This is a genomic window from Jiella sp. M17.18 (assembly GCF_041027365.1).
In the GTDB taxonomy this organism is placed as follows: Bacteria; Pseudomonadota; Alphaproteobacteria; order Rhizobiales; family Rhizobiaceae; genus VKMB-3413.
Window position 1 is genome coordinate 278,634 of the sequence record NZ_JBFTEH010000004.1, and the last position, 55,630, is coordinate 334,263.

At 68.7% G+C, this 55,630-nt stretch carries 55 protein-coding genes and 1 riboswitch (2 of these 56 only partly in view); of the genes, 22 read left to right on the forward strand and 33 right to left on the reverse strand.

The window, feature by feature from the left end; translation table 11 throughout:
* The 5 genes from AB5S17_RS10160 to AB5S17_RS10180 all read left to right on the forward strand — a co-directional run.
* A protein-coding gene (locus AB5S17_RS10160) for a cytochrome c1 (RefSeq protein WP_369238852.1) crosses the window boundary here: on the forward strand, window positions 1-219 show its 3' portion. The gene continues 705 nt to the left of window position 1, outside the view; the window shows 219 of its 924 coding nt (coding positions 706-924); the start codon falls outside the window, past its left edge; it ends in the stop codon at window positions 217-219.
* Window positions 220-384: 165 nt separating this feature from the next.
* The gene (locus AB5S17_RS10165) at window positions 385-705 is read left to right on the forward strand and encodes an antibiotic biosynthesis monooxygenase (RefSeq protein ID WP_369238854.1); all 321 of its coding nucleotides are present in this window, start codon (window positions 385-387) and stop codon (window positions 703-705) included.
* Between the two features lie 2 nt (window positions 706-707).
* On the forward strand, window positions 708-1,271 hold the full coding sequence (locus AB5S17_RS10170) for an adenine phosphoribosyltransferase (RefSeq protein ID WP_369238856.1): 564 nt from the start codon (window positions 708-710) through the stop codon (window positions 1,269-1,271).
* A gap of 89 nt (window positions 1,272-1,360) precedes the next feature.
* A complete protein-coding gene (locus tag AB5S17_RS10175) occupies window positions 1,361-2,248 on the forward strand; it encodes a 5'-nucleotidase, lipoprotein e(P4) family (RefSeq protein WP_369238858.1) in 888 nt (295 codons plus the stop codon).
* 135 nt (window positions 2,249-2,383) lie between these two features.
* Window positions 2,384-4,492 carry a diguanylate cyclase gene (locus AB5S17_RS10180; RefSeq protein WP_369238860.1) on the forward strand — a complete coding sequence of 703 codons (2,109 nt, stop codon included), beginning with the start codon at window positions 2,384-2,386 and terminating at the stop codon, window positions 4,490-4,492.
* A 12-nt stretch (window positions 4,493-4,504) separates the two neighbouring features.
* Here AB5S17_RS10180 and AB5S17_RS10185 read toward each other — a convergent pair whose 3' ends face one another.
* Complete coding sequence (locus tag AB5S17_RS10185; protein WP_369238862.1) at window positions 4,505-4,975, reverse strand: MaoC family dehydratase; 471 nt, start codon at window positions 4,973-4,975, stop codon at window positions 4,505-4,507.
* Window positions 4,972-5,427: a MaoC family dehydratase gene (locus AB5S17_RS10190; RefSeq protein ID WP_369238864.1), complete on the reverse strand. Its 456-nt coding sequence runs from the start codon at window positions 5,425-5,427 to the stop codon at window positions 4,972-4,974. Before AB5S17_RS10190 ends, AB5S17_RS10185 begins: the two co-directional genes overlap by 4 nt.
* A 130-nt stretch (window positions 5,428-5,557) precedes the next feature.
* Between AB5S17_RS10190 and AB5S17_RS10195 the strand changes: the two genes are divergently transcribed.
* Window positions 5,558-6,034, forward strand: a complete 477-nt coding sequence (locus AB5S17_RS10195; protein WP_369239096.1) for an OsmC family protein — start codon at window positions 5,558-5,560, stop codon at window positions 6,032-6,034.
* Between the two features lie 3 nt (window positions 6,035-6,037).
* Here the strand turns inward: AB5S17_RS10195 and AB5S17_RS10200 are convergent, their stop codons facing one another.
* The 3 genes from AB5S17_RS10200 to AB5S17_RS10210 all read right to left on the reverse strand — a co-directional run bounded on the left by AB5S17_RS10200 (window position 6,038) and on the right by AB5S17_RS10210 (window position 7,896).
* Window positions 6,038-6,577 (reverse strand): hypothetical protein, encoded by a 540-nt coding sequence (locus AB5S17_RS10200; protein WP_369238866.1) that lies wholly within the window; start codon window positions 6,575-6,577, stop codon window positions 6,038-6,040.
* Window positions 6,578-6,715: 138 nt separating this feature from the next.
* Window positions 6,716-7,462, reverse strand: a complete 747-nt coding sequence (locus tag AB5S17_RS10205; RefSeq protein ID WP_369238868.1) for a PspA/IM30 family protein — start codon at window positions 7,460-7,462, stop codon at window positions 6,716-6,718.
* Window positions 7,459-7,896 (reverse strand): YjfI family protein, encoded by a 438-nt coding sequence (locus AB5S17_RS10210; RefSeq protein WP_369238870.1) that lies wholly within the window; start codon window positions 7,894-7,896, stop codon window positions 7,459-7,461. Before AB5S17_RS10210 ends, AB5S17_RS10205 begins: the two co-directional genes overlap by 4 nt.
* Window positions 7,897-8,059: 163 nt before the next feature.
* Between AB5S17_RS10210 and AB5S17_RS10215 the strand changes: the two genes are divergently transcribed.
* From AB5S17_RS10215 to AB5S17_RS10240, 6 genes are all read left to right on the forward strand, one after another.
* Window positions 8,060-9,118, forward strand: coding sequence for an ion channel (locus tag AB5S17_RS10215; RefSeq protein ID WP_369238872.1), 1,059 nt, complete (start codon window positions 8,060-8,062; stop codon window positions 9,116-9,118).
* A complete protein-coding gene (locus AB5S17_RS10220; protein ID WP_369238874.1) occupies window positions 9,115-9,774 on the forward strand; it encodes a DUF2491 family protein in 660 nt (219 codons plus the stop codon). The genes AB5S17_RS10215 and AB5S17_RS10220 overlap by 4 nt, the downstream gene beginning before the upstream one ends.
* 83 nt (window positions 9,775-9,857) lie before the next feature.
* A complete protein-coding gene (locus AB5S17_RS10225) occupies window positions 9,858-10,259 on the forward strand; it encodes a DUF350 domain-containing protein (RefSeq protein ID WP_369238876.1) in 402 nt (133 codons plus the stop codon).
* Window positions 10,260-10,269: 10 nt separating this feature from the next.
* A complete protein-coding gene (locus AB5S17_RS10230; RefSeq protein WP_369238878.1) occupies window positions 10,270-10,857 on the forward strand; it encodes a DUF1190 domain-containing protein in 588 nt (195 codons plus the stop codon).
* Between the two features lie 55 nt (window positions 10,858-10,912).
* The gene (locus tag AB5S17_RS10235; protein WP_369238880.1) at window positions 10,913-12,070 is read left to right on the forward strand and encodes a glutathionylspermidine synthase family protein; all 1,158 of its coding nucleotides are present in this window, start codon (window positions 10,913-10,915) and stop codon (window positions 12,068-12,070) included.
* A 465-nt stretch (window positions 12,071-12,535) separates the two neighbouring features.
* Window positions 12,536-15,034 carry a peptidoglycan-binding protein gene (locus AB5S17_RS10240; protein WP_369238882.1) on the forward strand — a complete coding sequence of 833 codons (2,499 nt, stop codon included), beginning with the start codon at window positions 12,536-12,538 and terminating at the stop codon, window positions 15,032-15,034.
* A 12-nt stretch (window positions 15,035-15,046) separates the two neighbouring features.
* On the opposite strand, the gene AB5S17_RS10245 is transcribed toward AB5S17_RS10240, so the two are convergent.
* The 7 genes from AB5S17_RS10245 to AB5S17_RS10275 form a co-directional block, all read right to left on the reverse strand.
* Complete coding sequence (locus AB5S17_RS10245; RefSeq protein ID WP_369238884.1) at window positions 15,047-15,796, reverse strand: hydroxymethylpyrimidine/phosphomethylpyrimidine kinase; 750 nt, start codon at window positions 15,794-15,796, stop codon at window positions 15,047-15,049.
* Window positions 15,793-16,419 carry a thiamine phosphate synthase gene (locus tag AB5S17_RS10250; RefSeq protein WP_369238886.1) on the reverse strand — a complete coding sequence of 209 codons (627 nt, stop codon included), beginning with the start codon at window positions 16,417-16,419 and terminating at the stop codon, window positions 15,793-15,795. The genes AB5S17_RS10245 and AB5S17_RS10250 overlap by 4 nt, the downstream gene beginning before the upstream one ends.
* Window positions 16,416-17,189 carry a thiazole synthase gene (locus AB5S17_RS10255; protein WP_369238888.1) on the reverse strand — a complete coding sequence of 258 codons (774 nt, stop codon included), beginning with the start codon at window positions 17,187-17,189 and terminating at the stop codon, window positions 16,416-16,418. The genes AB5S17_RS10250 and AB5S17_RS10255 overlap by 4 nt, the downstream gene beginning before the upstream one ends.
* A 4-nt stretch (window positions 17,190-17,193) precedes the next feature.
* On the reverse strand, window positions 17,194-17,391 hold the full coding sequence (thiS, locus tag AB5S17_RS10260) for a sulfur carrier protein ThiS (protein WP_369238890.1): 198 nt from the start codon (window positions 17,389-17,391) through the stop codon (window positions 17,194-17,196).
* Entirely contained in the window at window positions 17,360-18,364 is a 1,005-nt protein-coding gene (gene thiO / locus AB5S17_RS10265; RefSeq protein WP_369238892.1) for a glycine oxidase ThiO, read from the reverse strand. Before thiO ends, thiS begins: the two co-directional genes overlap by 32 nt.
* Before the next feature lie 5 nt (window positions 18,365-18,369).
* Window positions 18,370-20,202: a phosphomethylpyrimidine synthase ThiC gene (thiC, locus tag AB5S17_RS10270; RefSeq protein WP_369238894.1), complete on the reverse strand. Its 1,833-nt coding sequence runs from the start codon at window positions 20,200-20,202 to the stop codon at window positions 18,370-18,372.
* Window positions 20,203-20,301: 99 nt separating this feature from the next.
* Window positions 20,302-20,425, reverse strand: a riboswitch (TPP riboswitch).
* Window positions 20,426-20,839: 414 nt separating this feature from the next.
* The gene (locus tag AB5S17_RS10275) at window positions 20,840-22,060 is read right to left on the reverse strand and encodes an argininosuccinate synthase (RefSeq protein WP_369238896.1); all 1,221 of its coding nucleotides are present in this window, start codon (window positions 22,058-22,060) and stop codon (window positions 20,840-20,842) included.
* A 201-nt stretch (window positions 22,061-22,261) separates the two neighbouring features.
* On the opposite strand from AB5S17_RS10275, the gene AB5S17_RS10280 reads away from it, so the two are divergent.
* Entirely contained in the window at window positions 22,262-24,277 is a 2,016-nt protein-coding gene (locus AB5S17_RS10280; RefSeq protein ID WP_369238898.1) for an AI-2E family transporter, read from the forward strand.
* Between the two features lie 33 nt (window positions 24,278-24,310).
* Here the strand turns inward: AB5S17_RS10280 and AB5S17_RS10285 are convergent, their stop codons facing one another.
* The 4 genes from AB5S17_RS10285 to AB5S17_RS10300 all read right to left on the reverse strand — a co-directional run bounded on the left by AB5S17_RS10285 (window position 24,311) and on the right by AB5S17_RS10300 (window position 28,162).
* A complete protein-coding gene (locus tag AB5S17_RS10285; RefSeq protein ID WP_369238900.1) occupies window positions 24,311-25,159 on the reverse strand; it encodes a metal ABC transporter permease in 849 nt (282 codons plus the stop codon).
* A gap of 1 nt (window position 25,160) precedes the next feature.
* Window positions 25,161-26,030 (reverse strand): metal ABC transporter ATP-binding protein, encoded by an 870-nt coding sequence (locus tag AB5S17_RS10290; RefSeq protein WP_369238902.1) that lies wholly within the window; start codon window positions 26,028-26,030, stop codon window positions 25,161-25,163.
* On the reverse strand, window positions 26,027-26,902 hold the full coding sequence (locus AB5S17_RS10295) for a metal ABC transporter solute-binding protein, Zn/Mn family (protein WP_369238904.1): 876 nt from the start codon (window positions 26,900-26,902) through the stop codon (window positions 26,027-26,029). The genes AB5S17_RS10290 and AB5S17_RS10295 overlap by 4 nt, the downstream gene beginning before the upstream one ends.
* 222 nt (window positions 26,903-27,124) lie before the next feature.
* Entirely contained in the window at window positions 27,125-28,162 is a 1,038-nt protein-coding gene (locus AB5S17_RS10300; RefSeq protein WP_369238906.1) for a LacI family DNA-binding transcriptional regulator, read from the reverse strand.
* A gap of 353 nt (window positions 28,163-28,515) precedes the next feature.
* Between AB5S17_RS10300 and AB5S17_RS10305 the strand changes: the two genes are divergently transcribed.
* From AB5S17_RS10305 to AB5S17_RS10330, 6 genes are all read left to right on the forward strand, one after another.
* On the forward strand, window positions 28,516-29,949 hold the full coding sequence (locus AB5S17_RS10305; protein WP_369238908.1) for a sulfatase: 1,434 nt from the start codon (window positions 28,516-28,518) through the stop codon (window positions 29,947-29,949).
* Between the two features lie 53 nt (window positions 29,950-30,002).
* Window positions 30,003-30,965 (forward strand): formylglycine-generating enzyme family protein, encoded by a 963-nt coding sequence (locus tag AB5S17_RS10310; RefSeq protein WP_369238910.1) that lies wholly within the window; start codon window positions 30,003-30,005, stop codon window positions 30,963-30,965.
* Between the two features lie 71 nt (window positions 30,966-31,036).
* Window positions 31,037-31,771, forward strand: coding sequence for an ABC transporter permease (locus AB5S17_RS10315; protein WP_369239098.1), 735 nt, complete (start codon window positions 31,037-31,039; stop codon window positions 31,769-31,771).
* A complete protein-coding gene (locus AB5S17_RS10320; protein WP_369238912.1) occupies window positions 31,768-32,547 on the forward strand; it encodes an ABC transporter ATP-binding protein in 780 nt (259 codons plus the stop codon). Before AB5S17_RS10315 ends, AB5S17_RS10320 begins: the two co-directional genes overlap by 4 nt.
* A 14-nt stretch (window positions 32,548-32,561) precedes the next feature.
* On the forward strand, window positions 32,562-33,545 hold the full coding sequence (locus AB5S17_RS10325) for an aliphatic sulfonate ABC transporter substrate-binding protein (RefSeq protein ID WP_369238914.1): 984 nt from the start codon (window positions 32,562-32,564) through the stop codon (window positions 33,543-33,545).
* Window positions 33,546-33,622: 77 nt separating this feature from the next.
* The gene (locus AB5S17_RS10330) at window positions 33,623-35,125 is read left to right on the forward strand and encodes a sulfatase (RefSeq protein ID WP_369238916.1); all 1,503 of its coding nucleotides are present in this window, start codon (window positions 33,623-33,625) and stop codon (window positions 35,123-35,125) included.
* A gap of 62 nt (window positions 35,126-35,187) precedes the next feature.
* Here the strand turns inward: AB5S17_RS10330 and AB5S17_RS10335 are convergent, their stop codons facing one another.
* From AB5S17_RS10335 to AB5S17_RS10380, 10 genes are all read right to left on the reverse strand, one after another.
* Window positions 35,188-35,577: a hypothetical protein gene (locus AB5S17_RS10335; protein ID WP_369238918.1), complete on the reverse strand. Its 390-nt coding sequence runs from the start codon at window positions 35,575-35,577 to the stop codon at window positions 35,188-35,190.
* A gap of 270 nt (window positions 35,578-35,847) precedes the next feature.
* Window positions 35,848-36,231 carry a cytochrome c family protein gene (locus tag AB5S17_RS10340; RefSeq protein WP_369238920.1) on the reverse strand — a complete coding sequence of 128 codons (384 nt, stop codon included), beginning with the start codon at window positions 36,229-36,231 and terminating at the stop codon, window positions 35,848-35,850.
* Window positions 36,219-36,665, reverse strand: coding sequence for a hypothetical protein (locus AB5S17_RS10345; protein WP_369238922.1), 447 nt, complete (start codon window positions 36,663-36,665; stop codon window positions 36,219-36,221). Before AB5S17_RS10345 ends, AB5S17_RS10340 begins: the two co-directional genes overlap by 13 nt.
* A 5-nt stretch (window positions 36,666-36,670) precedes the next feature.
* Window positions 36,671-37,288 carry a heme-copper oxidase subunit III gene (locus tag AB5S17_RS10350; protein WP_369238924.1) on the reverse strand — a complete coding sequence of 206 codons (618 nt, stop codon included), beginning with the start codon at window positions 37,286-37,288 and terminating at the stop codon, window positions 36,671-36,673.
* Window positions 37,281-39,227: a cytochrome c oxidase subunit I gene (ctaD, locus tag AB5S17_RS10355; protein WP_369238926.1), complete on the reverse strand. Its 1,947-nt coding sequence runs from the start codon at window positions 39,225-39,227 to the stop codon at window positions 37,281-37,283. The genes AB5S17_RS10350 and ctaD overlap by 8 nt, the downstream gene beginning before the upstream one ends.
* Before the next feature lie 10 nt (window positions 39,228-39,237).
* Window positions 39,238-40,323, reverse strand: coding sequence for a cytochrome c oxidase subunit II (gene coxB / locus AB5S17_RS10360; RefSeq protein ID WP_369238928.1), 1,086 nt, complete (start codon window positions 40,321-40,323; stop codon window positions 39,238-39,240).
* A complete protein-coding gene (locus AB5S17_RS10365) occupies window positions 40,320-41,111 on the reverse strand; it encodes a cytochrome c (RefSeq protein WP_369238930.1) in 792 nt (263 codons plus the stop codon). Before AB5S17_RS10365 ends, coxB begins: the two co-directional genes overlap by 4 nt.
* Window positions 41,112-41,159: 48 nt before the next feature.
* Window positions 41,160-42,017, reverse strand: coding sequence for a substrate-binding domain-containing protein (locus AB5S17_RS10370; RefSeq protein ID WP_369238932.1), 858 nt, complete (start codon window positions 42,015-42,017; stop codon window positions 41,160-41,162).
* Window positions 42,001-44,010 (reverse strand): PQQ-dependent dehydrogenase, methanol/ethanol family, encoded by a 2,010-nt coding sequence (locus AB5S17_RS10375; RefSeq protein WP_369238934.1) that lies wholly within the window; start codon window positions 44,008-44,010, stop codon window positions 42,001-42,003. The genes AB5S17_RS10370 and AB5S17_RS10375 overlap by 17 nt, the downstream gene beginning before the upstream one ends.
* A gap of 458 nt (window positions 44,011-44,468) precedes the next feature.
* Entirely contained in the window at window positions 44,469-44,942 is a 474-nt protein-coding gene (locus tag AB5S17_RS10380) for a hypothetical protein (RefSeq protein WP_369238936.1), read from the reverse strand.
* A 256-nt stretch (window positions 44,943-45,198) separates the two neighbouring features.
* Between AB5S17_RS10380 and AB5S17_RS10385 the strand changes: the two genes are divergently transcribed.
* Complete coding sequence (locus AB5S17_RS10385; protein ID WP_369238938.1) at window positions 45,199-45,900, forward strand: cytochrome c oxidase assembly protein; 702 nt, start codon at window positions 45,199-45,201, stop codon at window positions 45,898-45,900.
* 50 nt (window positions 45,901-45,950) lie between these two features.
* Here the strand turns inward: AB5S17_RS10385 and AB5S17_RS10390 are convergent, their stop codons facing one another.
* Complete coding sequence (locus AB5S17_RS10390) at window positions 45,951-46,544, reverse strand: DNA-3-methyladenine glycosylase (protein WP_369238940.1); 594 nt, start codon at window positions 46,542-46,544, stop codon at window positions 45,951-45,953.
* A 250-nt stretch (window positions 46,545-46,794) separates the two neighbouring features.
* Window positions 46,795-47,229: a hypothetical protein gene (locus tag AB5S17_RS10395; protein ID WP_369238942.1), complete on the reverse strand. Its 435-nt coding sequence runs from the start codon at window positions 47,227-47,229 to the stop codon at window positions 46,795-46,797.
* A 171-nt stretch (window positions 47,230-47,400) separates the two neighbouring features.
* Here AB5S17_RS10395 and AB5S17_RS10400 point away from each other — a divergent pair, with 171 nt between their 5' ends.
* Both AB5S17_RS10400 and AB5S17_RS10405 read left to right on the forward strand, forming a co-directional pair.
* On the forward strand, window positions 47,401-49,737 hold the full coding sequence (locus AB5S17_RS10400) for an FdhF/YdeP family oxidoreductase (RefSeq protein WP_369238944.1): 2,337 nt from the start codon (window positions 47,401-47,403) through the stop codon (window positions 49,735-49,737).
* Between the two features lie 376 nt (window positions 49,738-50,113).
* A complete protein-coding gene (locus tag AB5S17_RS10405) occupies window positions 50,114-51,343 on the forward strand; it encodes a hypothetical protein (RefSeq protein ID WP_369238946.1) in 1,230 nt (409 codons plus the stop codon).
* A 173-nt stretch (window positions 51,344-51,516) separates the two neighbouring features.
* Here the strand turns inward: AB5S17_RS10405 and AB5S17_RS10410 are convergent, their stop codons facing one another.
* The 5 genes from AB5S17_RS10410 to ccoG all read right to left on the reverse strand — a co-directional run.
* Entirely contained in the window at window positions 51,517-51,990 is a 474-nt protein-coding gene (locus AB5S17_RS10410) for a MarR family winged helix-turn-helix transcriptional regulator (protein WP_369238948.1), read from the reverse strand.
* A 176-nt stretch (window positions 51,991-52,166) separates the two neighbouring features.
* Window positions 52,167-52,322, reverse strand: a complete 156-nt coding sequence (ccoS, locus tag AB5S17_RS10415) for a cbb3-type cytochrome oxidase assembly protein CcoS (RefSeq protein WP_369238950.1) — start codon at window positions 52,320-52,322, stop codon at window positions 52,167-52,169.
* Window positions 52,319-54,643 carry a heavy metal translocating P-type ATPase gene (locus AB5S17_RS10420; protein WP_369238952.1) on the reverse strand — a complete coding sequence of 775 codons (2,325 nt, stop codon included), beginning with the start codon at window positions 54,641-54,643 and terminating at the stop codon, window positions 52,319-52,321. Before AB5S17_RS10420 ends, ccoS begins: the two co-directional genes overlap by 4 nt.
* A gap of 10 nt (window positions 54,644-54,653) precedes the next feature.
* Window positions 54,654-55,136 carry a FixH family protein gene (locus AB5S17_RS10425; RefSeq protein ID WP_369238954.1) on the reverse strand — a complete coding sequence of 161 codons (483 nt, stop codon included), beginning with the start codon at window positions 55,134-55,136 and terminating at the stop codon, window positions 54,654-54,656.
* Window positions 55,133-55,630: the 3' end of a cytochrome c oxidase accessory protein CcoG gene (gene ccoG / locus AB5S17_RS10430; protein ID WP_369238956.1), read on the reverse strand. The gene runs 1,065 nt beyond the window's last position; the window shows 498 of its 1,563 coding nt (coding positions 1,066-1,563); the start codon falls outside the window, past its right edge; the stop codon is at window positions 55,133-55,135. Before ccoG ends, AB5S17_RS10425 begins: the two co-directional genes overlap by 4 nt.

The following is a 55,630-nucleotide window of genomic DNA, read 5'->3' on the forward strand; positions in this document are numbered from 1 at the left end:
CCGCCGCCGCTCTCCGACGGCGTGGTGAGCTATCCGGACGGCGCGCCCGAGACGGTCGACCAGTATGCGCGCGACGTCGCGGCCTTCCTGATGTGGGCGGCCGAGCCGCACCTCGTCGAGCGCAAGGCGACCGGCTTCGTGACGATGATCTTCCTCATCGTCTTCGCCGGCCTGCTCTACGTCATCAAGAAGCGGGTCTGGGCCGACACCCCGCACTGACGGAGCTTCCGAGCCGTCTCGAATGCCAGGGAAGGGGCCGCGCGGCCCCTTTTTCTGTGCAAGGCCTGCGCCTCTCCGCTAAGGTCCGGCCGATTCATGCCGGCGGGCGGGGATGCGGACGCATCCGTCGGCCGGTATCAGCCATTCGAGACGGAGACGTCGGCCATGTACATCGCGATGAACCGGTTCAAGGTGCTGCCCGGCGCCGAAGAGGACTTCGAGACGCTCTGGAAGAGCCGCGACTCCAAGCTGCGCGACGTCGCGGGCTTCGTCGAGTTCCACCTTCTGCGCGGACCGAAGGCGGAGGACCACACGCTCTACTCCTCGCACACGGTCTGGGAGAGCCATGCGGCCTTCGAGGCCTGGACAAAGTCGGAAGCGTTCCGCGCCGCCCACGGCGGCGCCGGCTCGACGAAGCCGCTCTACCAGGGCCATCCGAATTTCGAGGGGTTCGAAGTGATCCAGACGATCGGCCGGGACGCGTGACCATGGCATCGGCAGTCAAGACGCCCGCGGCGGCCGCCGTCGACTTCGCCTCGGCGATCCGCACCATCCCGGATTATCCGAAGCCCGGCATCCTGTTCCGCGACATCACGACGCTGCTCGCCGATCCCGCGACCTTCCGCGCCGCGGTGGACGCGCTGGTCGAGCCGTACAAGGATCTCAAGGTCGACCTCGTCGCCGGGATCGAGGCGCGCGGCTTCATCCTCGGCGGTGCGCAGGCGCATCAGCTCGCCTGCGGCTTCGTGCCGATCCGCAAGAAGGGCAAGCTGCCGCACGAGACCGTGCGGATCGCCTACAGCCTGGAATACGGCATCGACGAGATGGAGATGCACCGCGACGCGGTGAAGCCGGGCGACCGGGTGCTGCTCACCGACGACCTGATCGCCACCGGCGGCACCGCGGAAGGCGCGGTCAAGCTGCTGCGCGAACTCGGCGCGGAGATCGTCGGCGCGTCCTTCGTCATCGACCTCCCGGATCTCGGTGGCCGCAGCAGGCTCGAAGCGCTGGGCGTCGAGGTGCAGACGCTGGTGGCCTTTTCCGGCCATTGACGAAGCGGCTCCGGCCCTCCTTGATAAGCCGTCCCTTCGGGGCTTGGACAAACCGGCGGCGAAGCCGCCGGCAAATCGGGAGCAGCAGGATGCGCAGACTTTCCACCATGGCGGCCTTCGCGGCCACGTCCGGCCTCGTGCTCTGCCTCGTGGCGGGGCCGGCGAGCGCCCAGCAGGCGGCCTCGGGCGAACCGGCCATGGCGGCGGCGTCCGGGCCGAACGATCTCCTGAACGCGACGCTGTGGATGCAGCGCGCGGTGGAGTACAAGGCCAACTGCCTCGCGATCTATGCGCTCGGCAGGGTTCGCCTCGACGCGGCGCTCGCCGACAAGACCGCCAGCGCGCTCGACCAGAGCGATGCCGGCGACAAGCCGCCGGCGATCATCCTCGACCTCGACGAGACGGTCATCGACAACTCCGCCTACGAGGCGGGGCTCGTCACGACCAATTCCGACTATTCCTCCAAGACCTGGGACGCCTGGACGAAGGCCGAGGACGCCAAGGCGGTGCCGGGCTCGCTCGACTTCCTGAAATACGCCGATTCCAAGGGCGTGAAGGTCTTCTACGTCACCAACCGCAATGCCGACCAGGAGGACGCGACCCGCGCCAACATGAAGGCGCTCGGCTATCCCATGGGCGGCAATGTCGACACCTTCCTGATGAACAAGGAGAAGCCGGACTGGACGTCGGACAAGACGACCCGCCGCGACTTCGTCGCCAGGGACTATCGCGTGGTGGAGATGTTCGGCGACAATTTCGGCGACTTCACGGGCAAGTCCTCCGGTTCGATCGACGAGCGGCAGGCGGCCTTCGAGACGCTGAAGGACCATTTCGGCAAGGACTGGTTCATGCTGGCGAACCCGACCTACGGCTCCTGGGAATCGTCCGCCTTCGGCAACGACTACAAGCTGTCGAACGACAAGAAGCGGGCGATGAAGGTCGAGGCGCTGCAGCCCTGGACGCCGAAGCAGCCTTGAGCCGAAGGGCCGAAACCGGAGCGCCGGCCGCGCGAAGTCCGGCCGGCGCAATGGGAAGTCCGAGCGATCTAACGGTCCATTAGCACCGACCGGACTAGAATGGTTCGTCGACAGCCAGGCGAACCGGATCGAGGAATGAACGCACGAACACGTCCGGACGGATCGCTCCGATCAAACCGTCTGCTGTTGTTCACCGAGCGCTATCAGAAAAGCGTGCTCGTCGGGCTGATCGTCGGCTTCGGCATCATCTTCGGATCGCTGATCGGACAGCTGCGCGCCGACGCCTGGAGCCGCGCGAACACCTCGGGCGACAATATCCTGCATCTCGTTGGCCAGGAGGTGTCGCAGGACATCTGGCGGTACGGCGACACGCTGGCGGTCCTCAAGGAGGAGATCGAGGCGGAGGCGAAGACGCCTCTTGCCGCCGGCAAGGCCGCGAACCTGTCGCTCGCCTCGCTCAGCACCATGGTCGACGGGTCGGGCGACCTGTTCGTCTTCGGCCCGTCGGGCCGGCTGCGCGAGCGGTCCTACAACTTCAAGAGCGGCCTTGCGGACGCGAGCGGGCAGGCCTTCTTCACCGAGCAGGAGCATGCGGCCGGGTCGTATCTCTATGTGGGGACGCCGGAACCCCATGCGGCCACGGACCATCCCTTCATCTGGATCAGCCGCCGGCTCGAGGCCGCCGACGGATCCTTCGCCGGTGTGGTCGCCGGCCGGTTCGACATCGTCAAATGGATGCGCCTGTTCGAGCGGATCACGCTCGGCCCGAACAGCTCGATCGGTCTCATCCACCTGAACGGCCAGGTGATGATGCGCGCGCCCTATACGCCGGCGGCGGTCGGCCGCGACCTCTCCGGCACCGCGAATTTCGAGCGCTTCCGCGCCAACCCGCCCGGAGGAAGCTTCGTCGGCACCTCGCGCATGAGCGGCACCAGGCAGGCCTATCTCTACGTCCAGCTGCCGCACCTGCCGATGATCCTCACGGTCGCGCTGGCGCTGGACGACATCTACGCGGCCTGGTGGCGCGACGCCATCACCTTCGGAGCGTTCTTCGTGGGGCTCGTCGCGGTCCTCTCCGTGATGGCGCTCCTCCTGTCCCGGGCGCTGACGCTCAGGCAGAAGAGCGAGGAACGGCTCCGGCGCCTCACCGACGTCGACGGCCTGACCGGCGTCTACAACCGCCGCCGCTTCGACGAGGCGCTCGCCGAGGAATGGGCAAGGGCGCGGCGCGCGGGGACGCCGCTGTCGCTGCTCCTCTTCGACGTCGACAACTTCAAGAAGTACAACGACCTCTACGGGCATCAGGCGGGCGACGGCTGCCTGCAGCAGATTGCCGATGCCGCCGCAAAGGCAGCCGGGCGGCCCGGCGATCTCGTCGCGCGCTATGGCGGCGAGGAGTTCGTCGTGCTGCTGCCGGCGACGGACATCGACATCGCGGCCTCGATCGCGGAAGCGCTGCGGCAGTCGGTGTTCGCCGGGGCGCTGCCGCACCGGGACAATGCGGATTACGGTGTCGTCACGATCAGCATCGGTGCAGCTGTCGCCTATCCCGCGCGTGATGCGGCGGCGAGTGCCGAGGGCATGGTCGCCGCCGCGGACCGGGCGCTCTACCGGGCGAAGCGGCGGGGCCGGAACCGCGTGGAGCAGGAACGACATGCCGCTCAACCGGCGATGCCGCCGGTGCTCGACGACGATGCCGAGCGGCTGACGGCGGTGGCGGTTTACGACGGCGTGCTACGGCGCCGCCCGAGCGCCGAGTTCGACGATCTGGCGGAAATGGCCGCCGCGATCTTCGACGCGCCGATGGCGCTGGTCTCGCTGGTGCGCCAGGACTGGCAGTCCTGCGTCGGCCGCTGGGGGCTGAGCGTCGGGGGCTTCGGCAGCGACCTGTCCCTGTGCGCGCATACCGTTGCCAGCAGGCGCCCGGTGGTGGTGGGCGACGCGCGGCTCGACCCGCGCTTCCGGGAGAACCCCTTCGTCACCGGCGAGCCCTTCGTGCGCTTCTATGCCGGCGTTCCGCTGGTCTGCGAGCGGACCGGCCAGCGGATCGGGACGGTCTGCGTCCTCGACCGCGAGCCGCGGCCGGAGGTCGTGCCTCTGCAACTTCACCTGCTGCAGGGGATCGCCGAACTCGCCATGCGCCGGTTCGAACAGATGGCGAAGGAGGCAGCGCCGGGTGACAGCACGGCAGCCGCGTCCGCTCCGGCCGCAGAGGCCGGGCCCGGGCTCCGCCGCTCGGCGTGAGGCGGCCGCCGCTCAGTCGAGTCCCTGGAACGCCACGCCTTCGAAGCCGAAGACCGTCTCGCCGTGCTGGTTCACGCCGTCGGTCGAAAATTCGAGGATGCCCCAGCCCGGGCGGCTCGCCGTGGCGCGCTTGGCGGTGACGGTCTGGGAGAAGCGGATCGTGTCGCCGGCATAGACGGGTTTCTTCCAGGCCATGTTCCTGAAGCCGGGCGAGGGCCCGATCCGCGGCGCCGGATTGCCGGCCTCGACCCATTCGCGGACCCTGGCATAGCGGGTCTCGACGTTCAGCCGCATGCAGACGGCCGCGGTGTGCCAGCCCGACGCGCACAGGCCGCCGAGCACCGACGCCCGGGCCTTCTCCTCGTCGAGGTGAAAGACCTGCGGGTCGTAGGCCGCGGCGAAGCGCTTGATCTCGTCGGCGGTGAAGGTGTGGCTGCCGAGGAGGATCGCTTCCCCGACGACGATCGTGTCCCAGAAGCTCATGCCGCGATCCCCTCGCGGGTGAGAAGCAGCAGCGTGTATTCGCAGGACAGCACCGGCTCGCCCTCCTGGTTCACGAGGTCGGCCACCATCTTGGCGATGCCGAGCGTCGGGCGCTTGGCGGAGAGGCGCGCGGAGGCGACGCGGCAGCTTCCCGTCAGCGTGTCGCCGGGCTTCACCGGCCGCAGCCACTTGACGAAATCGACGCCGGGCGAGCCCTGCGAGCTCGACTCCACGATGAAGGAATCGGCCATCATCCGCATCAGCATCGAACAGGTGTGCCAGCCGGACGCCGTCAGCCCGCCGGCCAGTTCGTTGGCCGCGCCGGCGCTCTCGTCGAGATGGAAGGGCTGCGGATCGAACTCCGTCGCAAAGCCGAGCATCTCCTCGCGCGTGACGGGATAGGGGCCGAGCGCGAACTCGGTCCCTTCGGTGAAGTCCTCGTAGGTGCGCATCGTCTCTCCCTGTTCTCCGACCCGGACCGCTCGCCTCCCGAAGCCGCGCCGGGTCGTTCCCGCTTGCCGCGGGAGTGGCCCTCGCTAATAGCTGGCGGGCGTCACATGCGACAAGCGCAACGAATGTCCGATCATGGCGAAGCTGCACGACTACAGGGTCACCATCCGCTGGACCGGCAATCGCGGCAGCGGCACCAGCGGCTACCGCGCCTTCGGCCGCGCCCACGAGATCGAGGCGCCCGGCAAGGCGGCGATCGCCGGCTCGTCGGATCCTGCCTTTCGCGGCGACGCGGCGCGCTGGAACCCGGAGGAACTGCTCGTCGCCTCGCTCGCGGCCTGCCATCAGCTCTGGTACCTGCATCTTTGCGCCGAGGCGGGCGTGATCGTCACCGCCTACGAGGACCGGGCCGAGGGCGAGATGGAGGAGGGCGCGGACGGCGCCGGCCGCTTCGTCCGCGTGGTCCTGAAGCCGAGGGTGACCATCTCGTCGGAGAGCGACGCGGCGCTCGCCGAGCGTCTGCACGGCGAAGCGCACGAGAAATGCTTCATCGCCAACTCGGTGAACTTTCCGATCGCCCACGCGCCGGAGATCGTCCGCGCGCGGTAAGGCCTACGGGATCAGCCGGGGGTCGGCGATCTCCACGCGGGAGCCGTGCAGCGGCGTGTCGAGGCCGACGAGCGCGATCGTCACCTCGGCGCGGCTGCCGCGAAAGTGCGCGTCCTTCGGCACGTTGATCAGGAAGGACCGGGCCCTTCCGGTCTCCGGCGGATCGACGAAGGCGACGGTGCCGGCCCGGTGGAGGCCGGACGGAGCGGCGTCCGGCTCCCCGATCGAGACGTCGACGATGAAGCTTTCGCCCGGAACGACCGTGAGCGGCTTCAGCCGGAACGCCAGCCGCGTCGGCGGCTTTGCCGGTACTGACACCAGGATCCGGCCGGGTGCGTCCGTCGTCGCCACGGCCGCGTCGTCGGCGCCGGGCTCGGGGACGGGCGCCGGGGCGTCCGTCGCGGCGGTCGCAGCGGTGGGCGAAACGCGGCCCGCGGCCTCTACCGGGGTCGGGCCGATCGCCGCCGCCATGGCCGCGAGACAGAGGATGAGGGGATGGGTCCGTCGGAAGAGGTGGCCGTCCCGGCCGTCATGCGCAGTCATCGGCAGTCGCAGTCATCCGCCGGAGCGAGTGCTCCGGCAGCGTTTGGAGGAGCGGCGCTCCGCCAAGCGCCGCGGGTTCGTTCCTCGTTCTGGTGGACGGCTCGTCGGATGCGAGACGTCCTCGGCCGTCGCGGCCGCTCAGCCCTCCTTCGGGCGCTCGATCGACGGCGTGGCCGCCGGCCCGGGCAGAGCCGACGGGCGGCTCGTGCCCATGATCTGGGCGAGGACGTCGTCGGCCGAGGTCGACTGGCCGCCGATCCCGGCCGCGAGAAGCTGCCGGTCGAGGTCGTTGCCCGATTCCAGTGCGGCGAGTTCCTCGCCGGCCTCGAGCCGCCCCTGCGTCTCTTCCTGGCGCCGGCGGATCCGCTCCAGCGAGTCCATCGCATTGCCGAGCTTGGAATTGATGCCGGACTGCGAGGTGGCGATCGCCGACTGCGCCTTCAGCAGCGACTCGTTGGCCTTCACGTTCTCGACCTCGCGGCGCATCTGCTGGATGCGCTGCTCGGTGTCCTGGACCGCCTTGATCATCTGCTGCTGGCGGGTGGACAGCCGCTCGAGCTCGGCCTCGTCGCGCTGCACCTCGGTGCGGGTCGTGGCGATCCGCTGGGCGAGGCCGCGGGCGAGGTCCTCGCGTCCAGCCGCCATCGCCGCGCGGGCACTCTCGGTATCCTTCTGCTCCTTGGCGCGAGCTTCCTCGACGCGGCGCGACAGCGACTTGTTCGAGGCCATGATGCCGGCAAGGTCGGAGCGGGCGCGGCGCAGCGCGGTCTCCGCGTCGCGGATCTCCTGGTCGAGAATGCGCAGCGCCTGCGTGTCGGCGACGCCCTCGGCCGCCTCGTTGACGCCGCCGCGCACGGCGGTGAAGAGCTTGTTCCAGACGCTCATTGAGCGGACTCCCCGTTCTTCCAACGCTCGATCATGTCGGCGGCATCGACTGCATTGGCCGCGAGAACCGCGACTTCCTCGATGATGGTGTCGGCCTTGGAATGCGCTGAGAGCGAGCCGAACAGCTCGTACCATTCCTCGCCATTGATCGTGACGATGCCGAAGGTCGACAGCGGCACCAGCTTGTGGGTCGACAGGATCATCCGGTCGAAGGCCTCGCGGCGCGGGATGCTCGCCGCCGGGGCGAGGATGACGCTGGCGAGGATCTGGTCGCCGCCGGGCGCGACCAGCACGTCGAGATCGCCCCGCTCCTTCAGCGTGACTCGGATGACGTCGCCGGTCTCGACGATCGTGACGTCGACGTCGCCGAGCGGTTCTGGGTCCGAGGCGAAGAGTTCGGTGAGGCTCGTGAGATTCCAGCTTGCGGACGGCATTGTCCCTCCGGTTCCGGTGCTGCGAGCATGATGCTCCTGGCGCCGATGTCTACATCAGCGCGACGTGAAGGTATACCGGCCTTGCGCGGGGGCTTCGGGCCGGTTCCGTCGCCGCGTGGGTTTCGATATGGTGACGGCGTCCCCGCCTTTCGACGGAGTCGCCGTGCCTGTTCTCGCCAGCTTCCTGCGCAAGGTCTACGTCGCGCTGGCCGAGCTCACCTGGACGGCGCTCCTGCTCATCGCGGTCCTCCACATGGCGCTGTCCTTCGAGCTGTTCCGGCTCTCGGGCGAGAGTGGCCTTGCCGGTGACGGCGTCGATTTCCTCTACTACTACGTCGTCACGGCGACGACGGTCGGTTACGGTGACCTGTCGCCGGCCACCGACGCCGGCAGGCTCGCCGCGTCGTTCTTCGTGATCCCCGGCGCGATCGCAATCTTCACCGCGACGCTCGGCAAGCTGCTGGCTGCGGTCGGAACGCTCTGGAGGAGGCGGATGAACGGTCTTTCGAACTTCGCCGACAGAACCGGTCACATCATCGTGGTCGGCTGGCATGACGGCGCGACGCGGCAGCTCTTCGCCATGCTGCAGGCCGAGCGCAGCCGGAGCGAGCCGGCGATGGTGCTCGTCGCCAAGGCGCTCGAGACGAATCCGCTGGCCGGCGAGATCGATTTCGTGCACGCCGACCGGCTCGCAGATCCGGAAGCGCTGGAACGCGCCGGCATCGCTGGGGCTCGCGCGATCATCGTCGAGGGCGAGAACGACGACGAGACATTCGCTGCGAGCCTGATCGCGGCGGCGCTCGGCGAGAGTGCCCACGTCGTCGCCTATTTCCAGTACGACCGGACGGCCGAAATCCTGCGCCGGCAGAACCCGCGGATCGAGGCGGTCACATCGCTTTCGTCAGAGCTGATGGTCCGCGCGGCCCGCGATCCCGGCGCGTCGAAAGTCGCCCACCTCTTGCTCTCGGCGGCAACGGCCGATACCGCCTTTTCGGTGCGGGTGCCGGAGCTTTCCGGCGCGATCGCCTACAGCGCCGCTCTGTCCGGCCTCAAACGTCTTCACAAGGTCACGCTCGTCGGCATGGCACAGGGTGGCGCGGTGGATCTCAACTGCCATGAGGATGCGGAAATCCGCGCAGGCGACATCCTCTACTATATATCGGATCACAGGCTCGAACCGCATGCGGTCGCCTGGGACGCTTTGCGAGGGACATCACGATGAGCTGGCTGTTCGGCGGCAGGGACAAGGAGCCGGAGCTGCCGGTCGAGCGGGGGCCGCTGGGCGTCTCGATCGGCGGCGCGATCGAGATCGACACGCTGGCGCTGCAGGCCGATGCCGCCGGCACAGAGCCGGGGATGCCGCTGCCCACCGGCGGCAGCTTCATCGTCGTCGCCTATGGCGAGGCGCGGCTCGACGCGAACACCGTCCTGTCGCGCTATTACGACGAGGACGACCGGCTCCTGCAGGTGATCTCGGCGAGCGGCCGGCCGGGGGATGCGGCGAACGACGTCAGCCTCTACCAGCCCTGGGATTCCGTGGTGCCGGCCGGGCGGCACGAATGGGACCGCTGGACCGGGCCGGACGGCCTGATCGGCCAGCCGCGCTACGACGCGGACGGCATCCTCTTCGACCGCTACTGGGGCGAGGGCGACAGCCGCGCGGAACCGGTGCAGTTCGTCGAGGAGGTCGACGACGGGGAGGCCAAGCGCTCCATCCACCAGACCTGCATGCTCTACTCCCGCCCGCTCGGCGCGGCGCTGGAAATGCTGCTGATCAATGTCGAGCGGGACCTTTCCGAAGCCGCCCGGCGCGAGGGCGGGTCGGTGGAGTTCATGCTTGGATACGGCCTCGGGCCGGCGGACGTTCGGCGGGTCTGATTGCGTCAAGAAGCCCGCGGGCACCCGCCTGCGCGGCGAAACGGCGGAGCGCGGGCGCCCGCCAGAACCGATGTGAGGGATGAATGTACGGATACGTTGCGGGGCTGCCGGCTTTCCTGGCCTATTTCGTGCTGGGGCTGATCTTCTACGCGCTCTTCGCCTACGCCTATACGGCGCTCACCCCGCACAAGGAGTTCGCGCTGATCCGGGCCGGCAATCCCGCCGCGGTGACCGCCTTCGCCGGCACGATCCTCGGCTTCTCGCTACCGCTCGCCTCGGCGGCGGCGAACTCGGTCTCGATCGTCGACTTCGTGGTCTGGACGGTGATCGGCGCGCTGGTGCAGATCCTCGCCTTCTACGTCGCCTCGGCGACGATGCCGGGCCTGTCCGAGCGGATCACCAGGGGCGAGGTCGCGGCCGGCATCTGGGGAGGCGGCGTCGCGCTCGCCGTCGGCATCCTCAACGCCGCCTGCATGACCTACTGAGGAGGAGACGATGCCCAGACGCTTCACCGGCAACGTGCCGCCGATGCTGATCTTCGGCACGATCGCAGCGGCCGGCATTGCCGTGGCGACTTGCAGCCGGGAGGATGAGCCGAAGGAACTGGCCTTCTCCTCGCCGCAGCAGTGCATGGACGCCGGCATCGACCAGCAGATCTGCCAGGCGGAATACCAGCAGGCGCTGCAGAAGCACATCGCCGACGCGCCGCATTACGCCGACCTGAAGGCCTGCGAGGCGGCGGTCGGCGAGGGCAAGTGCTTCCAGGCGACGCCGCCCGGCCAGGGCGACAGCGGCCAGACCACCAGCGGCTCCGGCTCCGGCTTCTTCGTCCCCTTCATGACCGGCTATCTCGTCTCCTCGGCGCTGTCGCACCTGTCCAACTACGGCGCCTATCGCGACTGGCGCTATTCCTCGCGCGGCTACTCGCCGACGCCGATCTACCGCGACCGCTCCGGCCGGTCCGTCACGAGCACGATCACCGGCGGCCAGCGCACCACGCGCCCGGCCAACGTCAATACGCGGACGGTGTCCCGCTACGGCTTCGGCGGACGTTCGTCCTCGCGCGGCTTCTTCGGCGGGTGAGGGCGATGTCCCGCGACCGGCGCCCGGCCGGCCGCCCCGTGGCGGGCGCACATCCATGAGGCGGATCGAGCTTCCCGAGCGGCCGGACTGGCGGGAGAAGGCGGAGGCCGTCGGCTTCGGCTTCCACGAGATGTATGGCGAGCCCTACTGGGTGGACGATGCCGCCTTCGTCTTCTCGCTGGCGGAGATCGAGGAGGCGATCGAGGAGCCGAGCCAGGCGCTGCACGACATGTGCATGGACCTCGTCGGCGAGGTCGTGAAAGACGATGCGGCGCTCGCCCGTCTCGCCATCCCCGAGGCAATGCGCGACCTCGTGCGGGACTCCTGGCAGAAGGGCGACCGCCACCTCTACGGCCGCTTCGACCTCGCCTATGACGGGACGGGGCCGGCGAAGCTCCTCGAATACAACGCCGACACGCCGACCTCGATCTTCGAATCGGCCTTCTTCCAGTACAACTGGCTGACCGACAACGTCGCCCGCGGCGCGCTGCCGGAGGAAGCCGACCAGTTCAACGCCATCCAGGAAAGCCTCGTCGCGGCCTTCGCCTCGTTCTCGCGCGAGCCGATCTTCCACTTCGCCGCCTGGACCGAGAGCGACGAGGACCGCGGCACCGCGGCCTATCTCATGGACTGCGCGGTGCAGGCCGGGCACCGGGTGAGCCTCATCGACATCCGCGAGATCGGCGTCGACGCGGAGGGGCGGTTCACCGACACCGAAGACCGGGTGATCGACCAGCTGTTCAAGCTGTATCCCTGGGAAGACATGCTGCGCGAGCCCTTCGCGAAGCACATTGCCGGCTCCGGCACGGTCTTCGTCGAGCCGCCCTGGAAGGCGGTGCTGTCGAACAAGGGCCTGCTGCCGCTGCTCTGGGACCGCTATCCCGGCCATCCGAACCTCCTGCCGGCCTTCTACGAGGACGATCCGGGCGCATCCCTGTTGCGGAACGCGGTGAGGAAGCCGCTGTTCTCGCGCGAGGGCGAGAACGTCGTCATCGTCGAAGAGGGCGTCGTCACCGAGACGGCCGAGGGCAGCTACGGCGCCGAGGGAACGATCGTGCAGGAGCTGACGCAGCTGTTCCAGGCGAACGGCCGCTTCGCCGTCCTCGGCAGCTGGATCGTCGGCGACCACGCCTGCGGCATGGGCATCCGCGAAGACGCCAGCCGCATCACCCGCAACCTCTCGCGCTTCGTCCCCCACATCATCCTCGACTGACGAAGGGGGCGCAGCCGGGGCGGCCTGCCACCCGCGCCGTAGGCCCGACTGCAGCTTAGCCGGCTCAATAGATCGGCTGGGTCACCTCCGCCACCGGACGCTTGCGGTAATCGCTCACTCGCGATACTCGTTATCTGACGCAAGGGCAAAGACGGACTACCAGTTATACGCGTCACCTTGTGCGACGTGGAAGTTCGGGAGGAGCTTTCGGGTGCCGGTCGGTTGGGGAAGTCGCTGGCAATGCGCGGCGGCTCGGTCTGATGCTCGTGCCGCTTCCGGCGGCGCACCGGCGGCTTCGGCGACGCGCGAACCGCCACGACCCCGCTCTCGGTCCCGCTCTCGTTCCGCTTCCCGGTCTTGCGACGGGCCATCGACCCCGCGCGAAGCCGGGCGCGACCGTCCCCGGCCGCCCGGGAAACCCGCAATAACCCAGCCTCTTCATCAACCCAAGTCGGATGACCCGTCATGACCGCCGTTAGACGCCTCAAGCTCGCAGCGATGCTGTCGGCTGCCGCTTCCGTTCTTTTCATCCCGGGAGCCGCGCTGGCTCAGAAGAGCTTCGATGTCGCGCAGGCGGCGGCCAACTGTGCCGATGCCAAGTCGCATTTCGAGATCGCCCGCGAGATCAACACGCCGGATGCCTATCAGGCGCATATCGACGCCTTCCCCAACTGTCCCTATGCGGAATTCGCGCGGATCCTGCGGGACAAGCTGACCAAGGGGTCTGCTGCGGCCAAGGCGCCCCCCGCGCCGGCGCAGGCGGCCACCGCGCCGGCCAGTCCCGGATCCTCCGGCGCGCCGGCGGCCGCGCAGGCGACCACGGCTCCGGCTCAGACGGCAGTCCCCGCCGATCAGGCCAAGCAGATGGCCGAGGTGCTGGTCGATCGGCTGAACAAGCTGCCGCTGATGCAGGCTGCGGATGCGCCGAAGGTGCATTACGACACGGCGACGATGAAGGGCGGCAACCTGATCCTCACCAATCTGAGGCTCACCAAGCTCGACCGCCAGGCCGGCTGGAGCGGCCTGACCTTCGACGAGGCGCGGGTCGTCGCGCCGAAGCTCTCCCCGGACGGCACCTTCGAGGCCGACCTGGTCCAGCTCAAGGGCGGCAGCATTCGCGCCGACGGCGAGAACGGTCCGAACGACCGGGTGGCGACGATCCAGTCGGCGACGGTCGGACGTCTCTATCTCGCCGGATCCGGAGGCGCCGTCGGCAACGACCGCCTCGGTCCTGTCTCGGCGGATGGCCTCAGCGCATCCGGGATCACCGGCTACAACCGGCAGGGCGCGATCTTCACGATCGCCGCCGTCAGCCTTGCGGCCACCGGCACCAGCGCGCATGTCCCGAACACGCTGGCCCTCTCGCTCTCCGACCTCAGCCTCTCGGCGGCGCAGATGGCCGCGGGAACCGAGAGCCCGCTCGCCGAGGTGAAGAAGCTCGGCTACGATCCCTTCGTCTTCTCCGGCGATCTCGTGCTGAAGCAGGATCCCTCTACCAAGACGCTGGTCCTCCAGCACGGCATCTCGCTGAAGGACGGCGGACAGCTGCGGCTGCAGGCAACGATCGACGCCTTCGACCCGGCGGTGATCGAGGCGACGCTCGCCGGCGGCAATCCGGCCGCGGCGCTGATGTCGCTCGCCGCGACGCTGAAGAACGCCCGGCTCGACTATGTCGACCAATCGCTGACCGGCAAGGTCCTGACGATGGCGGCGCAGTCCGAGAACATCGATCCGAAGCTGTTCACCGCAGCGATCCCCAGCGTCGTGAAGGAGAGCGTCGCGCAGGCGACGGGCTCGGCGAAGCTGGCTGAGACGCTGGCGAGCGCGACCGACAGCTTCGTCTCGCAGCCGAAGTCGGTGTCCCTGTCCCTGGATCCGTCGCAGCCGGTCGCCCTGGCGCAGCTGTTCTTCGGCCTGATGGGCGGCTCGAACCCCCTGCAGGTCCTGTCGCAGCTCGGCCCGAGCGTCTCCGTCAACGGCGCGGCGCCGGTGCCGCTGCAACTGGCGGCGCTGCCGCAGGCGGGCGAAACGGACGCAGCGAAGGCTCCCACTCCGGGGAGCTCCCAGGGCCCTGTGCCGTCCGCGCCGGCGCAGGCCGATGTCGCCAGCCTCGTCTCGGCCTGCGACAGGCTCGCGGCCGATGCCGACGATCCGGTCAAGCCCGCCGATGTCGCGGGCACGAAAGGCATCGAGGAGATCGATCACGCCAGGGCGATCCCGGCCTGCGAGGCCGCGCACGCCGCCGCGCCGAACGAGCCGCGCATCACCTTCGAACTCGGCCGCGCCTATGCCGCCGCGGGGCGGGACGCGGACGCCGCCAGGCTCTATCGCGAGGCGGCCGATGCCGGGGAATCGGTCGCGCAGTACGAACTGGCGATGGACTATTACAACGGGCGCGGCGTCTCGCCCGACCCGATGGAGGCGATCAAGCTCCTCCAGGCTTCCGCTGCGCAAGGCAATGGCTACGCCGCATACTGGCTGGGGACGGAGAAGGTGAACGGCACCAACATCCCGGCCGACTACGCCGGCGCCATGGAGCTGTTCCGCAAGGCCGCCGATTTCGGGGTTCCCGAAGCGCTGACCGAGCTCGGCAAGATGTACTATCGCGGCCAGAACGTGCCCGTCGACTATGCCAAGGCGCTCGACTATTTCCGCCGCGCCGCGGTGAAGAACGCCGCGAGCGGCTATTTCTACGTCGGCTTCATGGAGGCGCTCGGGCTCGGCGGCGCGAAGCCGAACCCGGCGGTCGCGGCGGCCGACATGATGAAGGGGCTGCTGCTGGGGGACGCCGACGCGCAGGCGATCATCGTCGACGGCGGCGCCAAGACCTTCGACGTGTCGGTCCGCAAGGCGATCCAGACCTATCTCCACAACGAAGGCTTCTACTCCGGCACCGCCGACGGCGTACTGGGACCCGGCACGCAGCAGGCGATCGCGGCCTGGCGCTCGGCCAAGCGCGGCTGATCGGCGACGCCGTCAGCGCGCGGCGAAGGCGCCGTCGAGCCGGGCCTTTGCCGCACGGCAGGCCTCCGGTAGCGGCAGATCGTGGGCCAGTCCCGCCGCGATCGCCGAAGCCAGGCGGCAGCCGGTACCGCGCATCGTGCCCGGCCGGCGCGGGGAGGCGAGGCGGAGCGGCGGCTCGCCCGGGCGCACGAGCAGATCGACGGCTTCGGGGCCGGTGCCGTGGCCGCCCTTGATCAGGACGGCGCGGGGGCCGCGGGCGAGCAGTGCCTCCGCCTGCAAGGCCATGGCCGCCTCGTCCGCGGCAGGCGCGATTCCGCTGAGGATGGCCGCTTCGACGAGATTTGGCGTCAGCAGCGCCGTCAGCGGCAGCAACTGCTCGATGAGCGCTTCCTGTCCGGCGTCGTCCAGCAGCGCGCGGCCGGAGGTCGCCGCGAGGACGGGGTCGAGGACGACCGGAATCTGACTGGCGAACGGGCGCAGGGCATCCGCGACCGCGGCGACGGTGTCGGCCGTGCCGAGCATGCCGACCTTAACGCCGCGCACCTGCCCGCCGGAGAGCGCCGCCGCGATCTGCGCCGCGACGATGTCGGGTGGAACCCGGTGGACCGCCGTAACGCCGCGATCGGTCTGGGCGGTGGCGGCGGTGACCGCGAGCGCGGCCGGCACGCCGCATTCGGCGAGCGTCGCGACGTCGCGCGCGATGCCGGCACCGCCGCTGGAATCCGATCCGGCGACCACGAGGACCCTCGGGCGGGCGCTCATTCCGGCTGCCGCGTCGCCGCCAGCCATGCCCGCGTGCGTGCCTCGGGATCGGCCGCGCCGACGATATCGGTGACGACGGAGACGATGTCGGCGCCGGCCGCGAAGGCGCCCTCTGCCCGCTCCAGGGTGAAGCCGCCGATCGCGACCAGCGGGACGGCGCCGACGCGCCGCTTCCACTGGGTAACCCGCTCCAGCCCCTGCGGCGCGAAGCGCATCGCCTTGAGGACGGTCGGATAGACCGGGCCGAGGGCGATGTAGTCCGGTTCGAAGGCGAGGGCGCGGTCCAGCTCCGCCTGGTCGTGGGTCGAGAGCCCGAGCGACAGGCCGGCGGCGCGGAGCGCCGCGGTATCCGCGGTGTCGAGATCCTCCTGGCCGAGATGGACGAAGCTGCAGCCTTCCTCGATCGCGAGGCGCCAGTGGTCGTTGACGACGAGGACGCAGTCGTGAGTGGCGCAGACGTCGCGGGCGCGGCGGATTTCTGTCCTGAGCTCATCCTCCGGCCGGTCCTTGATCCTGAGCTGGATCAGCTTCACGCCCAGCGGCACCAGCCGCGCCGCCCAGTCGGCCGTGGGGACGATCGGATAGAAGCGGTCGAGCCGCCGCCCCGTCTCAGCGCCGCTCATTCGAACACCGCCCGGCCGAGCATCGGGGTCGAGGGCGCCGCCATGTCGCGCGGCTCCATCGGGTCGGCGAGGTAGCCGAGACGTCCTGCCTCGATGGCCCGGGCGAAGGCTTCGGCCATCCGGACGGGGTCGCCGGCCTTGGCGACGGCGGTGTTGAGAAGGATCGCGTCGAAGCCGAGTTCCATCGCCTGCGCCGCCTGCGAGGGCAGGCCGATGCCGGCGTCGACGACGAGGGGCAAGTCGGGGAAGCGGGCGCGGAGCGTCTTGAGGCCAGCGGGATTGGCGAGGCCTCGTCCGGTGCCGATCGGCGCACCCCAGGGCATCAGCACCTCGCAGCCGGCCTCGACCAGCCGCTCGGCGACGCCGACATCCTCGGTGGTGTAGGGGAAGACCTTGAAGCCGTCGGCGGCGAGCGTCGCCGCGGCGTCGACCAGGCCGAAGACGTCCGGCGCCAGCGTGTCCTCGTCGGCGACGACCTCGAGCTTGATCCAGTCGGTGGAAAAGAGCTCGCGCGCCATCTTCGCCGTCGTGACGGCCTCCTTGACGCTGAAGCAGCCCGCGGTGTTCGGCAGGACGCGGACGCCGAGCTCGCGGATGAGCCGCCAGAAGGCCTGGCCGGCGAGATGGCCGCCCATCTCGCGGCGGACGGAGACCGTCACCACCGCGGCGCCGGAGGCTCGGACGGAATCGGCAAGGATCGTGGGCGAGGGATATTGCGCCGTGCCGAGGAAGAGGCGGGAGGACAGCTCGGTGCCGTAGACGGTGAGCACTGGCTCAGCCCCCCTGCATCGGGGCGAGGATCTCGACCCGGTCGCCGTCGATCAGCGGCTGGACGTCGCGTTCGCCCGCCGGCACGAAGTCGCCGTTGACGGCGGTGGCGACGATCGCCTCGCCGTAGCCGAGCTGGATCAGGAGGTCGGCGAGCGAGGCCGTCTCGGCGTCACGCGCTTGCCCGTTCACGATGATCTTCATCCATCATCTCCGGCACGAAATTGGGATCGAGGACGGCCCGTGCCGCCATCTCGGCGAGCGCCGGGGCGAGCAGGAAGCCGTGGCGGAAGACGCCGTTGACATGCAGCGTGCGGCCATGGCGGCGCAGGCGCGGCAGGTTGTCTGGAAAGGCCGGGCGAAGATGCGCGCCGGTCTCCACCACCTCGGCCTCGGCGAAGGCCGGGTGCAGGGCGTAGGCGGCGTTGAGGAGCGAGGCGACGCCGCGGGCGGTGACGCGCCAGTCCGCCGCCTCGACCATGGTCGCGCCGACCATGAACAGCCCGTCGCCGCGCGGCACGACGTAGAGCGGCGTGCGCGGATGGGCGAGGCGGACGGGACGGGCGAGGGCGACGTCGCGGGTGCGCAGCAGCACCATCTCGCCCTTCACCGGCCGGAGGTCCGGCAGGGCGTTCCGCGCGCCAAAGCCCCGGCAATCGACGACGGACCCGCGCGGCGGATGATCCGTGCCGTCGAGGCCGAGGACGACCTCTCCGCCGCGCGAGCACAGCCGCTCCGCCAGCGCCGCCAAGGCCTGCCGCGGATCGAGATGTGCCTCCTCGGTGAAGAACAGACCGCGGCGGAAGCGGCCGGCGAGATCCGGTTCCAGCGCGGCGATTTCCGTCTCGTCCAGCCAGACGTGCCGCATCGTCCGCTCGGCGAAGCGGCGCAGCTCGGCCGCATCGCGGGCCGGAGCGACGACCAGCGTGCCGTGGCGGACAACGTCCGGCACGCGGCTCTCCCACCACTCGGCGGCCCGCTGCCCCAGGCGGACCACCGGCTCCTCGGCGGTCTCGCCCTCGCAGAAGGGCGCGAGCATGCCGCCGGCGAGCCAGGAGGCGGCGTCGCCGCCGAGCGTCTGCGAGCGCTCGACGAGCGTGACGGCGACGCCGCGCTCGGCCAGCGCATTGGCGACGGCGAGGCCGGTGACGCCGGCCCCGATGACGGTGACGCGCATGGCGGCTACTCGGCCGCCTCGCCGGTGGCGATCGCGCCGGACGCGGCATCGACCGGCATGTAGAGGTCGCCCTCGCGGCGGTACTTCTCCGCCATCGCCTCCATGCCTTCGCGCCGCGCCTCGTCGCGGATGTCCTGGCTGATCTTCATCGAGCAGAACTTCGGCCCGCACATCGAGCAGAAATGCGCGACCTTGTGCGCTTCCTTCGGCAGGGTCTGGTCGTGGAAGTCGCGCGCCGTCTCCGGGTCGAGCGAGAGGTTGAACTGGTCCTCCCAGCGGAACTCGAAGCGGGCTCGGCTCAGCGCGTCGTCGCGCGCCTGCGCCGCGGGATGGCCCTTGGCGAGGTCGGCGGCATGGGCGGCGAGCTTGTAGGTGATGACGCCGGTCTTCACGTCGTTCTTGTCGGGAAGGCCGAGATGCTCCTTGGGCGTGACGTAGCAGAGCATCGCGGTGCCGAACCAGCCGATCTGCGCCGCGCCGATCGCCGAGGTGATGTGGTCGTAGCCGGGCGCGATGTCGGTGGTGAGGGGGCCGAGCGTATAGAAGGGCGCCTCGCCGCAGGTCTTCAGCTGCTTGTCCATGTTCTGCTTGATCTTGTGCATCGGCACATGGCCGGGGCCCTCGATCATCACCTGGCAGTCCTTGGCCCATGCGATCCTGGTCAGCTCGCCCAGCGTCTCCAGCTCGGCGAACTGCGCGGCGTCGTTGGCGTCGGCGATCGAGCCGGGGCGCAGGCCGTCGCCGAGCGAGAAGGAGACGTCATAGGCCCGCGCGATGTCGCAGATCTCCTCGAAATGCTCGTAGAGGAAGCTCTCGCGGTGGTGGTGCAGGCACCATTTCGCCATGATCGAGCCACCGCGCGAGACGATGCCGGTGACCCGGTTCGCCGTCAGCGGCACATGCGCGAGGCGCACGCCGGCATGGATGGTGAAGTAGTCGACGCCCTGCTCGGCCTGCTCGATCAGCGTGTCGCGGAAGACCGCCCAGGTGAGGTCCTCGGCGATGCCGTTCACCTTCTCCAGCGCCTGGTAGATCGGCACCGTGCCGATCGGGACCGGCGAGTTGCGGATGATCCATTCGCGGATGTTGTGGATGTTGCGGCCGGTCGAAAGATCCATGACCGTGTCGGCGCCCCAGCGGATCGCCCAGACCATCTTGTCGACCTCCTCGGCCATGGAGGAGGTGACGGCGGAATTGCCGATATTGGCGTTGATCTTCACCAGGAAGTTCCGGCCGATGATCATCGGCTCGGTTTCCGGGTGGTTGATGTTGACGGGGATGATGGCGCGGCCGCGGGCGATCTCGTCGCGCACGAATTCCGGCGTCACGAAGTCGGGGATCGCCGCGCCGAAGTCCTCGCCGTCGCGGGCGCGCTGTTCCGCCTGCTGCTGCCGGCCGAGGTTCTCCCGGATCGCGACGAACTCCATCTCGGGCGTGACGACGCCGGCGCGGGCATAGGCGATCTGGGTGACGGCGCGGCCGTCCTTCGCGCGATAGGGCCGGTTGCGGACGGGGAATTCCGGCGTCAGCCGCTCGCCCGAGACGAAGCCATTGTCGGCGGGCGTGACGTGCCGGCCCTCATAGGCCTCGACGTCGCCGCGGGCCGCGATCCAGGCCTCGCGCAGGCGCTTTAGGCCGGCGTTGACGTCGGTCGCGACGGCGGGATCGGTGTAGGGGCCGGAGGCGTCGTAGACCGTCAGCGGCGGCTCGTTCGCGCTCGGATGCAACGCGATCTGGCGCATCGGCACGGCGATGTCTGGATGGAGAGTTCCCGCGACGTGGACCTTGGTCGAGGCGGGCAGGGGGCCGGCATTCGCCAGCGGTGTCATGCGGTTCATCGGACGCTCCCTAAGCGTGTCGCTCTGGGATCCGGTCCTGACGTGTGGTGGAGAATCGCGCCGTTCGGCTGAGTAACGATCCGCAGAGTCCTGCGGGGTGTCGCGGCGCCTTGACCATCCCTACGCCGGTGTGAGCCGGATCAGGTTCGAAGGGTCGCTGCGCCCACGCGTTGCCGCGCCATCAGCCTCTCAGCCCCTTGCCGGGACTCCCCTGGTAACGACGGGGAGGATGGGCCGGGGACGGTCGGCTGTCAATGCGGGGGTTGTTAGCCTCGCTGCGAAACCGCCGCGGGGCAGGCTTGTCACCTGCCGGCGTGCCTGCGGTGCCGTCGAGACCACACCAGCTGCCGGAGCGTTACAGGAACGCCTCAGTTTTCGACGCTCGTCATCCCGGCCTTGAGCCGGGATCCGTGCCTCGACGGCTATACAGGCCCTCGCGCCCAATACCCCGATGATCGCCTCAGACAAGGGTCATCGGAAGCTTCGGTGGCTTGGAATGCATCCCGGCTCAAGGCCGGGATGACGAAGTGGTAGTGTTGGCGCCAGCCTTCCGATGCCGAGGGTGCATTCGGCAGCGGAACACGGACCGGCGCGCCGGAGTCGAAGCCCCGGTGCGCCGGATCGCCGCCTGTCCCGGTTACCGCCCGTCGCGCTTGGCCAGGGTGCGCAGCCTGAGGGCGTTCAGCCGGATGAAACCGGCGGCGTCCTTCTGGTCGTAGGCGCCGTGATCGTCCTCGAAGGTGACGAGGGCGTCGGAGTAGAGGGACTTGGCGCTCTCGCGGCCGATGACGATGACGTTGCCCTTGTAGAGCTTCAGCTTCACCGTGCCCTCGACATGCTCCTGGCTCTTGTCGATGGCCGCCTGCAGCATCAGCCGCTCCGGCGAGAACCAGAAGCCGTTGTAGATGAGCTCCGCATAGCGCGGCATCAGCTCGTCCTTCAGATGCGCCGCGCCGCGGTCGAGCGTGATGCTCTCGATCGCGCGGTGCGCATGCAGGAGGATGGTGCCGCCCGGGGTCTCGTAGACGCCGCGCGACTTCATGCCGACGAAGCGGTTCTCGACGAGGTCGAGCCGGCCGATGCCGTTGTCGCGGCCGAGGTCGTTGAGGGCCGCGAGCAGCTCGTGCGGCGCCATCGCCTTGCCGTTCAGCGAGACCGGGTCGCCCTTGGCGAAGCCGAGTTCGATCGTGGTCGCCCGGTCCGGCGCCTCCTCGGGGCTGACCGTGCGCATGAAGACGTAAGGAGGCGGCTCCTCGGCCGGGTTCTCCAGCACCTTGCCCTCGGAGGAGGAGTGCAGGAGATTGGCGTCGACGGAGAAGGGCGCCTCGCCCTTCTTGTCCTTGGTGACGAGGATCTGGTTCTTCTCGGCGAAGTCGATGAGGTCGGTGCGCGACTTGAACTCCCACTCGCGCCAGGGAGCGATGACCTTGATGTCCGGGTCGAGCGCGTAGGCCGAAAGCTCGAAGCGGACCTGGTCGTTGCCCTTGCCGGTGGCGCCGTGGGCGATGGCGTCGGCGCCGGTCTCGTGGGCGATCTCGACGAGGCGCTTGGAGATCAGCGGCCGCGCGATCGATGTGCCGAGGAGATAGGTGCCCTCGTAGACGGCATTGGCGCGGAACATCGGGAAGACGAAGTCGCGGCAGAACTCCTCGCGCACGTCCTCGATGTAGATCTCCTTGATGCCGAGCCGCTCGGCCTTCTCGCGCGCCGGGCCGAGTTCCTCGCCCTGGCCGAGATCGGCGGTGAAGGTCACCACCTCCGCCCCGAGCTCGGTCTGCAGCCACTTCAGGATGATCGAGGTGTCGAGGCCGCCGGAATAGGCGAGGACCACCTTCTTGACGTCGCGTGTTTTGGCCATGGTCTCTTGATTTCGTCCGCAGTGTCGGTCGTCATGGCCTCTACACAATCGCCGGGGCGAAGGAAACCGGAAGGACGCGCGGCGGCCGCCCGTCGGCGCCTCCGGAGCGCCGCGGACAAATTGTCGGCCGCGGATGGATCGGACTTCTTTCCAGCGACTTATAGCCGTTCGTCGCGGGCGTTTCCCGCCGGGATAATGTCGATGTCGGTCGTGCGTCCATCACGCGCCAAGCTGCGCTCCTCCGATGTGCCGTCGGCGCGCATGTCCAGATCCGTCACCGACTCGGTGATCGTCGGCCTCGCAATCGTCGCGGTGCTCTATTTCGGCCGCGACGTCTTCGTGCCGATCGCGCTCGCCGTGCTGCTGAGCTTCGCGCTGGCGCCGCTGGTGCGGGTTCTGAGGCGCATCCACGTGCCGCGCAAGCTCGCCGTGGCGCTGGCGGTGGTGGTCGCCTTCCTCCTGCTGCTCGGGCTCGGCGGCATGATGGTCAAGGAGGTCACGCAGCTCGCCGAGAACCTGCCGAGCTACCAGACGACGATCGTCAAGAAGATCCAGTCGCTGCGCGGCTCGACGAACGGAGGCGGGGCGATCGCGCGCGTCGCGGCAACGGTCGACAACCTGCGCCAGGAATTGAGCGGCTCGGCGGGGAAGCCGGACGGCGGTGCGGGCGCGGGCAACGCGCCGCAGGGCCAGGCGGGCGGACAGACGAGCGACGCGGCGAAGAAGACCGGGCCGATCCCGGTCGAGATCCACGAGCCGCCGGCCGGCCCGCTGGACATCATCCAGAGCATCGTCTCGCCGGTGCTGTCGCCCCTGGCGACGGCCGGCATCGTGACGATCTTCGCGATCTTCATCCTCCTCTATCGGCAGGACCTGCGCGACCGCTTCATCCGGCTCGCCGGCTCGAAGGATCTCGGCCGCACAACCGCGGCGATCGACGACGCGGCGCATCGCCTCAGCCGCTACTTCCTGACGCAGACGGCGATCAACGTGACCTTCGGCGTGATCGTCGCGGCAGGCCTGTGGCTGATCGGCATCCCCAATCCCGAACTCTGGGGCATCTTCGGCGCGCTGCTGCGCTTCATCCCCTATATCGGCTCGATCCTCTCCGGCCTGTTCCCGGCGGCGCTCGCCTTCGCGGTCGACCCCGGCTGGTCGAGCTTCATCTGGACGGTGGCGCTGTTCGTCGTCGTCGAGACGATCATCGGCCAGGTGATCGAGCCTTGGCTCTACGGCCACAACACCGGCCTCTCGCCGGTGGCGGTGATCGTCGCGGCCACCTTCTGGACCTGGCTTTGGGGGCCGATCGGGCTGTTCCTGTCGACGCCGCTGACGGTCTGCCTCGTCGTGATCGGCCGCCATGTCGAGAAGCTCGCCTTCCTCGAAGTGATCCTCGGCGACGAGCCTGCGCTGACGCCGCCGGAGAACTTCTACCAGCGCATGCTGGCCGGCGATCCGCACGAGGCGGCGGACCAGGCCGAGGACTATCTGCGGGAGGAGAGCCTGCAGGCCTTCTACGACAATGTCGCGATCGAGGGCCTGCTGCTCGCCCAGGAGGATCTCAACCGCGGGCTGCTCGACGACGAGAAGCTGATCCATATCCGCGACACCGCGCTGGAGGTGGTCGACGACCTGTCGGATCACAGGGACGAGGACGAGCAGGGCGACGAAGCGGCGGAGGCGCAGGGCGCGCATGCCGGGCACGAAGGCGGGGAAGACGCAGCGGCGGAGGCCCCGCTGCCGGCGGGCGAGCCGCGGCAGGAGGGCATCGTCCTGTGCATCGGCGCGCGCACGCCGCTGGACGAGGCCGCGGTGCCGATGCTGGCGCAGCTTCTGGAGCGGCACGGCATCGCCACCCGCTGCGAACCGCGCGACACGCTGCTGACGACCAACATCTTCCGGCTCGATACCGCCGGCGTCACCATGGTCTGCCTGTCCTATCTCGACGGCAGCCGCGCCGCCGAGGTGCGCTATCTCGTCCGCCGGCTGCGCCGCAAGATGCCGCAGGCGCGCATCCTGCTCGGCTTCTGGGGGATGGAGGCGAAATCCGCGGCCGAGGAATTGCGAGCCTCCTCCGGCGCGGACTTCCAGGCGACCTCGCTGCGCCAGGCGGTCGATGTCTGCCGCACCACGCTGCCGGAACCGGCGGCGGCAAAGGGGCTGCCGGCCAGGCCGCATGTCGGGCTCCGGCCGGTCACCGCCCGCGGCGCCGCCTGAGGCGCGCGTCGCCGCGCGGAAAAGCGGGCGGCGTCACAGGGGCGGGCGGACGTCCGCCTCGATCTCGCGCGGCCGGCTCTGCAATGTCCGGTTCCGGCGCAGCCGGCGACAGCCGATGCTGGCGAGATAGACGACCGCCGAGAGCAGCGTGATCCAGAACGTCGTCGGCAGGTTGGTGAACCAAGCGAGCAGGATCCCGCCCCAGGCCTCGGCCAGCGCCAGAACCGCCGACAGGACGATGCCGGGCCAGAAGCGTGAGGTCGCAGCCTGGGCGGCCGAGGCCGGCCCGACCATCAGGGTGAAGACGAGAAGCACGCCGACGATCTGCGCGCATTCGGCCACCGCGACGCCGACGATGACGAGGAAGGCGACGGACAGGAAGCGCAGGGGCACGCCCTTGGCCTCGGCGAGCTCCGGCTGCAGGCTCGCGAACAGCAGCGGCCGCGAGATGATGGCGAGGCCTCCGAGGCTCGCCGCCGTCAGTACATAGAGGCTCGCGAGCGCCGAGCCGTCGACGCCGAGGACGTTGCCGAACAGGAGCGCCGTCGCCTGGGTGGCATAGGCGGTATAGAAGTTGAGGAACAGGATGCCGAGGCCGAGCGCCAGCGACAGCGTCATGCCGATGGCGACATCCCGTTCGGCGATCTTCTCGCCGAGAAAGCCCATGCCGATGCCGGCAAGCACCGTGAAGCCGACGAGGCCGGTCAGCGGCGACAGGCCGATGAGGACCGCACCCGTGGCGCCGGTGAAGCCGACATGGGAGAGAGCGTGGCCGGCGAAGATCTGGCCGCGCAGGACGAGAAAATAGCCGACGAGGCCGGCGAGGATCGCGACGACGCCGCCGGCCTGGAACGCGTTGCGCATGAACTCATAGCCGAGCATGTCAGCGCGATCCCCGGCCAGAGCGCGACGCAGCCCTCGACAGCGGCGTGTCGTGTTCCGGAGAAGGGCCGTGCGCATGCTCGTCGTGACGGTGCGCCGCGGCGCCGATCTCCGACTCGCCGGTCAGGACGAAGCGCCGCGCGCCCATCCGCAGCACCTCGATCTGCGAGCCGTAGAGGGCGGAGAGCACCGGGCCCGTCACCACGTCGTCGACCTCGCCGAGCACCGCCTTGCCGCGGCCGAGATAGAGGACGCGATCCAGCGCGCCGATCAGCGGATTGAGTTCGTGGGCGCTGAACAGGACGGTCATCCGGCATTCGGTCTGCAGGCGCTTGGCGAGTTCGACGACGCCGCGCTGATGGGTGGGGTCGAGGCTGATCAGCGGCTCGTCGAGGAGCAGGAGCTTCGGCCGGCCGATGATCGCCTGGGAGATCAGCAGCCTCTGGCGCTCGCCGCCCGACAGGTCGTGAAGCGACCGGCGGGCGAGATCGGCGGCGCCGACGGTCTCGAGCGCCCAGGCCACCTCGTCGCGCTCCCGGCTGCCGAGCGTCGGCAGGCCCCAGCGCCAGCCGCCGGCGGCCCCGGCGACATAATCCCAGCCGGTCAGCGCGGTGCCGCCCGGCAGCCGGCGGTGCTGCGGCATGTAGCCGACCAGCCGGTTGCCGCGCGAGGCCGGGCGGCCGAGCACCGTGATCGTCCCGCGCGCCGGGGCGAGCAGGCCGAGGATGGCGCGCAGGAGGGTCGTCTTGCCGGCGCCGTTCGGACCGAGAAGGCCGACGAACTCGCCGGTCCGGATCGCGAAGTCGGCGCTCTCCAGAACGGTCCGGGCGCCGAGGCTCAGGACGACATTGTCGAAGGCGACGGCCGTCAAGACTTCGCGCCTCCCAGTGCCCGGTCGAGTTCGCCGAGCTGGTCCATCATCCATTCCACATAGGTCTGCCCCGCCGGCTCGGTCTCGCTGACGCCGACGACGGGCACGCCGGACGCCTTGGCGATGCCGACGAGCCGCTTCACCGCAGCGTCGTCCGCCTGGCGGTTATAGAGCATGGCGTCCACCTTGTGGCCCGTCAGGCTGTCCTCGAAGGCGGCCACGTCGGTGGGGCCGGGATCGGTTCCGTTCATCACCATCACCTGGAAGCGCCGGTTCAGCATCTTCAGCCCCAGCGCGTCGGCCATATAGCCGAAGACCGGCTCGGACGCCGTCACCGGGCGGCCCGCATAGCGCGACTTCATCGTCGCGATCTTGTCGTCGAGGCGCTTCAGGCCGGCAATGTATGCCTGAGCGTTCGCCGCATAGAGGGCCTTCTGCGCCGGATCGATCGTCTCCAGCGTGGCGGCGAGCTTCTCGGCCATCGCCTTCATCGTCGCCGGATCGTACCAGAGGTGCGGATTGTCGCCGGCCTTCCTGCCGGTCAGCTCGGCCGCGACGATCTCGGCCCTGTCCCTGGAACCGGACGTCTTCAGGAGATCCGCGATCCAGGGGTCGTAGTCCGCTCCGTTGGCGATGACGACATCCGCATCGGCAAGGCTCTTCGCCGTCTCGACATTCGCCTCGAACATGTGCGGATCCTGGTCGGGGTTCGACAGGATGCTGACGATATTGGCCTTCGGGCCGGCGATCGCCCGAGCGAGGTCGCCATAGAAGTTCTCCGCCGCAACGATGGTGACAGGCGGGGAGGCGGCGGAGGCGGGGACTGCGGAGAGCAAAACCGCAGCCGCAGCGGCCAGGAGAAACAAGCGCATGAGGGCAGCCTTCGTCGACGGGAGAGTGCTTCACTGGTGTTCCTGTTATAGCATTACATCGCCGCCACGCAAGACGTTATAACGTATCGCATCGGCTGGCGGCTTCGGACAGCAGGGAGGGCGCCAGCGCGACGTCCGCCCGGGACGGCGGCGGGGATCTACGCCCGTCGATCGGACGGAAGCGCTTGCGCCGATGCCGCCGGCGGAAGGGTTCTCGCCGTCCTAGGCCCGCGCCGGGCGGGTGCTTTGGCGGTGCTGGAGGCTCCAGTCGACGGAAACGCGCCGGGGCGCCTCACCGGCGATGCGGGCGAGGATCGTCTCGGCGCTGACCCGGCCGATCGTCTCGCGCGAGGGCCGGACGGTGGTCAGCGCCGGACGCATGTAGGCGCTGGCCTCGGGATCGCCGAATGCGATGACGCCGCAGTCCTCGGGGACACGCCGTCCGGCGGCTTCGAGGCCCCGGAGCACGCCGTAGGCCACCGCGTCGCTGTTGCAGATGATGCCGTCGATCTCGGGGTGCTCGGCGAGAAGCGCCGCAAGCAGCCGCTCGCCGAGCGACGGATTGCCGCCCTCCGGCGAGGTTTCCACGGCAAGGGGACTGAGTCCCGCCGCCTCGATCACCGCCGCGGCGCCGCCCGCGCGCTTGCGGGCGCGGGTGTCCGCGGCGCGCACGCTGCCGACGAAGGCAAGATGGCGGTAGCCGCAGGCGATCAGATGCTCGGCCTGTGCCCGCCCGATCGCCTCGTGGTCCATGCCGACGGCCGAATCAATGGGCTCGCCGCAGATGTCCCACATCTCGACCGTCGGCACGCCGGAGGCGCGCAGCAGGTCGGTCGCGCCGGGATGATGGTCGACGCCGATGATCGCCATCGCGGCCGGACGCCAGCTGAGAAGCGCGCGGACCAGCCGCTGTTCCTCCTGCAGATCGTAGCGCGAATTGCCCAGCATGACCTGCAGGTCGTGTTGCAGGAGCTGCGTCTGGAGCGTGTCCACCACGGCAGCAAATTCGGAATAGAACAGCGAGGTGACGACCACGCCGACGACGTTGGAGCGCGTGCCGGCCAGGCCGCCGGCGAGCCGGTTCGGCACGTAGTTCAGCTCTTCCAGCGCCGCGTCGATCCGCCGCTTCAGCTCCGGGCGGACCGTCTGCGGCGCGCGGAGCGCCCGCGAGACCGTGTTGACGGACACGCCCACCCGCTGCGCCACCGAGGCGAGGGTGGGCGCCGGCCTGCCGGAAAGGGGAATGCTGTCGTTCGCCATGACGCTCCTGCCATTCGCCGGATACTTCCCGCTCGCGCAAGGCGCTGCAAGCCGTGGCGGCGATCGTAGCAGAAGAAGTGAGCGTTGCGTTAGCGCTCACTTTCTGTCAGTGTCGCGTTCTGACGGATGGACGGACAAGCGCGGGAGGAACGCAGCTTGCGTCATCCGCCGATCGTGCGGACCGGGTGGTGTGAGCGATCCGGCGGGTCCGATGGGAGGATGGCCTTGATCGAGCGTGGGCTTGTCGTCGGAGAGGGTGGCGCGGTGGCCGAGCGGCTGCCGTCGCGGCGGCTTTGCTGCGGGCAGCCCTCCGTCCGCTGCTCCCGCATTTCATCGCGAGCACCTGGCGCAGCATGACCGACCGGCCGAACATCATCCTGATCATCACCGACCAGCAGCGCTACGACACGATCGCCGCGCTCGGCTTTCCCTATCCGACGACGCCGAACCTCGACCGGCTGGCGAACGAGGGCGTCGTGTTCTCGCAGTGCCACGTGACGGCGCCGAGCTGCGTGCCGTCGCGGGCGAGCCTCTTCACCGGCTACTACCCGCACACCACCGGGATCCTCGCCAATGGGCAGGCCTGGCAGCGCACCTGGGTGGAGCAGCTGCGCGATGCCGGCTATCGCTGCGTCAATGTCGGCAAGATGCATACGATCCCGTATGACTCGGACTCCGGGTTCCACGAGCGCTATGTCGTCGAGAACAAGGACCGCTATCTCGAAGGCCGATGGTATTTCGACGAGTGGGACAAGGCGCTGGCTTCCCATGGCCTCGTCAAGCAGCAGCGCGAGACCTATCGCGAGCGGCCGGATTATCGCGAGCGGCTCGGCTGCTTCGACTGGGAGCTGCCGGAGGCGCTGCATTCCGACGCCTTCGTCGGCAACATGGCGAAGTGGTGGGTCGAGACCTATCCGGTGACCGAGCCCCTGTTCCTGCAGGTCGGCCTGCCGGGCCCGCATCCGCCCTTCGATCCGCCCGCGCGCTATTTGGAGCGCTATCTCGCGCGGGACGACCTGCCGATCACCCACCCCTCGGCGGAGGAACTGGAGACGCTGCATCCTGCGCTGAAGGAGAAGCGCGTCCACGACGTCGAAGTCGACCACGACTCGGTGGTCTGGAGCCTCGACCCGACGCCGGAGCAGATGCAGCGGCTCTGGGCGCACTATCTCGGCAATGTCACGCTGATCGACGAGAAGGTCGGCGAGCTTCTGCAGTCGCTGCAGGCGCGCGGCTATCTCGACAATGCGGTGGTGATCTTCACCTCCGACCATGGCGAGTGCATGGGCGAGCACGGCCTGATCCAGAAATGGTCGATGTACGACATCGTCACCCGCGTGCCGACCATCGTCTGGTCGAGCCCCGGCCTCTTCGCCGGCGGGCGGACGGTCGACGGCCAGTGCCAGTGGTTCGACCTCGGCCCGACCATCCTGGAACTCGCCGGTGTCGAACTTCCGGCGGATTTCGAGGCGAAGAGCCTGCTGCCGGCGCTCGAGGGCGGCGAGTGGACGCCACGTCCTTATGTCTTCTGCGAGCAGGCGGGAGACGTCGCGCTCGGCGGCGTCGAGTTCATCACCGGCGTGCGCAGCGAGCGCTGGAAGCTCGTCCACTTCAAGGGTTCCCCGGAGGGGCAGCTGTTCGATCTCGAAGCCGATCCCAAGGAGGTCGCGAATCTCTGGGACGATCCGGCGCATCAGGACATCAAGCGCAAGCTTCTCGACGTGATCCGCGAATGGCTGATCGATTCGCACTACAAGACGCGCGAGCGGACGGCGGCGGTCCGATGACGGCCGCGCTCGCCCCCCTTCGCCATCCGGACCAGGCATCGTCGGACGCGGACATGGTCTTCGTCGAAGGCGGTCGCTTCGCCATGGGCTCAGAGCGATTCTATCCCGAGGAAGGGCCGGTGCGGTCGGTCGCCGTCGACGGTTTCCGGATCGATCGCGCGCCGGTCACCAACCGCGCCTTCGCGCAATTCGTCGCGGAGACGGGATACCGGACCGTCGCCGAGCATGATCCCGACCCCGCCCTCTATCCCGGTGCCGATCCCGCCGTTCTCCGCGCGGGCTCGGTCGTCTTCCACGAGCCGGCGTCGCCGGCCGATCCGGCGGCGCGCGGGGCCTGGTGGCGCTTCGTCCCCGGCGCCTGCTGGCATCGGCCGGACGGTGTGCACGACTTGTCCGAGGACCGGATGGATCACCCGGTCGTACATGTCGCCCATGCCGACGCGGCCGCCTATGCGGCCTGGGCGGGCAAGGCGCTGCCCAGCGAGGCGGAGTGGGAGTTTGCCGCGCGCGGCGGGATCGACGGTGCCGACTACGCCTGGGGCGACGACTTTTCGCCGGACGGCAGGCGCATGGCGAACACCTGGGCCGGCCGCTTCCCGTTCCGCGACGCGGCCGCGACGGGCGAGTACGGCACCAGCCCGGTCGGGCGCTATCCCGCGAACGGCTACGGCCTTGTCGACATGATCGGCAATGTCTGGGAATGGACGGACGATTTCTGGTCGAGCCGCCGCGAGAGCGGCGGTAGCGCCGGCACATGTTGCGTCGTCGCCAATCCGCGGATCACGGACCCGGCGGCGAGCTTCGATCCGCAGCAGCCGGCGATCAGGATCCCGCGCAAGGTCCTGAAGGGAGGATCGCATATGTGCGCGCCGAACTATTGCCGCCGCTATCGGCCGGCGGCACGGCACCCCGAGATGATCGACAGCGCCACGACGCATATCGGTTTCCGCTGCATCCGGCGCGTCGGCGTCGATGCCGGGGAAACCGCGTCAACCCCCGTCAAAGGTGCGGCATGAGCGCGGTGGGCGATGCAGCGGGGCCGGCATCTCCGGCGGCCGACAAGGCTCGCGGCTGGCGGCCGAACCGGATGCTGGTGCTCAATGTCGTCGCCATGCTGCTCGGCATCGGCATCTGGGAACTCGTCACCGCCGTCGGCGTGGTCGGCCTGCCGACGCCGGTCGCGGTGTTTGACCAGGCGGTCGCCTCGATCGAGAGCGGGCTCTTGATCTCGGATGCCGCGGCGAGCCTTGCCCGCGTCCTCGCCGGCTTCGTCCTCGGCGTCGCGGTCGCGATCCCCGTCGGCTTCCTGATGGGCTGGTACCCGACGGCGCGGGGCCTGATAGAGCCCTATGTGCAGTTCTTCCGCACCATCCCGCCGCTGGCGATCATCCCGCTCGCGATCGTGACGATGGGCATCGGCGAAGTGCCGAAGATCTTCGTCATCTTCCTCGCCGCCTTCCTCACCAGCGTCGTCGCGACCTTCCAGGGGGTGATCAGCGTCGACCGCACGCTGATCAACGCGGCGCGCGTGCTCGGCGCCGGCGACGCGACGATCTTCCGCCGCGTCGTCATCCCCGCCTCGACGCCCTTCATCATGGTCGGCGTCCGGATCGGCCTCGGCTCGTCCTGGGCGACCGTGGTCGCGGCGGAGCTGATCGCGGCGCAGTCCGGCCTCGGCTTCCGCATGCAGCAGGGCCAGCTCTACTACGACCTGCCGACGATCTTCGTCAGCCTCATCACCATCGGCATTCTCGGCCTCGTGATGGACCGGATCGTCATCGCCGCCGACCGCCGCCTCACCGCCTGGCAGGAGAAGGCATGAGCCCGAAGATCTCGTTCAAGGACGTCTCGCGCGTGTTCGAGGTTTCCGGTCGGCCCGTGTTCACCGCGCTCGACCGGCTGTCGCTCGACATCGACGACGGCGAATTCATCACCGTCGTCGGCCCGTCGGGCTGCGGCAAGTCGACAGCGATGAACATTGCTGCGGGCCTTTTGCCGCCGTCTTCGGGCCGCGTGCTGGTCGACGGCGTCGAGGTGAGGGGCCCCGGGCCGGAACGCGGCGTCATTTTCCAGCAATATGCCCTGTTCCCCTGGCTGACGGTGCGCGAGAACGTCGAGTTCGGCCTGCGGCTGACCGGCATGCCGAAGGCGGAACGGCGCAAGGTCGCCGACCACTTCATCGACCTCGTCAACCTCGGCCACTTCGCCGACTCGCTGCCCAAGATGCTGTCCGGCGGCATGAAGCAGCGCTGCGCCATCGCGCGGGCCTATGCCGTCAACCCGAAGATCCTCTTGATGGACGAGCCCTTCGGCGCGCTCGACGCGCTGACCCGCGTCCAGCTGCAGGACCAGTTGCTACAGACCTGGAGCCGGGATCGGCGCACCGTCATGTTCATCACCCACGATGTCGACGAGGCAGTCTATCTCGCCAACCGCGTCGTGGTGATGGCGGCGCGGCCCGGGCGCCTCGACCGCATCATCCCCGTCGATCTCCCCTATCCCCGGACCGAGGAGATCCGCCTGTCGCCGGAATTCGCCGCGCTTCGCAACGAGGTGTGGCGGGCCGTCTACCATCCGAGACTTCAACAGAGCGCATGAAAGGGAGGACAATCATGCTGACGAGACGATCATTCCTGAAGACGGGCGCGGTGGTCGCGGCCGCCGGCGTCGCGATGCCCGCCGTCATCGGCCGGGCGCGCGCCGCATCGACCGACATGACCATCGGCTACATCGCCGACTTTCCGAATTCGAGCATCCTCGCGATCGCCGAGGACCAGAAGATGTGGGAGGCCGAGGGCGTCAACGCGACCACCAAGGTCTTCACCAACGGACCGATCCAGATCCAGGCGATGGGCGCCGGCAGCCTCGACTTCGGCACGATCGGACCCGGCGCGCTGTGGCTGCCGGCGAGCGGCCGCGCCAAGGTCGTCAGCGTCAATGACATCGGCTTTTCCGACCGCGTCATTGCGCAGCCGGACATCACCTCGATCGAGCAGCTGAAGGGCAAGAAGGTCGGCGTGCCGCAGGGCACCTCCGGCGACATGATCCTGCGCCTCGCGCTGAAGAAGGCCGGGATGACGATCAAGGACATCGACATGGTGCCGATGGATCCGAGCACCGTCGTCGCCGCCTTCGCCTCCAAGCAGATCGTCGCCGCCGGCATCTGGTACCCGCTGATCAGCGTCATCAAGAAGCAGGTGCCGAAGCTGAACGAGCTCGCGGCCAACAAGGACTTCTTCCCCGAGACCTCCTTCATCAACACGCTCGTCGCGCGCAACGAGGTGGTGGCGCAGGACCCGGAGAAGGTGAAGAAGTTCCTGTCGGTGATGAAGAAGGCGCTCGACTGGCGCATCAACAACCTCGACAAGGCCATCGACCTGACCGTCGCCTTCACCAACGCGCCGAAGGACATCGTCGCGAACGTCGCTCACAGCCGCAAGATGCTGACGAGCGCCGAACTGGAAAAGTACACCAAGGACGGCACCGTCGATCACTGGCTGCAGCAGTTCAACGACATGTTCGTCACCTTCGGCCAGCTGAAGAGCCCGGAGCCGCCGAAGAAGATCTATACGGCGGACCTGTTCCTGTCGGCCTGAGGCCGAAGCACGGGACCGGGCGGCGCGGGGACCCCGCGCCGCCGTCGCGACACGAATGACCAAGTGGGGGGAACGCGGTGGCTGAAGAACGAAAGCGCCCGAACATCGTCTTCGTCATCACCGACCAACAGCGCTTCGACACGATCGCCGCGGCGGGCTTTCCCTACATGCACACGCCGAACCTCGACCGGCTGGCGCGCGAGGGCGTGTGCTTCAGCCACATGTTCTGCACCTCGCCCTCCTGCGCACCGTCGCGGGCGAGCCTGTTCACCGGTCTCTACCCCCACACGACCGGCGTCTACCGCAACGACGAAGCCTGGACGCATAGCTGGGTGCAGCAGCTCTCCGAGGCCGGCTATCGCTGCGTGAACGTCGGCAAGATGCACACCTCGCCCTTCGAGGACGCCTTCGGCTTCCACGAACGACACGTCGTCGAGAACAAGGACCGGGCGACGGCCCGGCTGCCCTTCTATCTCGACCAATGGGACAAGGCGTTCTGGGTGCGCGGCCACGAGAAGCCGAGCCGGGTCACCTATCGCCGGCGGCCCGACTATCGCGAGCGACTCGGCGCCTTCGAATGGGAGCTGCCGGCGGATCTGCACTCCGACAACTTCGTCCCGGAGTTCGCGCAGATGTGGCTGGAGCGCTATTCCGGCAGCGAGCCGTTCTTCCTCGAGATCGGCATTCCCGGCCCCCATCCGCCCTATGATCCGACGCCGGAGCACATCGCGCTCTACAAGGACAGGGATCTGCCGCTGCCGGTGGTCGATCCGGACGAGATCGCCGCGCAGCCCGCACCGCTGCGGGAGCTTCGCGCGCAGCACCTCGCGGTGGACCACGACGCGGTCGTGCATCTGGAGAATCCGACCGAGGCGCAGCTGCGCCGCCAGCGCGAATACTACTTCGCCAACGTCTCGATGATCGACGAGCAGATGGGAAAGCTCATCGCGGCGCTGGAGCGGCGGGGCGTCCTCGACGAAACGGTGATCGTCTTCACCTCCGACCACGGCGATTGCCTGAACGACCACGGCCACAGCCAGAAATGGACGATGTACGAGGAGAGCGTGCGGGTGCCGGCGATCGTCTGGGCGCCGGGGCGCGTGCGCGCGGCGGGCGTCGTCGACGACCTCGTCCAGCTCTTCGACCTCGGCCCGACGATCCTCGAATTCGCCGGTCTCGACGTCCCGCCCTGGATGGAGGCGCGGTCGTTGATGCCGCTCTTGGCGCCGACCGGCTCGGAGCCGGCAAAGGGGCGCGAGCGCGTCTTTTCCGAACATGCCGGCGACCGCATCCTCAGCGGCACGAAGTTCATGACGATGATCCGCGACCGGCGGTTCAAGCTCGTCCACTTCGTCGACAGCGAGGAGGGGCAGCTCTTCGACCTCGCCGCCGACCCGCACGAGATGACGAACCTGTGGGACGATCCGGCGCATGCGGGGACGCGCGCGGAGATGGTTGCCGCGATCATGACCTGGCGGATCGAGAGCGATCTGAAGACGCAGGGCTGGACGCGGGCGATCACGATCGGCGCAGGCCCGTCGCGCACCCCGCCCAACGCCGCGCGCCAGGCGGGGGCCTGACAGGCCGGCCAGGGCCGACCAGCCCTGCGTCGGCGGGCGGCCGGCGGACATCCTGGTTGGGCTTAACGACCGCGACGAGTGAGGGCGGCGGCGCAGAAGATGTCGAGCGCGGTGATCAGCGCGACATTGGCGAAGGCCGTGGCGGCCATGCCGCGCTTCGGATTGGTCTCGGTCATGGTCGGCGCGAGCGCGCCGAGGTCCAGCGCGTCGCCGGCAACGCGCGCCCAGACCCAATAGGTCGGATCGCGCGACAACAGGATGCCGAGCCCGGCGGCGATCTCCCGCAGGCCGAAGAAGCGCGTCGCATTGGGATAGTCGCCCGCGCCGAGCATCCGGTCGAGCTTGTGCGGCGCGAGGAGCTCGAGGGCGCCGAGGCCGAGGCTGAACAGGCCGAGCCCTTTTGCCAGCGTGTCCAGCTGTTCGTCGGACGGAGCGTAGTCGTCGTAATGCATGGGGTCATCCTTTGCTGCCGGCTCCGGGACTTGCGTGCCTGCCGACCATGACGAAATAAGAGCTTGTCGGCGCAATGAGGCTCTGCGGCCGGCAGTTCCGCCTTGCTCCGCCCGCAATGCTTAGGCTGCTGAAGAGCCTGCGATTCTCCCGGCGAGGGGCGCGCCGCCGGCTACCGGGAAAAGGTGAGGGGGCGCCTGCCGCGACCTTCCGCGAAATCCGGCCGAGGCGCGCTCTCTCCCCGGCGCCTCTGCTGCCATTCCTCCGAAGCCTCATCTCAGCGTGTAGAGATAGGCGGTGACGTTCTTCGCCTGGCTGTCGCTGAGGCCCATGTCCGGCATCGCATTGCCGGGCACCACACGCTGCGGATCGCGCAGCCAGGCGACCATGTTGTCCGGCGTGTTGCGCAAGAGGCCGGCGATGAAGATGCGGCGGCCCATATGGGTCAGGGGCGGCCCGACCAGACCTTCGGCCCCGTCGATCCCGGGAATGGTATGGCAGGAGCCGCAGCCGTTCGCCTGGATCAGCGCGGCGCCGGCCGAGACGTCGCCGATGTCGTCGAAGCGGGCGGCCTCGCCGGACTGGTCGCAGGCACCGAGCAGGAGCGTGCTTGCGACGGCGAGCGGCGCGGCCAGGAGTGGGATCAGATTCCGCATAGGCTCGTCCAGAAGAAGGCGATCGAGTTGAACAGGATGGCGAGCGTGAACAGGACGCTTGTCCAGATCGCCCAGATCGAGAGGAAGCGGGTGCGCCCTTCGCCGGCCTCCATGACGCCTCCGTGGCTGCTGGGCTCGCCGCGGCTGGTCCGCGAGAAGATGCGGTAGGAGAGCAGGAGCGCGGCAAGCCCGATCAGGATCGCCGCGACGTTCACCGCGATGATGACCCAGGGCGCCCAGCCGACGCCGCTGACCGGCAGCCGCGCCCCGTCGCCGCCGATGCAGACTGCGCCGGCAATGCCGGATCCGGCCAGGAGCTGCAGGCTCCAGGCGACCGGCCCGCCCATGAAGCCCGCGAGCAGCAGGCCGCCGCTGGTGCGGTCCCGGTCGGGCGCGGGGTGTCCGATATCGAAGCTTGCCGGTCGCTGTGCCATCGCGTTCACCTGAGATACGGGGTGACGTAGAAGGTGAAGAAGATCATCAGCCAGACGACATCGACGAAGAACCAGTACATCATGACGATGGTGACCGGCACGACGCGCTGGCGGTCGAAATAGCCGAGCGCCGACCACAGGGTGAGCGGGAGAAGCATCAACAGGCCGACGACGACGTGGGCGAGGTGGAAGCCGGTGACGGTGAAGAAGGACGAGCCATAGCTGTTGGAGGCGAGCGTGTAGGGCTTGTCCAGCCACTCGAACGCCTGCAGCGCGACGAAGCCGCAGCCGAGGAGAAGCCCGGCCAGCAGGCCCAGCACCAGCTGCAGGCGCGAGCCCTTGCGGCCGCCGCGCTCGCCGAAGAAGACGGCGAGGCTGGCGAGGATGACGACGCCGGTCTCCGGCCCCGAGTAGCGGAAGGATGGGTTGTCGGCGGGAAAGAACGTGCCGGTCGACTGCAGCGCGAAGTAGTAGTAGCTGAACAGCAGGTAGAAGAAGAGGAAGGCCTCGGTGATGATCAGCATGATCATGCCCCACCAGCCATTGGCGTGGCGGCCGATGCTGCCGACCTGCAGCCGCCCGATGGTCAGCGGCTCTTCCGGTTCGATCGCCGTGTCACTCATAGGCCGCTCCCGCCTTCTGCCCGAGGTCGGCCCGCGGCCACAGCCAGACGATGCCGCCGATCACCACCGCGATCGCCGCCCCGCCGCCCATCCACCACCACTGGATGAGCAGGCCGGTGAAGCCGACGGTCAGTGCGACGGTGACGAGAAAGGGCCAGGGATCGTCCTCCGGCATCTTCAGGATGGCGACGGGCGTGGCGTCGAGCACCGAGGTGGCGAGCGTTTCCTTGCCGTCGTCGAGCACCAGGCCGCGAAGAACCGAGGAATGGCCGGTGCCTTCGTCCAGCCGGTCCTCCCAGAGCGGGTGGCGGCTCGCCACGGCCGGCATGACGGGGAAATTGTAGGGCGGCGGCGGCGACGAGGTCGCCCATTCCAGCGTCGGCGCGTCCCAGGGGTTCGGGCCTGCCTCCACGCCGCTGCGCCGGCTGACGACGACGTTCACCAGGAACACCAGGATCCCTGACGCCAGGATGAAGGCGCCGACCGTGGTGATCATGTTCACCGTCGTCCAGCCGACATTCTCCGGATAGGTGTAGATCCGCCGCGGCATGCCGAGCAGCCCCGTCACGTGCATCGGCAGGAAGGCGACGTTGAAGCCGACGAAGATCAGCCAGAAGCTCACCTTGCCGATCGCCTCGCTCATCATCTTCCCGGTGAACTTGGGGAACCAGAAGTGGACGCCGCCGAGCACGCCGAAGAGGTTGATGCCGATCAGCACGTAATGGATGTGGGCGACGACGAAATAGGTGTCGGTCAGCTGCAGGTCGGCGGGGACCGAGGCGGTCATCACGCCGGAGACGCCGCCTATGACGAACATCGAGATGAAGGCGGCGAAGAAGTAGAAGGGGGTCGCGAGCACCACTTCGCCGGTCCAGATCGTCGCGATCCAGGCGAAGACGGCGACGGCGCTCGGGATGGTGATGATGAAGGACGCGCCGGAGAAGAACGACATCGACAGGAAGGGGATACCGGTCGCGAACATGTGGTGCACCCAGACGCCGAAGCCGAGCACCATGGTGGTGATGGTTCCGAGGATCACCAGCGTGTAGGCGACCAGCGGGCGCCGGCAGAACACCGGCAGCGCGTCCGACACGATCCCCATGGCCGGCAGCACGATGACGTAGACCCAGGGATGGGCGAACAGCCAGAACAGGTGCTGCCACAGGAGCGGCTTGCCGCCGCCGGCGACGTCGTAGAAATGCGTGCCGAACTGCCGGTCCATCCACAGGAGGAAGAAGGCGAGGCTCACCGCCGGATTGGCAAACAACAGGCCGACCGAGATGGTGGTCGTGCCCCAGATCATGATCGGCAGGCGGTTGATCGACATGCCGGGGGCGCGGTGGCGCATCACCGTCACGACGAAGTTCGCCGCGCCGACCGTGGTCGAGATGCCGTAGAAGATCATCCCCAGCGCGTAGAAGTCCATGTTCAGGCCGGGGTTGAACGGCTTCAGCGCGTAGGGGGCGTAGTTGAACCAGCCGTCGTTCGGCGCCGAGCCGATCAGGAAGCTCGAATACATGAACAGGCCGGAGGCGAGGAAGGTCCAGTAGGAGAAGGCGTTCAGCCGCGGAAACGCCATGTCGCGCGAGCCGAGGAGCAGCGGGAAGAGGTAGTTGGAAAATCCCGACAGCACCGGCAGGGCGTAGAGAAAGATCATCGTGATGCCGTGCATCGAGAACAGCTGGTCGTATTCGGTCGGCGTCAGGATCGTCTCGTTCGGCCCGGCGAGCTGCAGCCGCATCACCAGCGCCTCGATGCCGCCGGCGATCAGGAAGACGAAGGCGGTCACCAGGTAGCGGATGCCGATCTCCTTGTGATCGACGGTCGCGATCCAGCCGAAGATGCCGGGCTTGGTCTCCCAGAGGTCGTGCAGCTTCTTCTCGAGCGCCGGCGACGGCACGTCGGCCCGGGGCAGCTTCTCGTATTCGGCGACGGCCACGGCACGCTCCTCACTTCAGAGTGGCGAGATAGGTTCTGATGGCGGTGAGCTCGGGCCCGGAAATGTCGAGGTTCGGCATCTTCGCGCCCGGCTTGTTCTGTTGCGGATCGGCGATCCAGCCGGAGAGGTGTCCGATCGTGTTCGGCAGCGTCACCGCCGCAATCGAGGTCCGGTCCATCAGATGCGTCAGGTCGGGTCCGCGGTCGCCCCCGGCGGATGTGCCGCGCACCGCGTGGCAGGCGCCGCAGCGCAGGACGAACTGCTGCTCGCCCAGAGCGACGAGCTTGGCGCTCGCCGCCGGCTGCGGGGCCGGCTGCAGCTCGTGGTTCCACCATTTGGCAAAGTCGTCCGGCGCATCGGCGAAGACGCGGAAGGCCATATGCGCATGCTGCGCGCCGCAATATTCGGCGCATTGGCCGCGGTAGACGCCCTTCCGGTCGGCCTCCAGCCAGGTCTCGTTCACCTGACCCGGTATGACGTCTGTCTTGCCCGACAGAGCCGGCACCCAGAAGGAATGAATGACGTCCCGCGAGACCAGCTTGATATGGACAGGCTTGCCGACCGGGATATGCAGCTCGTTGGCGGTGACGAATTCGCGCGAGGGATTCTTCGGGTCGACATAGCGGGCCTGCCACCACCATTGCTGGCCGGTGACCTCGATGGTGAAGGCGGCCGGGCGTCCCGGCTGGTCGATGGTCGCCATCACCGCGATCGTCCAGGACGCAAAGCCGATCAGTGCGACGGCGCTGGCGACGAGGCCGCCATAGATCCACGGCATCGCGCCGGAGCTGCGCCCGACCGGCAGGATCATGCCCGGCGGCCCGGCCCGCACTCGCCGTCCGCGGGCGATGCCGATCACCACGAGGATGCTGACGGCGAGGATGACGAAGACGGAGAGGCCGAGCAGTCCCCAGAGAAGCGGGACCGAGACATTGCCCTTCGCCCCGAAGGTCTTGAGGTAGTACATCGGCGTTCCCGCCCGCGCCGCGGCCGGCAGCGCGACCATCGCGACCGCCGTGGCCGGAAGCCGGGCGAGGCGGGCCCGGCGGCGCGGCAGGCCGCGCGTCACCCGCCATGCCCCCCGTCGCGCGCTCATTGCGACGACGCTCCCCCGCCGGACGTCTCCTTCGGCGGCGATCCCTTCAGCTTCTCGATCGGCGCCTGACCGTAGCTGAAGGGCTCGGTGTATTGCCAGGGATTGGCCGTCTTCTGGAACTCGGCCGGCACCTGCTCGATGGTGAAGCCCTGCGCCGAGGTCGTCTTGCCCCATTCCTTGGAGGGCGGATTGCTGAGGCTTCGGATATAGGCGACGAGGTCCCAGATCACCTGATCCGGCAGCATGCCGCCCCAGGCGGGCATCCCGGCCGGACGGCCCTGCAGGATGCTGAGATAGATGTTCTCCGGCTTCTTGCCGTAGATGAACATGGAATTGCTGAGCGAGGGGCCCATGCCGCCGCCGCCGTTCGGAGCGTGACAGCCGATGCAGTTCATCTGGTTGAAATACCGCATGCCGCGCTGCACGGCGGCCTCATCGCTCTTCGGGTTCTCGACCTGCGGATTGGGCTTCTGGTTGCCGGGATAGAGCGTCGTCACCGGCACGTGGACGAGCGCGCTGGCGCTCGCGCCGCCGCCGGTGAAGATGTCGACCGCCCCGACCTGCTTGTCCTCCACCGATTTCTTCGCGGCAGCCTCCGCGGCCGTGTCCGCCGCCTGATCCGGCGCCGGCTGGGCGATCCGCTCGACGCCCTGCTGCTGGTCGAGCTTCTGCGCCCGCGCCATCCAGATGCCGTCGAAGACCGATCCCGCCAGCAAGACGGCCGCGCCCGCCATGGCCGCGCCCGAGACGCGGAAGCCGGTCCGCCGCTTCTGGTCCTGATCCGCCATTTCGCGCCTCCGTTCCGATGTCTTCATCGTCGCCCGTGGCCGCCGCGGTCAGACGCGCGGCACCCCATAGGAGTCGAGCAGTGCGTCGATCTCGTCCTGGTGCCGGGCGATCACCGCGTTCAGCTTCAGGCGAAGCGCCTCGTCGTCTTTGCGCACGCCCATGCCGATCCGGTACTGGAAGACCAGCGGCATGAAGGCTTCGGTCCCGGTGACCGGGGTGACCTTGAGCGGCACCTTGGAATGCTTGGCGTAGTAGCCGGCGAGCGGACCCCAGACGATCGCGACGTCCAGCTTGCCGTTGGCCACGTCGTCGAGGATGCGTTCCGGCGGCGAGCTCTCGCGGTAGTCGCCGTAGATCATGTAGCCGACGACATTGTCGACGATGCCCTCGCGGCCGAGGACCTCGACCGGCGGCGTATTGGCGCCGTCGTCGCCGATGAGGTGGACGCCGATCCTCAGCGTCTTCAGTTCCGGCGACCGGATCGAGCTGAAGTCCAGATGCTCGCTCCGGCGGCTGACGATGACATAGGTCGAGCCGTAATAGCTGCGGGTGAGGCCGAGCATGTCGAGCGTCGGCACGCCCATGATGACGTCGCAGCGTCCGGCGGAGAGCGTGTTCCGGATGAATCCCCGCCGCTGCGGCCACCATGTGTAGGAGACCGTCTCGCCGAGCGCATGGGCGACGAGTTCGGCCAGACGGTTCTCGAAGCCTTCGCCCTTCCGGTTGGAATAGGGCAGGTTGTTCGGATCGGCGCAGACGCGGAGCGTGCCCTTGGCTGCGACCGGCTGGCTCGACGCTGCGGCGGCGGGAGCGGCGAGGGCGAGCGTGGAGGCGAGGGCCGCCAGGAGAGGCAGGCCGCGACGCCGCATCCTAGCCAACAGGCGCATGCTATCGGCCGGGCGCATGGGTCGTCTCCGCCCCGCTTCCTGGGGAGTTCTGGGCCGGGACGAGGCCCGGTATGGCGTCCTGCGCCGATCCGCCGCCCGATGCCGGCTGCGGAGAGCCTTCTGCGGCGCCGTTGCCGCTCTGGTCGGACCCTGCGTCATGCGCCGGCGGCGGGTTCTGGATCGGACGGCCGAGATTTCCGGGCGTGCCGGAGGGCGGCAGCCTGGTTCCGTTGCCGCCGCCCGGCAGGGCAAAGACGAGCAGCGTCGAGCCGCCCTTGGTGTAGGCCGGCAGGTCCTGCGTCGCGCCGACGAAGCCGAGCGCGCCGTTGCGCACCCGCGGATCGAGCTCGGCATCGGCGACGGCACCGGACCAGCCGCCGACGCCGGACAGGATCGCGACATATTCCCGCCCGTCGGAGCCCTTGTAGACCGAGGGCTGGCCGATGAAGCCCGACGGCGCCCGGAACTGCCAGAGAACGTCGCCGGTGGTGGCGTTCACGGCTTTGAACCAGCGGTCCATGGTGCCGTAGAAAGCGATGTTGCCGGCGGTGACCACCGTCCCGGACCAGACCGGGAAGTTCTCGTGGATCGCCCAGACCTTCTTCTTCTTGACCGGGTCCCAGGCCATGAACTCGCCGCGGTAGCCGTCGCCCGGGCCCGCATACATGTCGACGGTGGCGCCGAGATAGGGCGTCCCGGCGATGTAGCCGACCTCGGACGCCTTGAAGTTCATGCACAGATGCTGGTGCGGCACGTAGAGGAGGTGGGTCTTCGGCGACCAGGCCGTCGGCTGCCAGTCCTTGGCGCCCGGCGGCGCCGGACAGATGTCCTTGACGGTCTTGCCGAGATCCGGCTTCAGCTTCTCGTTCGGGATGATCCGGCCGGTCTGCATGTCGACGCCCTTGTAGGCGGTGACCGTGTCGAAGGGGGTCGCGGAGATCAGCTTCCCGGTGGTGCGATCCATCACGTACATGTAGCCGGTGCGTCCCGGGCGGATCATCACCTTGCGCATCTGCCCGTCGATCTTCAGGTCGAGCAGCACGACCTCGTTGATCGAGTCGTGGTCCCACAGATCGTGGGGCGATGTCTGATAGGCCCATTTCGCCATGCCGGTGTCGGCGTCGCGCGCGAAGATGGTCGTCGTCCAGAGGTTGTCGCCCTTGCGCTGGTTCGGGTTCCAGGGCCCCGGATTGCCGGTGCCGTAGTAGATGAGGTTCGATTCCGGATCGTAGGAGATCCAGCCCCAGACATTGCCGCCGCCGGTCTTCCAGCGGTCGGCCGGCCAGGTCTTGATCCCGAGATCCTTGCCCTTCATCCAGTCGTAGGGCGGCTTGAAGTCCTTGCCGATCAGGACGTCCTTGTCCGAGCCGGTCGACCAGGCGCGCCAGGCGATCTTGCCGGTGTTCTCGTCGAGCGCGGTCAGCCAGCCGCGAACGCCCAGCTCGCCGCCGCTGCTGCCGACGAAGACCTTGCCCTTGGCCACCAGGGGCGCCATCGTCATGGTCATGCCGGTGTTGATGTCGCCGAGTTCGGTGTGCCAGACCTCCTTGCCGGTCTTGGCATCGACCGCGACGGCGTGGTTGTCGAGCGTGTTGTAGAAGATCTTGCCGTTGTCGTAGGCGGCGCCGCGATTGACCACGTCGCAGCAGGCGACGCCCTGCGCAGCCCGGGCGGTCGGCGGCGAATATACCCATTTCAGGTCGCCGGTCGTGGCGTTCAGGGCGAAGAGATTGTTCGGCCAGGGGCCGACGATGTACATCGTGTTGCCGACGACGAGCGGGATCGACTCCTGCCCGCGGTCGACGCCGTTCGAGAACGTCCAGGCGAGCTGTAGCTTGCCGACATTGTCGGCGTTGATCTGGTCGAGCTCGCTGTAGCGGGTGCCGGCGTAGTTCTTCGCAGGCATCACCCACTGGGCGGGGTCCCGGCTGAGGCTCTGAAGATCCGTGCCGCTGGCCGCTTGGCCGCTGCTCCCGCCGCCCTGTGCGAGCGCGCCGGTCGGCAGCAGCATCAGGGGAAGGATTGCGAGGCGGCCGATGCGCTTCGACCGGGCCCGCCTGCGGCCGTCTCGGCCCCGGAGGGCCGCCGATGCTTCTCCGCCTGCGGCGTCACCGGGACCGATCGAATTGGGGTTGGACGTGCTCATGGTCTCCCCGATCAAGCTCCTGCATCGCAGTTGCGACTGCGACCATTTCACTGACTTAGATCGGTGAGGACCGGATGTCCTCATTGCGACGCACAAAACCGTGAACAGAATCGATGGTTGACGAAGTATCGGCTACCAGAGAGAAAGCGTCATCCTCCGTACTTCCTGCGAACGCATGGAATATGGACAGATATGATGTCAGGATGACTGGACGAATACTGACGGTGAGCGTGGGTTGTTCGTCAGAAGGAGCCGCAGAGACCCGCATGGGCGAGCCAGTCGAGATCGCTCGGCGCAGGCGGTGGCGTAACGGCTTCCGCACCTCAGCGCTCCCGGTCGCTCGTGCAGTTGCCGAGGGCGGTGTCTCCGCCGCGTGCGGGGAGGCGGACGGAGGTCTCACCCCGTTTCAGCTCGATCCGATCGACGTGCGGGTCGCGGAGCGCCTGCCAGAGCGCCAGAAAGGCCTTCGAACACGCCGCGCAGTCGGTCACGCCGACGCCGAGCGCGCCGTGCCGCAGGTCGTATTCCTGGCCGCCGACGAAGACACGGGTTTCGCTGTGCGCGGTCGAATCGATCCCCTTCAGCACGATGTCGAAGGTGGCGCCGCCGCCGAACCTCGGGTTGGTGCAGGTGACCGCGAAGTAGCTGTTTCCCTTTCGCAGCTCGTAGCGCGTCTCGCCCGCCTGGCGGCGCACCGACCAGTCTCCGCTGTCCTTCGCGGGACGGTCGCCGTCGGCGAGAGCCGGCGATGCGAGAATGAGTGCCAGACCCGCCAGCATAATCGCCCGATGGTGCATCCTCTGCCTCCCGTGCCCCGGCCTCCCGATGCGGCTTGGCCCGGGCGCAGCCGGTTCGGGGCCGTCGGATGAGTTGGCGCCGGGCCGGAGAACCTCAACAGCCGCCCTGGTCGGTCCTGGCTTCGCCAGCCTGAAATTGCGTGGCCGCCTGCCGGCCGGGTGTCGGAGCGATGCGCGGCGCTTGATTCGCCTCGCCGGCGCCGCAGGTTGAAACCGACCGGACGGAGCCGGGCATGCACTGGGGAGACTTCGGCAGATGGCGGAGACCGGGGCGGCTTACTGCGAGGCGCGGCCGGCATCGACCGCACGCAAGCTGCTGCGCCTCTGGCCGGTGATCCTCGGGGTTCTGGTGCTGGCCGGGCTGTGGAGCAGCCCGCTGGTGCCGCTGGCGCGGCGCGCCTTCTCGCCGCACATGATGCTGCATCTCTCGGTGGTGACAATCGCCTCGCCGCTGATCGCGATCGGCGCCTTGCGGATTGCGCTGGTCGAGCGCGTCCTGCGGCCGACGGTGGCGACGGCGCTCGCCGCCTCCGGCTTCGACCTCGTCGTCGTCTGGGGCTGGCACGCGCCGATCCTGCACGACGCGGCCGCGCGGCACACGCCGGTCTTCGTCTTCCAGCAGGCGAGCTTCCTCGCCGCCGGGCTGCTGGTCTGGGGGCTGAGCTTCGCCGGCCGGACCCGCCGTGACGCCGGGCTCGGCGCCATGGCGACGGCGATGACCTTCATGCATATGAGCATGCTCGGCGTGCTGCTTTCGATCGCGCCGCATCTACTCTATTCGCCGGACGTCTGCCAGGGCGCCTTCGGCTTCACGCGGCTCGCCGACCAGCGCCTCGGCGGCGCGCTGATGGCCGTCTGGGGCGGGCTTCCCTATCTCTGCGGCAGCCTCGTGCTCCTCGCGCGCCTCGTCGCGGAGGGCGGTGCGGCTCATCCCGAGGGGCCGTCGGCGCCGGAGTGAGGCGCCAGCCGCGGGCGGGCAGGTTAGCCACGCCGGCCGCGGCCCGGATGCTACCGCGTCGCCCGACCCGGATCCACCATCCGGCGGCTGAGGAAGGCCGAGCCCGCGAGCCCGAAGCGCCAGGGGATGTCGACGGCGCGGCTGATCCCGATCCGCGGTCCCGCGACGATCTCCGCGGACGTCGGCGCGGCTTCCCAGGCGAAGGGCGGAGCGTCGAGCGGCAGGCGGTCATGATCTCGGCTGACGGCGAGGGCCTGGCAGAGCCGGCCGGGGCCGCCACAGAGCCGGCGAACATCCTCCATGCCGCGCCGCTGGCGCATCCGCTCGAGGCCGAACTGCGGCTCGATCGCCCGGATGAGCACGGCGCTGCCCGTCTCGGCCGCGCCGCATACGGCGTTCAGGCACCAGTGGATGCCGTAGGAGCGATAGACATAGGCGTGTCCGGGCGGGCCGAACATCGCGGCGTTGCGTGGGGTGGGGCCGGCAAAGCTGTGCGAGGCGGGATCCTCCCGATCATAGGCCTCGGTTTCGACGATCCGGCCGCCGACACCGTCGACGCTGAGGACCACGCCGATCAGGTCGCGGGCCACGGTGACGACGTCGCGCGCGAAGAAGGATTGTGGCAGCAAGGGGCGAGGCTCCATGGGAGGTGCTTTTCGCGCCGCGCGGAAGTGCGGCTGAGAGCGGGTGGTTCAGGTTCGGGGGCATCGGCATTTTCAGTCGGTGCGGCCGGCGCCCGGAGAGGCTCCTGCCGCGAAGCAGGCGGACATCGCGGCGATCGGCATCGAACGCCCTCCTTCTTCAAGCACGGCATGCATCGCCGCTCCAGCCGGAGAGGGCGCCCGCCGGCGTCCCGACGCAGGCGGAGCACTCGGCCTGACACGGACGGAGCGCTCAGCCGGCGGCGCGGCGGTTCTCCTCCCGCGCTTCGGCCGCAGCAAGTTCCAGCCCTTCGAGGACGATGAAGATCAGGCTGGACGCGAATGCCGCCAGGAACCAGGCGAGCGGGCCGGCGAGAAACCGGCCGACGAGGTAGGTGGTGCCGAGCGCGCAACCGACCGAGATCAGGTTGAGCATGCGTCCGAGCAGCCGCGTGCTGGCGGAATCGTTGTCCGGCTGGTCGCGAAGGAAGATGAGCGCCAGCCACTCCGCCACCATGAAGGCGACGACCCCGCCGGCGGCGCCGGCGAAGATCTCCGGCACGCTCGCCGGTGCCCTGCCATTCAGGAGCGCGAACGAGCCGGTGATCGTGGTCGAAAAGGCGAAGGCGGTGGAATTGTCCATCACGCTCAGTCTCAGGTTCTTCAGGATCAACTGCGAGTGGCGCATCGCGAAGCCTCGATCGTCGTGTCCATGGGTTGGCGCTGAACGCGGCGAAGCTGCCGGGCGGTTCCCGATCGACCCGCCGCATTGCCAGCCACGCATGTTGTCCAGGTTCCGGGGGGTCATTGCCGCGCCTCGCCATAGGTTCGGCACGAGGCCAAGCGGAAAGAGGACGTCATGGCAAAATCGAACGAGACGGTTCATTACGATGGGCCGGCGGGCGGCTGGGGCTCGGTCCGCGGCATCAGCCGGATCTTCGGCAAGGAATGGGCGACGCCCGCCGCGACCGAGACGCTCGGGCGGCAGAACAAGCCGGGCGGCTTCATGTGCGTGTCCTGCTCCTGGGCGAAGCCGGCGGACTATCACCCCTTCGAGTTCTGCGAGAACGGCGCCAAGGCGACGCTCTGGGAGCTGACCACGCGCCGCTGCACGCCGGAATTCTTCGCAAAGCACACCCTCACCGAACTGCGCACCTGGAAGGACTACGACCTCGAACAGGAGGGGCGGCTCACCCATCCAATGCGCTACGATCCGGAGACGGACCGCTACGTGCCCTGCGAGTGGAGCGAGGCGTTCCAGGGCATCGGCGAGGAACTGAAGAAGCTCGACCCGAAAGCGGTGGTGTTCTACTCCTCCGGCCGCGCGAGCCTCGAGACATCCTATCTCTATGCGCTGTTCGCCCGGCTCTACGGCAACAACAACCTGCCGGACTCCTCCAACATGTGCCACGAGACGACCTCGGTGGCGCTGAAGAAGGTGATCGGCGAGGGCGTCGGCACGGTCGTCTTCGACGACCTGCAGAACTGCGACGCGATGTTCTTCTTCGGGCAGAACACCGGCTCGAACAGCCCGCGCTTCCTGCATCCGCTGCAGGAAGCCGCCAAGCGCGGCGTGCCGATCGTGACCTTCAACCCGGTGCACGAGCGTGGGCTGGAGTTCTTCACCAATCCGCAGAACCCGACCGAGATGCTGACCGGGCACGAGACTCGGATCTCGACGCAGTACCACCAGGTCCGCCCGGGCGGCGACATCGCGGTAATGATGGGGATGTGCAAGCACGTCTTCGCCGCCGACGACCTCGCCAGGTCCGAGGGGAAGCGGGTCATCGACCCCGGCTTCGTCGAGCGGCACACGCACGGCTTCGAGGCCTTCGAGGCGAAGGTGCGGGCGACGCCCTGGGAGGCGATCGAGGCGGAATCCGGCCTCACGCGCACCGCCATTGAAGCCGCCGCGCAGGTCTATGTCGAGGCCGACCGCGTCTGCGCCTTCTACGGCATGGGCCTCACCCAGCACACGCACGGCTTCGAGAATGTCGGCATGCTGGTGAACCTGCTGCTGATGAAGGGCAATATCGGCCGGGACGGGACCGGCATCTCGCCGGTGCGCGGCCATTCGAACGTGCAGGGACAGCGCACCGTCGGCATCTCCGAGAAGCCGAAGCTGGTGCCGCTCGACCGTCTGGCGGAGCAGTTCGGCTTCGAGCCGCCGCGCGAGGAAGGGCTGAACACCGTCGAGACCTGCAAGGGCATCCTCTCGGGCGATGTGAAGGCGTTCTTCGGCCTCGGCGGCAATTTCGTCCGCGCCATCCCCGACCACGGCCGCATGGAGCCGGCATGGAAGCAGATGCACCTGACCGTGCAGATCGCGACCAAGCTCAACCGCAGCCACCTCGTCAACGGCAAGGTCGCCTATCTCCTGCCCTGCCTCGGCCGCACGGAAGAGGACATGCAGGCGACCGGCCCGCAGGCGGTCTCGATGGAGGACACCTTCAGCTGCATCTACGGCTCGCTCGGCAAGCGCAAGCCGGCGAGCGAGCACCTGAAGTCGGAACTCGCCATCGTCGCCGGGATCGCCAAGGCGACGCTGCCGGGGAACCCGAAGGTGAAGTGGGACGCCTGGGTCGCCGACTACGGGCGGGTCCGCGACCTGATCGCCGAGACCTATCCGCCGCAGTTCCACGGCTTCAACGAGCGCATGTGGACGCCCGGCGGCTTCTATCGCGGCAATGCGGCGCGCGAGCGCATCTGGAAGACCGAGAGCGGCAAGGCCGAGTTCACGGTCCCGGACGGGCTGACGGCCTGCGGCTTCGAGGATCGGCCGGGCCGCTACCGGCTGATCACCATGCGCTCGAACGACCAGTTCAACACGACGATCTACGGCTACAGCGACCGCATGCGCGGGATCGAGGGGACGCGCGACGTGCTTCTGATCAATCCCGAGGAGATGCGGCGGGCGGGTCTTCACGAGGGTCAGATCGTGGCGCTCGTCAGCGACGCCGACGACGGCATCCACCGGGAGGTCTTCGGCCTCAAGGTCACGCCCTTCTCGCTACCGGACGGCTGCGTCGGGGCCTATTATCCCGAGATGAACCCCCTGATCCCGGTCACGCATCACGACGAGCAGTCGAAGACGCCCGCGGCGAAATCCGTGCCCGTGCGCATCGACGCGACGGACCGCACGGGACTGGCGACGCATCAGGGCGAGCCCGCCGGTTCCGAGACGCGGCCGGCTTGAGCCGGGCAGGACGCAGGGCAGGGCGGGCGGCAGCGGGCGCCGTCCGCCTGTCGCTTGCGCCGCCCGCGGGCCAGCCGGGCCGACCGATGAGAGGCGCTCTCTTCGGCTGCGGCGCCCCGCGCGGGCCCTTTTCTCCACTCTCTGCTCGCCGGTCCCCGGCCCCCTTTGCGGGCTAAAGAGTTTTGGAAAAACCAATCGGAACGTGGGCCCGCAGGTGCCGTTCCCTCCCTGTCCTCGGGCCGGCGCAGCATCGTCGTCTTCGGTCGCCACGGCTTGCGGCAGAGGATGCCGCCACCGGCTGCGGACACTCGTCGCGTCCAGCCCGGACGCTCACCAGGGGCAGGCGCCCCTGATCCAGATTTCTGCGGGAGATCCCATGACCAGGTCCATCACAGCAACGATCGCGGCTGCAGCGCTTCTGTCGGCTCCGACCTACGCCTTCGCCCAGTCGTCCGGCAACACCGCCGGCATGGTCAGGAACCAAAACGGCCAGTATCAGAACGACCAGAACCAGTACGGCAACAACGGCTGGAACAACAATAACGGCCGCTTCAAGGGCCAGAACCAGAACGGCAATAACGGCTGGAACGGCAACAACGGCCGGTTCAATGGCCAGAGCCAGTACGGGAACAACGGCTGGAACGGCAGCAACGGCCGGTTCAATGGCCAGAGCCAGTACGGCAACAACGGCCGGAATGGCAGCAACGGCCGATTCAACGACCAGAACGAGTACGGGAACAACGGCTGGAACAACAATAACGGCCGCTTCAACAGCCAGAACCAGAACGGCAACAACGGCTGGAACGGCAACAACGGCCGGTTCAACGGCCAGAACCAGTACGGGAACAACGGCTGGAACGGCAACAACGACCGGTTCAACGACCAGAACCAGTACGGCAATAACGGCTGGAACGGCGACAACGGGCAGTCCTACGGCCAGAACCAGAACGGCAATAACGGCTGGAACGGCAACAATGGCCGGTTCAACAGCCAGAACGGGTACGGCAATAACGGCTGGAACGGCAGTAACGGCCGGTTCAACGACCAGAACGAGTACGGGAACAACGGCTGGAACAACAATAACGGCCGCTTCAACGGGCAGAACCAGTACGGCAATAACGGCTGGAACGGCAACAATGGCCGGTTCAACAGCCAGAACGGGTACGGCAATAACGGCTGGAACGGCAGCAACGGCCAGTCCTACGACCGGAACCAGAACGGCAACAACGGCTGGAACAACAACAACAACGGGCAGTCCTACGGCCAGAACCAGAACGGCAGCAACGGCTGGAACAACAACAACAGCGGCCAGTCGTACGGCCAGAGCCAGAGCGGCAACGACAGCTGGAATAACGAGAATTCCAGCGCCAGCAGCCAGGGGCAGGACAATTCCAGCGACTACGACTGGAACAACGACACCTCGAACGACAGCACACAGACGCAGGGCAGCACGGCCGGCACCGGCTCGAACGACAACGGCTCAACGACCACTTCGAGCACCGACACCAGCAGCCAGAGCCAGGACAACGCGGCGACCGATAGCTCGAACGCCGACAGCTCCAGCGACAGCAGCCAGATCCAGAACAACTCCGGCAGCAACGACTGAGCCGTCGCATAGCGAAGGCGGAAGGCGGTTCCGGAAGGACCGCGCCTCTGCGAAGAAGCAGATCGATCAGGCGGGGCCGCGGGTCCCGCCTTGATCGCGTCTCACGTCATGGCAGGACCGGTGCTTCAGCACGGCGTTCGGCACGCCTGACGGTTGTGGGCGAGAAAGGCAGGTCAGCGCAAGCGGCCGATCCGGCGCTGCAGGACGGCGCAGGCGCTCGTCAGGCCGGTGGCAAAGCCCGTCACCTCGTCGTCCGGTACCGCCTTCACCAGATCCTCGGACATCCAGCGCCATGCGTCGCGGATCTTCTCCTGCATGCGCACGCCCTTCGGCGTCAACGCGACGAGGGTGACGCGGGAGTCGCATTTCGAGTTGATGCGCTGGACGAAGCCTTCGCGCTCCAGCCGGTCCAGCATCTTCGACACCGTCGAGGGACGCACCCCGATCTCGCTCGCGAGGACGCCGCCCGGCATCGGATCCTCCGGATCGAGCGCCTCGATCAGCCTGTCCTGTCCCGGCGCCAGTCCGATGTCGCGAAGCGCGATCGTGTTCAGCGATCGCGTCGCCTTGGCGATGGACAGCAGGAGCGGCACAATCCCAGGACGGCCGCCGCCGCACGCCTGGACTTCTCGAGCTTCGAGCAGCATGACGCGTGATCCTCCCGTTGATGGCGATCACGAGAATGTTAGCAAGCGGGACCTTTCCAGCAACGGATGGACCGCCCGGCTAACCGTTTGATTGCGTATCTTCGCCGTCCGGCTCCCTCAGCTGCGGCTTCAACCGGGTGGCGGACGTGTTTACGACATCTTTTCGGCGAGCCGGCTCAAGCGTCCGGCTTGTCGGCCTCGTCCTCCAGAATTCGCCAGGCGGCGCCGTCGACGTCGTCGTACTGGCCGCTCCGCAGCGCCCAGAAGAAGGCTCCGAGGCCGGTCAGTCCGAGCAGGAGCGCGATCGGGACGAGGAGCAGGAGGACGTTCATGCGGCGACGGCGGGGGCTCGAGCGGCACGCTCGGTGCGCGGAGGAAGTGCCTGTGCCGGGCCCGCCGCGGCTGCGCCGCGTCCGGCGCGGTCCTTCACCGAGAGGCGCAGGCTGTTGGCGACCACGAGGATCGACGAGGCCGACATGGCGATCGCGGCGATCAGGGGCGTGACGAGACCGGCCATCGCGAGAGGCACCGCGACCGCGTTGTAGAGGACGGCGAGGGCGAAGTTCTGCCGCACGAGCGCACGCGCCCGGCGCGCGAGGGTGAAGGCGAAGGACACCGCGTCCAGGCTGTCGCGGGTGAAGACGAAGTCGGCGGCGAGCCGGCCGGCGTCGCAGGCCGAGGCCGGCGCCATCGACACGTCCGCCGCCGCAAGGCTCGGCGCATCGTTCAGCCCGTCGCCGACCATCATCACCCTGGCGCCGCCGGCCTGCAGCGCGCGGATGCGGGCGATCTTGTCGGCCGGCGTCTGGCCGGAGCGGAAGCGGGCGAGCTCCAGCGCTTCGGCCACGCGGCGCACCGGGGCCTCGGCATCGCCCGACAGGAGTTCCGGTACGAGCCCCGCCCGCTCCAGGGCTGCGATCGTCGAAGCGGCGTCCGGCCGGAGAGCCTCCTCCAGCGCGACATGCGCGGTCCGTCCGCCGGAGAAGGCGAAGGCGAGGCCGCTTGTTTCGGGCGCGCCCAGCCCCGGGCTGCCGATCTCGGCCACCCAGGACGGCCGGCCGAGCCGCGCGAGACGGCCGTCGATCTTGGCCTCGACGCCGCAGCCCGGCACCTCCCGGGCATCCAGGACGGCAAGATCGGCGCCCTCCGGCAGCCCCTCGACGACCGCCCGGCTCGCCGGATGGGTGGAGCGCGCGGCAAGGGCCCGGGCGGCGTCGCTGTCGCGGCCTTCGGCGATGTCGGTCGCGGCGAGCCGCGGCGTGCCGGTCGTCAGCGTGCCGGTCTTGTCGAAGAGCACGGTGTCGATCTCGGCGAGGCGTTCCAGTGCCGAGCCGTCCTTCATCAGGATGCCCGCCTCGAAGAGCCGCGACGCGCCGATCACATGGACGACCGGCACGGCGAGCCCGAGCGCGCAGGGGCAGGTGACGATGAGCACGGCGATGGCGGTGTAGAGCGCGTGATACCAGTCGCCGCCGGACGCGATCAGCCAGAACAGGAAGGCGGCCGCGGCGAGGATGTGGACGGCCGGCGCGTAGAGCCGGGCCATGCGGTCGGCAATGCGCACATAGGCGCCGCGGCCGGTCTCGGCCGCCTCCATCATGGCCATGATGTCCGCCAGGAAGGAGTGCCGGGTGTCGGTGAGCGCCTCGACGTCGAGCGGGCCGGTGCGGTTGAGGACGCCCGCCTCGACCCTCATGCCGGGCGTTGCGAGGACAGGTGCGCTCTCGCCGGTGACGAGCGAGCGGTCGAGGTCGCTCTCCCCGGCGAGCACCCTGGCGTCGACGGGCATCCGGCCGCCGGCCGGCACGCGCAGGATCATGCCCGGCTCGACCTCGTCCAGCGGGATGTAGCTGAGGCTGCCGCCCTCGACGCGCGTCGCGCCCTTGGCCGCGAGCCGCGCGATCCCGAGGACGGCGCTGCGCGCGCGCTCGCGCATCCGCTGGTCGAGATAGCGGCCGACGAGCAGGAAGAAGGTGAGCGTCACGGCCGCGTCGAAATAGGCCTCGGTGCCGCCGGTCAGGCTTTCGGCGAGGCTCATGCCGAGCGCGAGGAGAAGCGCCAGCGAGATCGGCACGTCCATGTTCAGCCGCCCGGCGCGCAGCGCCGAGAACGCCGAGCGAAAGAACACCTGCCCCGAGAAGGCGACCGTCGGGACCGCGATCAACGCCGAGATCAGGTGGAACAGGTCGCGCGTGGCGGCCTGTGCCCCGGACCAGACGGAGACCGACAGGAGCATGATGTTGGCGGCGGCAAAGCCCGCGACCGCCAGCGCGATCAGCAGCCGCGTCGACTGCCGCTCCCGGCCGAGCTGATCGAGGTCCCCGAGATCCACGGGCGTTGCGGGAAAGCCGATGCGGGCGAGGGTCTCGACGATCGGCACGGGCGAGACCTCGGCACGGTCGAGCACCACCGTGACCCGGCGCAGCGTCAGGTTCGCGCGGGCCGAGAGGACGCCCGGCAACGGCGTCAGCGCGCGCTCGACGGTGGCGAGGCAGGCGCCGCAATGGATGGCCGGGACGGAGAAGACATAGGTGACCGTGCCGTCCTCGCCGCCCCGGCCGGCCCGGCGCAGCTCTTCGCGCTGCGGGTCGGCGGAGGCGACGGCCTCTTCCTCGGCGACGGCGAGGTCGTAGGCGGGGCTGCAGCAGCTCACCTGCCACCTCTCACGGAACGCTGAACCGGACGGCGCGGTGCCAGGGCGGCAGGTCGTCGGCTGTGACCGTCAGACGCGCCTCCCAGCGCCCGTGGGTGAGATCGGTGGTCGCGCCATAGCCGCCGCCCGGCAGTGACTTCAGGGTCAGAGTCCGGTCGAGATTGGCGTTGACCGGGTGCCCGATGGTGACGGCGATCGCGGCGCCCCGGACCGGCCGGCCGGCCGCGTCGCGAAGATCGATCCGGAAGAGGCCGCCGGCATAGCCGGTCTCGACCTGCCAGCCGCGGGCCGCCTCGCGCCGGCGTGCGGCGGTATCGGCGTCGAAGGTCTGGCTGGCGACATAGCTGTTCTCGACGACGAGCCCGCTCCAGGTCGATTCGGCGAAATAGGCCATCAGCACGTTCACCGAGATGATCGTCCCGAAGAACAGGACCATGATCACCGCCATGTGCCGGCCGGTGAACTCGCCTCTGCGGGCACCGCTCGTGGTCATCGGCCTGTCTCCGGGGCTTCGAAGGCGGCCTCGTAGACCGCGCGTTCGGAACTGTTCATGTCGTTGAGCACGAAGCGGAATTCGGTGGTTCCCGGCTTCACCGCGCCCGGCGGCTGGACGACGAAGAACTTCAGCGTCCGCAGGCGGTCGGGGTCGACCTTGATGGCGAAGCTGCGCCCGTCCGGCTGGTTCAGATCCTCCGAATACATCGACGCGCCCGGCAGCCCGTCGAGCGTCAGCGCGAATTCGCGCGGCTCCGGGATCATGTTGAGCAGCTTGACCGTGTAGCCGTTGCGGATGGCGCCGTCGCTGAGCTTCACATAGACCGGGTTGCGGTCGCGCTGGACGGCGAGTTCCAGCCGTTCGCGGGAGAGGAGCGCGACCAGCAGGCCGAGCCCGATCGCCGCCCAGAGGCCGGTGTAGATCAGCGTTCGCGTGCGCAGGAAGATGTGCCAGTCGAAGTGCTTCAGCCCGGCGGCGAAGCGGCCGTCCTC

Coding starts and splice junctions, on each gene's coding strand:
- AB5S17_RS10165 (WP_369238854.1), top strand. CDS start 385: ATGTACATCGCGATGAACCGGTTCAAGGTGCTGCCCGGCGCCGAAGAG.
- AB5S17_RS10170 (WP_369238856.1), top strand. CDS start 708: ATGGCATCGGCAGTCAAGACGCCCGCGGCGGCCGCCGTCGACTTCGCC.
- AB5S17_RS10175 (WP_369238858.1), top strand. CDS start 1,361: ATGCGCAGACTTTCCACCATGGCGGCCTTCGCGGCCACGTCCGGCCTC.
- AB5S17_RS10180 (WP_369238860.1), top strand. CDS start 2,384: ATGAACGCACGAACACGTCCGGACGGATCGCTCCGATCAAACCGTCTG.
- AB5S17_RS10185 (WP_369238862.1), bottom strand. CDS start 4,975: ATGAGCTTCTGGGACACGATCGTCGTCGGGGAAGCGATCCTCCTCGGC.
- AB5S17_RS10190 (WP_369238864.1), bottom strand. CDS start 5,427: ATGCGCACCTACGAGGACTTCACCGAAGGGACCGAGTTCGCGCTCGGC.
- AB5S17_RS10200 (WP_369238866.1), bottom strand. CDS start 6,577: ATGACTGCGCATGACGGCCGGGACGGCCACCTCTTCCGACGGACCCAT.
- AB5S17_RS10205 (WP_369238868.1), bottom strand. CDS start 7,462: ATGAGCGTCTGGAACAAGCTCTTCACCGCCGTGCGCGGCGGCGTCAAC.
- AB5S17_RS10210 (WP_369238870.1), bottom strand. CDS start 7,896: ATGCCGTCCGCAAGCTGGAATCTCACGAGCCTCACCGAACTCTTCGCC.
- AB5S17_RS10220 (WP_369238874.1), top strand. CDS start 9,115: ATGAGCTGGCTGTTCGGCGGCAGGGACAAGGAGCCGGAGCTGCCGGTC.
- AB5S17_RS10225 (WP_369238876.1), top strand. CDS start 9,858: ATGTACGGATACGTTGCGGGGCTGCCGGCTTTCCTGGCCTATTTCGTG.
- AB5S17_RS10230 (WP_369238878.1), top strand. CDS start 10,270: ATGCCCAGACGCTTCACCGGCAACGTGCCGCCGATGCTGATCTTCGGC.
- AB5S17_RS10235 (WP_369238880.1), top strand. CDS start 10,913: ATGAGGCGGATCGAGCTTCCCGAGCGGCCGGACTGGCGGGAGAAGGCG.
- AB5S17_RS10240 (WP_369238882.1), top strand. CDS start 12,536: ATGACCGCCGTTAGACGCCTCAAGCTCGCAGCGATGCTGTCGGCTGCC.
- AB5S17_RS10245 (WP_369238884.1), bottom strand. CDS start 15,796: ATGAGCGCCCGCCCGAGGGTCCTCGTGGTCGCCGGATCGGATTCCAGC.
- AB5S17_RS10250 (WP_369238886.1), bottom strand. CDS start 16,419: ATGAGCGGCGCTGAGACGGGGCGGCGGCTCGACCGCTTCTATCCGATC.
- thiS (WP_369238890.1), bottom strand. CDS start 17,391: ATGAAGATCATCGTGAACGGGCAAGCGCGTGACGCCGAGACGGCCTCG.
- thiO (WP_369238892.1), bottom strand. CDS start 18,364: ATGCGCGTCACCGTCATCGGGGCCGGCGTCACCGGCCTCGCCGTCGCC.
- thiC (WP_369238894.1), bottom strand. CDS start 20,202: ATGAACCGCATGACACCGCTGGCGAATGCCGGCCCCCTGCCCGCCTCG.
- AB5S17_RS10275 (WP_369238896.1), bottom strand. CDS start 22,060: ATGGCCAAAACACGCGACGTCAAGAAGGTGGTCCTCGCCTATTCCGGC.
- AB5S17_RS10280 (WP_369238898.1), top strand. CDS start 22,262: ATGTCGGTCGTGCGTCCATCACGCGCCAAGCTGCGCTCCTCCGATGTG.
- AB5S17_RS10285 (WP_369238900.1), bottom strand. CDS start 25,159: ATGCTCGGCTATGAGTTCATGCGCAACGCGTTCCAGGCCGGCGGCGTC.
- AB5S17_RS10295 (WP_369238904.1), bottom strand. CDS start 26,902: ATGCGCTTGTTTCTCCTGGCCGCTGCGGCTGCGGTTTTGCTCTCCGCA.
- AB5S17_RS10300 (WP_369238906.1), bottom strand. CDS start 28,162: ATGGCGAACGACAGCATTCCCCTTTCCGGCAGGCCGGCGCCCACCCTC.
- AB5S17_RS10305 (WP_369238908.1), top strand. CDS start 28,516: ATGACCGACCGGCCGAACATCATCCTGATCATCACCGACCAGCAGCGC.
- AB5S17_RS10310 (WP_369238910.1), top strand. CDS start 30,003: ATGGTCTTCGTCGAAGGCGGTCGCTTCGCCATGGGCTCAGAGCGATTC.
- AB5S17_RS10315 (WP_369239098.1), top strand. CDS start 31,037: ATGCTGGTGCTCAATGTCGTCGCCATGCTGCTCGGCATCGGCATCTGG.
- AB5S17_RS10320 (WP_369238912.1), top strand. CDS start 31,768: ATGAGCCCGAAGATCTCGTTCAAGGACGTCTCGCGCGTGTTCGAGGTT.
- AB5S17_RS10325 (WP_369238914.1), top strand. CDS start 32,562: ATGCTGACGAGACGATCATTCCTGAAGACGGGCGCGGTGGTCGCGGCC.
- AB5S17_RS10335 (WP_369238918.1), bottom strand. CDS start 35,577: ATGCATTACGACGACTACGCTCCGTCCGACGAACAGCTGGACACGCTG.
- AB5S17_RS10340 (WP_369238920.1), bottom strand. CDS start 36,231: ATGCGGAATCTGATCCCACTCCTGGCCGCGCCGCTCGCCGTCGCAAGC.
- AB5S17_RS10345 (WP_369238922.1), bottom strand. CDS start 36,665: ATGGCACAGCGACCGGCAAGCTTCGATATCGGACACCCCGCGCCCGAC.
- AB5S17_RS10350 (WP_369238924.1), bottom strand. CDS start 37,288: ATGAGTGACACGGCGATCGAACCGGAAGAGCCGCTGACCATCGGGCGG.
- coxB (WP_369238928.1), bottom strand. CDS start 40,323: ATGAGCGCGCGACGGGGGGCATGGCGGGTGACGCGCGGCCTGCCGCGC.
- AB5S17_RS10365 (WP_369238930.1), bottom strand. CDS start 41,111: ATGGCGGATCAGGACCAGAAGCGGCGGACCGGCTTCCGCGTCTCGGGC.
- AB5S17_RS10370 (WP_369238932.1), bottom strand. CDS start 42,017: ATGCGCCCGGCCGATAGCATGCGCCTGTTGGCTAGGATGCGGCGTCGC.
- AB5S17_RS10375 (WP_369238934.1), bottom strand. CDS start 44,010: ATGCTGCTGCCGACCGGCGCGCTCGCACAGGGCGGCGGGAGCAGCGGC.
- AB5S17_RS10380 (WP_369238936.1), bottom strand. CDS start 44,942: ATGCACCATCGGGCGATTATGCTGGCGGGTCTGGCACTCATTCTCGCA.
- AB5S17_RS10385 (WP_369238938.1), top strand. CDS start 45,199: ATGGCGGAGACCGGGGCGGCTTACTGCGAGGCGCGGCCGGCATCGACC.
- AB5S17_RS10390 (WP_369238940.1), bottom strand. CDS start 46,544: ATGGAGCCTCGCCCCTTGCTGCCACAATCCTTCTTCGCGCGCGACGTC.
- AB5S17_RS10395 (WP_369238942.1), bottom strand. CDS start 47,229: ATGCGCCACTCGCAGTTGATCCTGAAGAACCTGAGACTGAGCGTGATG.
- AB5S17_RS10400 (WP_369238944.1), top strand. CDS start 47,401: ATGGCAAAATCGAACGAGACGGTTCATTACGATGGGCCGGCGGGCGGC.
- AB5S17_RS10405 (WP_369238946.1), top strand. CDS start 50,114: ATGACCAGGTCCATCACAGCAACGATCGCGGCTGCAGCGCTTCTGTCG.
- AB5S17_RS10410 (WP_369238948.1), bottom strand. CDS start 51,990: ATGCTGCTCGAAGCTCGAGAAGTCCAGGCGTGCGGCGGCGGCCGTCCT.
- ccoS (WP_369238950.1), bottom strand. CDS start 52,322: ATGAACGTCCTCCTGCTCCTCGTCCCGATCGCGCTCCTGCTCGGACTG.
- AB5S17_RS10425 (WP_369238954.1), bottom strand. CDS start 55,136: ATGACCACGAGCGGTGCCCGCAGAGGCGAGTTCACCGGCCGGCACATG.